Source organism: Acidovorax sp. GW460-11-11-14-LB4 (assembly GCF_059423685.1).
Genome location: NZ_JBWKYJ010000028.1, coordinates 1 through 53,388, shown reverse-complemented (window position 1 = coordinate 53,388; position 53,388 = coordinate 1). Strand labels below are relative to the sequence as shown.

Here is a 53,388-nt window from a genome sequence, read left to right as displayed (position 1 = left end):
GCGTGGGGGCGATGTGCTCGGCGGCCAGCCAGCTCTCCACATCCCAGCCGCGCCGCACGGCGGGGTGGTCCCTGCCGACCAGGCACACCACCTCGTCGCCAAACAGGCGGCCCATGTGCAGGTCGTCCGGGGGCTGGGGCCAGTTGCCGATCACCACATCGACCTCACCCTGCGCCAGGTGTGCGTGGTAGTGCGTGTCGGCCGACAGGGGCAGGATTTCGATCGGGCACAGGGGCGCCTCGACCTTGATCCGGGCCACGAGCTGGGGCAGAAACAGCGGGTCGAGGTAGTCGCTGGCCGCCACGCGGAAGGTGCGGGTGGCCGTGCGCGGATCAAACCCGCGCGCATCCGAAAACAGTGCCTCGGCCGCCCGCAAAATGGCGCCTGCAGGCTCCACCATGCGCAGCGCGGCGTCGGTGGGCATCATGCTGGCGCCGGAGCGCACCAGCAGCGGGTCGCCCGACAGGTCGCGCAGCCTTTTCAACGCAGCCGACACCGCCGGCTGGTGCATGCCCAGGCGGACGGCGGCCCTCGATACGCTGCGTTCTGTGAGCACGGTGTGCAAGACCCTTATGAGATGGAGGTCTATCTTGTCGAAAAGGGCGTGGTCTCTCATAGCGGTGGGGGCATGGGTGCCATAAGCTTGCGCATATGCCGGTAACGGTACTGCGTTCTACCCTCTGCTGAACCTTTCCATCAAAGATCGAAGTGGCGTTTGTCATGACAACAAGACCCTTGCAATTCCTGCGCCGAGGCCAGCCCGTGGCGCTGGGCAATGTACCACCCGACCGCACCCTCCTGGAGGTGCTGCGCGAAGACCTGGGCAACACCGGCACCAAGGAAGGCTGTGGCGAAGGCGACTGCGGCGCCTGCACCGTGGTGCTGGGTGAAGAACGCGACGGCCAGCTGCACTACAGCGCCGTGAACAGCTGCATCCGCCTGGCCCGTTCGGTGGATGGCATGGCGCTGTGGACGGTGGAAGACCTGGCGGAAGATCCGCTGATCCAGCCCGTGGGCGACACAGCACCCGCTGCACAACAAACCATCACGCTCCATCCAGCACAGGAGGCGATGGTCCAGTGCCACGGCTCGCAGTGCGGCTTCTGCACGCCGGGCTTCGTGATGAGCCTCTTCGGCATGTACCAGAACCATGTCTGCCACGGCCAACCCATCACCCGCGAACTGGCCCAGGAAGAACTCTCGGGCAACCTGTGCCGCTGCACCGGCTACCGCCCCATCCTTGATGCCGCCCAGCAGATGGCATCGCTGCCCGGCATGTCGGTCAACGAGGCCGAAGTGCTACAAAAATTGAAGCTACTTCGGCATGATGCACTAGCGCAAGCGGCCGATTCGGCCTATATCGCACCCTCCACGCTCCCGGATCTGCTCGCAGCCCGCGCCGCCCACCCCGGCGCCCAGGTGGTGGCGGGCTGTACCGACGTGGGGCTGTGGGTGACCAAGCAGCACAAGCAGTACACCCAGGTGCTGGACGTGACCCGCGCGGCCGAGTTGCGGCAGGTGGCACAGCACGCCGACGCCATCCACATCGGCGCCGCCGTCACGCTGACCGACGCGTTTGCTGCCCTCACCGCACAGTGGCCGCAGCTGCACCGATTTGCCACGCGGTTTGCGGGGCTGCCCGTGCGCAACTCGGGCACGCTGGGCGGCAACGTGGCCAACGGCTCGCCCATTGGCGACTCCATGCCCCTCTTGATCGCGCTGCGCGCCCAGGTGGTGCTGGCCAGCCAGGCCCGGGGCGAGCGCCAGCTGCCGCTCGAAGACCTGTACACCGGCTACCGGCAAAACGTGATGGCGCCGGATGAGCTGCTGGTGCGCATCGTGGTACCCCGCCCTTCTGCTCAAGAACAGCTGCGGGCGTACAAGATCTCCAAGCGGTTTGACGACGATATCTCAGCCGTCTGCCTGGTGCTCAACCTCGACATCGCGGGCGGCACCGTGCAACGCGCCAGCATTGGCGCGGGCGGCGTGGCTGCCACCCCGGCCCGTGCGCGGCAGACTGAAGCGGCTCTGACCGGCCAGCCCTGGACCGAAGCCACCGCGCAGCGCGCCGCCGCGGTGCTGCAGGCCGAGTTCAGCCCCATCTCCGACATGCGCGCCAGCGGCGCTTATCGCCGCCAGGTGCTGGGCAGTCTGCTGCAGCGCTACTGGCTGGAGAGCCAGGGCCAACCCTCGGTCAGCCTGGACACCTTGACGCTGGAGGCCGCCGTATGAACGCCCCACACACCATCGCAGAGACCGCCCTGCCCGCGCCCACCCGCGCCGCCATGGGCCAGTCGCACATCCACGAAAGCGCCCGCGCTCAGGTGGCGGGCGCCGCGCACTACATCGACGACCTGCCGGAGGTGAAGGGCACGCTGTACGCAGCGCCCATCCTCTCCACCGTGGCCCACGGCACCCTGAACGGGGTGGATGCCACCGCCGCCCTCGCGCTGCCCGGCGTGCGCGGTGTGGTGCTGGCCAGCGACGTGCCCGGCGACAAGATCCTGGCTGCGTTCGGGCACGACGAGCCCGTGTTTGCGCTGGACAGCGTGCAGTTTGTCGGCCAGGTGATCGGCCTGGTGGTGGCCGACTCGGTCATGCAGGCGCGCCGCGCGGTGCGGGCCGTGAAGCTCGACATCTCCCCCCTGCCCGCCGTGCTGACGGTGCAGGACGCGCTGAAGGCGCAAAGCTATGTGCTGCCGCCGGTGTTTGTGCGCCGGGGCGATGTCGCCACGGGCCTCGCGCAATCGGCGCACCGCATGCAGGGAGCGTTTGAAGTCGGCGGCCAGGAGCATTTTTATCTGGAAGGCCAGATCGCCTACGCCATGCCGCTGGAGCAAAAACAGTGGTGGATTTACTCCAGCACGCAGCACCCCGGCGAGGTGCAGCACTGGGTGGCGCACGCGCTGGGCATCGACAACCACGCGGTCAAGGTGGAATGCCGCCGCATGGGCGGTGGCTTTGGCGGCAAGGAGACCCAAGCCGGGCACCTGGCCGTGTGGGCCGCCGTGGCCGCGAACAAGCTGGGCCGCCCCATCAAGCTGCGGCTGGACCGGGACGAGGACTTCATGGTCACCGGCAAGCGCCACCCGTTTGCGTACGAGTACGACGTGGGCTTTGACGACACGGGCCGCATCACGGGCCTCAAGCTCCAGATGGCTGCCAACTGCGGCTTCAGCGCCGACCTGTCGGGCCCCGTGGCCGACCGCGCGGTGTTCCATGCCGACAACGCGTATTACCTGAGCGATGTCGAGATCGCGTCGTACCGCTGCAAGACGAACACGCAAAGCCACACCGCGTTCCGTGGTTTTGGCGGCCCGCAGGGCGTGATCGTGATCGAGGCCATCCTGGGCGACATCGCGCGCGCGCTGGGCCGCGATGCGCAGGACGTGCGCCTGGCCAACCTGTATGGCAAAGATGCGAGCACGGGCCGCCACGTCACCCACTACCAGATGGCGGTGGAAGACAACATCCTGCACGAGCTGCTGCCCACGCTGGAGCAGACCTCGCACTACCGCCAACGCCAGGCCGAGATTGCGGACTGGAACGCGCACAACACCGTCATCAAGCGCGGCCTGGCCATCACGCCCGTCAAGTTCGGCATCAGCTTCACGGCGACGCTGTTCAACCAGGCGGGTGCGCTGGTGCATGTGTACACCGACGGCAGCGTGCAGGTGAACCACGGCGGCACCGAAATGGGCCAGGGCCTGCACACCAAGGTGGCGCAGATCGTGGCCGACGAGCTGGGCGTGCCCCTGCACCGCGTGCTGGTCACGGCCAGCGACACCAGCAAGGTGCCCAACGCCAGCGCCACGGCGGCCAGCAGCGGCACCGACCTGAACGGCCGCGCCGCGCAATACGCCGCGCGCAACGTGCGCGACAACCTGGCCTCGTTCGTGTGCGGGCTGGACGGCTGCGGCGCAGGCGCGATTCGGTTTGCAGGCGGCCAGGTGATCTCGCCCAAGACGGTGCGCAGTTTTGAAGAGGTGGTGCAGGCCGCGTACGCCAACCGCATCCAGCTGTGGAGCGACGGCTTTTACCGCACGCCCAAGATCCACTACGACAAGACCACCCTCACCGGGCGCCCGTTCTACTACTTTGCCTACGGCGCCGCCTGCACCGAGGTGGCCATCGACACCCTGACCGGCGAGAGCCGCGTGCTGAAGGTGGACATCCTGCACGACGTGGGCCACAGCATCAACCCGGCCATCGATGTGGGCCAGATCGAGGGCGGGTTTGTGCAGGGCATGGGCTGGCTGACGACCGAGCAGCTGGTGTGGAACGACAAGGGCACCCTCGCCACCCACGCGCCCAGCACCTACAAGATTCCCGCCACGGGCGACATCCCGGCGCACTTCAACGTCCACCTGTGGCCCGAGGCGAATCGGGAGGACAACGTGGGTGGCAGCAAGGCGGTGGGGGAGCCGCCGTTCATGCTGGCGATCAGTGTGTATGAGGCGCTGCGCAATGCGGTGGCAGCGGGGCGTAGCGGGGTGGATGCGGCGGCGCCGGTGGTGTTGACGGCTCCGGCGACTGCGGAGAATGTGCTCAGGGCATTGGGGCGGTTGGGAGAGTGATGTTTTTGGCTGTTGGCGCCAGTGGGATATGCGCTGGTAGCTATCGTTTTGTATCAACGTCGTTATTCGGAGGTTGGTGTGCCGGTGTGACTGCATGCCTCGGTTGAGGGCGGAGGCCGGGAGTCGCCCGGCATGCGAGTCCCTTTCTTTCGCGTCGCCGAAAGAAAGGAACCAAAGAAAGGGCGACCCCACTGTCTGCGTCCCCGGCCGCTTCGCGCCGGGGCAACCTGCGGTGCTCAGGTTTGGCGGGGTCTCGCTCAACTCGCGCCGCTGCGCGTCGCTCAGACACACGCGAGCCCTGATCCGCCAAACCCTGCGCTCCTCGGCGCATCCACAGGGGCACTGGGGGCAGAACATCAACACGGGCCATCGCTGCGCTCGGCCCCATCTCGCGGGTGCAAGCGCCACGCGCTGCGCAGCCTGGGCCGAGCGCAGCAATGGCCCGTGGGGCCGTTTGGATGTTCGGCTCTCCCACCCCTGCTGGCTGCGCCTGCGGCGGGGCGGTTGTGGGGTGGCACGCGCGTCGGAGCGCGCGTGCTTCGTGCTCTGACTCGCCGTGGATGTCCGAGCGGCGCGCGGCAGCGCAAAGCGAGTTCCACGGCGCACCCCGCAACCGCCCCGCCGCAGGTTTGCCCCTTCGCACAGCGAAGGGGTCGCAGACTGGGGGTCGCCTTTTCTTTGGTGACTTTCTTTTGGCGAAGCAAAAGAAAGTTACTCGCACGCCGGGCGACTCCCGGCCTCCGCTCTCAACAAAGGCACACCACCCAATCAGCGCACAAAAACCAACACTACAAAATCAATATCAATCACCGCATATCCCACTAGCGCATCCAGCCCAAAACCCCTCAAACAGGCCCCAAAGCCATCCGCCCCGAAGAAGTCACCGACGCATCCCTCGCATGCCGCGTCTCCACCCGGTTGCGCCCCGCCCGCTTGGCGTCATAGCAAGCCATGTCCGCCGCATACAACACCGACGGCACATCCTGCAAGCTGGCGTCCAGCACCACCAGCCCAATGCTCACCCCCAGCGTAAAACTGCGCCCCTGGTAAGACGGCTCCCACGCACGCACTGCCGCACGCAACTGCTCGGCCACGGCCTGCCCGCGTGCCAGTGCACAGCCGGGCAACACCACCGCGAACTCATCGCCCCCCAAGCGCGCCGCCCAGCCGATCTGGCGCACATGGGACTCCAGCAGCCGGGCCACATGGCGCAACACATCGTCGCCTGCGTCGTGGCCCGCAATGTCGTTGACCACAGTGAAATGGTCCAGGTCGAGGAACAGCACCACGCCATCGCCCTGGGTCTCACCGCCCTCCTCATCGGCGGCGGGCACCACAGCACGCTGGCGGGCCGACCGCTCGGCCATCAGCTGGCCCAGGCGCTCGTCGAACGCGGCCCGGTTGTACAGCTGCGTCAGCGCATCGTGCGCGCGGCCCCAGGACTGCTGCACCTGGGCCTCGCGCGCGGCGGTGATGTCTTCCAGAATCCACACGGTGCCACCGTGCACCTCCTCGGGGCGCACGCCCCGGCCCTGCACGCGGGCCCACACGGGGCTGCCGTCCTTGCGCATAAAGCAGATGTCGTCATCGAACGCACCATGCGCCGCCACCTCGGCGCGCACGCGGTCGCCGACCTGCGCATAGTCGGCGTCGCTGGCGTACAGGATGCGCGCGGGGCGGCCCTGCAGCTCCTGCGCGGTGTAGCCCAGCATCACGCAGGCCTGGTGGCTCGCCACCTCCAGCATGCCGTGGCGGGTGATGACGATACCCACGGGGGCACTGTCCAGCACGGCCTGGAACTGGCCAACCACCGTGTCCTTGCGCGACTGCTGCAGGCTGCCCTGCTGCACCAGGCCCTGGAACACCCGCACCAGTTCGCCCACCTCGCCGCCTGCGCGGGGCCAATGCACATCTTGCGCAGGCTGCTGGCGCGCGCTGGTCCTGAGCAACTGGCGCGCCTTGAAGGTCAGCTGCGCCAGCGGCTGGGCCATCCAGCCCATCAGCGCCACCGCCAGCAACATGCACAGCACCATGCTGGCCACCGCCAGCCACCAGGCTTCGCGCTGGGCGCCGCGCAGCGGTGCCAGCAGCGCCTGCGACTGGCTCACGCGCGCCACGATCCACTGCGGCAGCGGCATGCCCGCCATGCTCACGATGTGGTCGGACTGCACATGGGTCATGCCCCGCCCCACCACCGGCTGTGCCTGGCTTTGCCAGCGCGTGTACACCGGGGCCAGGCCCACTTCATCACGCACCTGGCCCAGCACGCGGGTGGGGTCGGAGTGCGACAGGATGGTGCCGTCGCGGGTGAAGACGATGAGCTGCGAGTCATCGCGCGCGGGCAGCGTCATCGACGGTGGCAGCAGGCTTTGGGATTGCAGGCGCAACGCCCCTGCCACCACGCCCACCACCGTGCCGTCTTCGCGGTGCAACGGCATGGTGAACATGACCCGCGCCTCGCCCCGGCGGCCGGCGATCAGCTCGGACACCAGGGGCTTGCCATCCACCAGGGTGCGGCGCAGGGCATCGCGTTCGGTGGGGTCCAGGTCAGCAGCCTTTTCGATCTGACCGGCGCGCAAATTCAGGCGCAGTTCGCCGTTGTCGCGGGCGACCTGCATGGTGTCGAAGAACTGCACCGCAGGCAGGCCCTGCTGCAGCAGCCATTCCAGCGACGACGGTGACTCCAGCATCGCCGGTGTGATGCCTGCGGCCACGGTGCGCAGCACCTTCTGGCTTTGTTCGATCTTGCTGGCCAGCAACCGGGCCACCACCTCGACCTCGTCGGTCTGCTGGCTCACCACCCGGCGCATGGCCTCCTGCCCGGAGGCCCGTGTCACCAGCCAGGCGGCCACCGCCCCCGACAGCGCCACCGCCAGCGCCGCCACCAGCATCAGCCGCAGCACCAGGGCGCCGGGCACCAGCCAGCCCAGATCAAGGTCCGGGGCTGCCTTGGGGCCGGGCGGCGGCGTCATGGACGCTTCCCCCTTGCAGGCTGATGGGCACGATCAAAGTTCGGCATGGGGACGGGTCATGGCAGACATGTCCCAACAAATATACGCAGGGCCTGTGCCCGGGGGCTTGGGTGGAACCCTTGGGTAAAGCCAAGGAAAAACCCTGAGCCCGTAGGGGCGCGGGAAGGGTACGGGAAGGGTGTGTGGAGGGATGAAAGCGGACTGCGGCAAGGGCCCTGCAGCGTGGTGCCAGCGCCCACAGCCACGCAGAACGTGCCACCACCCAAGGTGCATCACCCCGGGGTGCGGGGCTTGTCAGCAAATGCAACGCAAGGGCAGTCCGTGGCTGCCGGCAGGCGCAACCCGACAGCCGCCGCGGGGCGTCAAGAGCGCGGTGTCAGCAGCCCGCCATCGACTGCAATGCCCGTGGCTGGGGCAGCGCCAGCACATTGCCAGTGCCGTGGATCAGGCCCAGCTCGCGCAAGTGGCGCAGCACGCGCGAGAAGGTTTCGGGCGCAATGCCCAGCTGCGCCGCAATCAGGCGTTTGCGCTGGTGCAGGGTGACCTGCATGGCACCGCTGTGGTCGGGCTGGGCGTGGTTCAGCAGCCACTGCGCGCAGCGCGATTCGGCGTCCTGCGCCAGGCGGCTCACGGCCAGCTCGGACTGCTGCCGGTAGCCCTGCGCCATGTCCAGCAGCAGCCCCCGCGCGCCCGCAGGCATGGCGGCCAGGCTGCGGCGAAACTCCTCGATGGGAATGCGCCGCACATGCACACGCGTGTCGGCCACCATGTCCACCGGTAGCGGCAGGCCCATCAGGGCCGACGCGGCGTCGAGCCAGAACGGCCCCTCGACGGCACCGAGCTGGTGGCGCAGGAAACCGTCGTCCAGCACACCGCGCAGCACACGGCCGTTTTCGAGGTGCAGCACCGTCGTCAGCACCTCATTGCGCCTGCGCAGCACTTCGCCGGGGGCGATCACCTCGGTGTCAGCGGGCAGAGAAAAAAGGGTAGATGGCAGCATGGAAGCCACTGTGCCGTGCGGCTGCGCCCGTGGCATTGAGCCACATCAAAGCCGCACCATGTCGCCCGCCCGGCACGCCCCAGGTTTGCGCCAAAACACACGAAAACTGCGCCAGCAACGTGCATGGGTGCGCCCTGACCCGACCAAAAAGTATGTAAACAGGTGTTGCACCAGGGCATGGAACTTGCGATGCCCCAACGGCGGGCCCCACCCTGCACCACGGTGCAACAGGGGCCGCGTCTCCCCTTGCACCCGCCGGACCTCCGGCGCTTTCTTCCCCAGGAATCACTCCATGAAAAAAAACCTGATTGCACTGTCTCTATCGCTCGGTGGCGCCCTGCTGTGCTCCACCGGCGCCCAAGCCCAGAGCTCCGTCCAGCTGATGGGCTTGACCGATGTGTTTGTGGGCTCCATGAAAAACGCCGGTGACGCCGGCAGCAGCAAGGTGGTCAACAGCGGTGGCATGACCACATCGTGGTTCGGATTCAAGGGCACCGAAGACCTGGGCGGCGGGCTCAAGGCCAACTTTGCGCTCACTTCGTTCATCAAGGTGGACAGCGGCATCCAGGGCCGATTTGCCAACGACACGTTCTTCTCGCGCGATGCCAACGTGGGACTGAGCGACAGCTGGGGCACCGTGACCGTGGGGCGCGGTCTGGCGCCCAACTTCCTGCCGTCCATCCTGTCGAACCCGCTGGGCGACTCGTTCACCTTTGCACCGCTGATCCTGCACATGAATGTGCCTCTGTTCAACGGCACGGGCTGGGGTTCGACCACACCGTCCGACACCGGCTGGTCCAACGAAATCATCTACAGCACGCCCAACCTGGGCGGGCTGACCGCCAACCTGCACTACCAGTTTGGCGAGGTCGCAGGCGACAGCAGCAAGAAGAACGTAGGCATCAACGCGCTGTACTTCAACGGCCCCGTCACCCTCACCGGCTTTTACGAGCGCGACCAGATGAGCAACCCCGCCGTGCCCAGCACCTACCTGGGCACCACCAAGACCGACTGGATGCTGGGCGGCGCGTATGACTTCGCGATCGTGAAGGCCTTTGCCAGCTACGGCCAGGCCAAGGCCGACAACACCACCAACAAGGCCAAGACGACGCAGCTGGGCGTGTCGGTGCCCGCAGGCGCCACCGGCAAGGTGCTGGCATCGTGGGCGCAGACCAAGATGACGGCCACCGACATCTCGCGCAAGACCTTCACCGTGGGGTATGACTACTTCCTGTCCAAGCGCACCGATGTGTATGTGATGGCCATGAACGACCGCATCACCAACCAGACCAAGGGCAACAGCTTCGGCGTGGGCATCCGCCACCGGTTCTGAGGCCTGCACAGGGCGTCTGGGGCCTTCTTCAAGCCCCAGCAGCCCCAGGCGCTAGTGCAATATGCCTGAGCGGCTACAAAATCAGTAGCACTCGAAAATCGTTCACGTTGGTGTGCGTGGGGCCGGTGACCAGCAGGTCGTCCAGCCCCGCAAAAAATCCCCAGGCGTCGTTGCGCGCCAGGTGGTCGTCGATGCGCAGGCCTGCAGCGCCTGCCCGCGCCAGCGTGTCGGGGCACACAAAGGCCCCCGCGTTGTCTTCGCTGCCGTCGATGCCGTCGGTGTCGGCCGCCAGCGCCCACACGGCGGGCTCGCCCTGAAGCGCCTGCGCCAGGCCCAGACAAAACTCCCCCGCACGCCCGCCCCGCCCCCGGGGCACATCGGGTGCACGCGGACGGACGGTGACGGTGGTCTCGCCCCCCGACAGGATCACACACGGCGCCGCAAACGGCTGGCCACGCCGCGCCACCGCGCGGGCCAGTGCCGCATGCACCTTGCCCACCTCGCGCGACTCTCCCTCCATCTCGTCCGACAGCACATGCGCAGGCAGCCCCGCTGAACGGGCCAGCGCGGCGGCGGCCTCCAGCGCCTGCTGGGGCGTGGCGATCATGTGCACCGCATGGCCGGCAAAACGCGCGTCGCCGGGTTTGGGCGTCTCCAGGCGGCCTGCCTCCAGCGCAGTGCGGATGGCCGGGGGCACATCGATGCCATAGCGCACCAGAATGGCCAGCGCATCGGCGCAGGTGGTCGCGTCCGGCACGGTGGGGCCGCTGGCGATCACCGACGGGTCGTCGCCCGGCACGTCGCTGATCGTGAGCGTGACCACGCGCGCTGGCGCGCAGGCCGCCGCCAGGCGTCCGCCCTTGATGCGCGAGAGGTGCTTGCGCACGCAGTTCATCTCGCCAATGTGCGCACCACTGTCGAGCAGGGCGCGGTTGATGCGCTGCTTGTCTTCCAGCATCACCCCGTCGCAGGGCAAGGTCAGCAGGGACGAGCCCCCGCCCGAGATCAGGCACAGCACCAGGTCGTGCTCCGTCAGCCCCTGGGTCAGATCGAGAATGCGCTGCGCCGCGGCCAGCCCTGCCGCATCGGGCACGGGGTGCGCGGCCTCCACCACCTCGATGCGCTGCGGCACGCCCGCAGGCCGGGGCGGAACATGCCCGTAGCGCGTGACCACCAAGCCAGACATGGGTGCGTCCTGCGGCCACAGGGCCTCCAGCGCCTGCGCCATGGCGCCGCCCGCCTTGCCAGCGCCCAGCACCAGCGTGCGCCCCCCACTCTCGCGGCTGGGCGGCTGGGGCAGCCACTGGCGCATGCCGTGCAGGGGTTGTGCGCTGTGCACGGCGGCGTCAAACAGCGCCTTCAAAAAGGCGCGGGGATGGGTGCAGTAGTCCGGCAGGGAGGGAGTGGCTGGCTGGGTTTCTGGGTGCATGCCGCGCATTGTGCAGCGGCCGTACCAGTCACGTTGCTGTAACCAGCCTGTCACACGCCACCGGTATCGTCGGCACCCTTGCTCAGGGACCCACAACAGCCATGCACAACACCCCATGGAGCCGACTGGAGGCGATGATGGCGCTGCTATCGCCCGCCGCCCGCCAGGGCACCGGCCCCCTGGCACGGCTGATGCGCGATGGCGGGCTGTACTGCGTGTTCCAGCCCCTGGCCGACCTGCGCGAGGGCCAGGTGTACGCACACGAAGCGCTGATCCGGGGGCCGCAGAACACCCCCTTGCACACCCCCGACAAACTGCTGGAGCTGGCCCGGCACGAGGGCATCCTGCAGGACTTTGAGCTGCTGTGTGTCTATACCGCGATGGAGCAATGGGGGCGGCACGACGCCCCGGGCCGGCTGTTTGTGAACATCAGCGCCGACGCGCTGGTGCATGGGGTCCAGCTGATCGGCGCTACCGAGCTGGGCAACACCGTGCGCAGCCTGGGCCTGAGCGCCCGCATGCTGGTGCTGGAAATCACCGAACACGAACGCGTGACCGACATGCCCCAGCTGCGCCAAGCCATCAAGGCCGTGCACGCCTGCGGCGCGCGGCTGGCGCTGGACGACTTTGGCGACGGCCGCTCCAGCCTGCGGCTGTGGTCCGAGGTCAAACCCGACTTCGTGAAGATCGACAAGTACTTCATCCGCGACATCAGCGACCACCCCGAAAACCTGCAGATGCTGCAGGCCATCAAGGGCATTGCCGATGTGTTCGGCACCCAGCTCATCGCAGAGGGCATCGAAACCCGCGACGACCTGCGCGCGCTGCGCGACCTGGACATCCCCCTGGGCCAGGGCTGGCTGCTGGGCCGCCCCGCCATGGCGCCGCGCGAGGCGGTGGACGACGCAGCGCTGGAGGTCATGCACGACCGCCGCGTGGCCGTGCTGCCGCACCTGGGCCAGACTGCGCGCCCGGGCATCCTGCGCAGCCTGCTGGTGGTGCAGGCGCCCACCGCAGCGCCCGCCACCAACAACGACGCCGTGGCCGCCCTGTTCCGCCAGCACACGGACCTGCATGCGCTGGCGGTGGTGGACGGGTCGCGCCCCGTGGCCCTCATCAACCGCCAGCAGTTCATGAACCACTACGCTACGCCGTACTTCCGCGAGGTGCATGGCCGCAAGTCCTGCCTGGCGTTTGCCAACCTGGCACCGCGCGTGGTGGAGCTGGACTGCGATGTGGACCAGCTCGTGGGCATCCTCACCTCGCAGGACCAGCGCTACCTGAGCGACGGCTACATCGTCACCGACAACGGCCGCTACCTGGGCCTGGGCACCGGCGACCAGCTGGTGCGCGCCGTGACCGAGACCCGCATCGAGGCCGCGCGCCACGCCAATCCGCTGACCTTTTTGCCCGGCAACATCCCCATCAGCCTGCACATCCAGCGCTTGCTGGAAAGCGGTACCGAGTTCGTGGCCTGCTATGCGGACCTGAACAACTTCAAGCCCTTCAACGACCACTACGGCTACTGGCGCGGCGACCAGATGATCCGCCTGGTGGCGCGCCTGGCCACGGCCCACTGCGATGCGCGCAGCGACTTTGTGGGCCATGTGGGCGGAGACGACTTCATGCTGATCTTTCAGAGCAGCAACTGGCTGCAGCGCTGCAAGAACATCGTGGATGAGTTCGCACGCGAGGCCATCACGCTGTTTGACGACAGCGCCCGGCTGGCTGGCGGCATCCAGGCCGAAGACCGGCATGGCGTGCAGCGGTTCTTTCCGTGCACCACGCTGGCCATTGGCGCCGTGCGCATCACGCCCGGGCGCTTCCGGCACGCAGAAGAAGTGGCCAACCTGGCTGCCGTCGCCAAACATGAGGCGAAGCAGGCAGCCACGGGGGTGGTGCTGCATGGCGGGTTCACCGAGTCGAGCCTGGGGGCGTTGGCTGCGACGCGGGCGCTGCAGGATGTGTTGGCGGCGTAGGGACTGTTTGGACCGCGTCCCAGGGACTCAACGCCGACGCAGAAAGCGGTGTTCTGGCTCAACGTCAGGCTGTCATTGACACCGCACGGCTTAGGGCAAACAAGTCCGCTTCGGGCCCGAAGCTGCGGTTGACTCGCTACGCGCTGGCTTGCAGTCCAAGCCGCGCAGTGTCCGGAGCCCGACAATGCGCTCCAACCCTCAATCGATAGGACATGCCCCAGCAAGCCGGGTCATGCCTCTCATCTCAAACGGTAGGCCTCATGAATACAGTCTTTGCTCGCGCCGAGTTCTTCGACGCTTCCGCACTGGTTCTACTTTACGTCAACGACCCAGGTGCTTCGGCGGTTCGTGAATACTTCAATCGACGGCCAACCGTTTACACGACGGAGTTTTGCTTCCATGAGGCTCTTAGTGTTCTGAAAACTAAGTGGCGAAGGGTCAAAGTTCTAAGTCGAGATGAGTACTTGGCGGCAGCTCATGAGCTGACTATTTGGTATTCGGGAATGCAACGGACGTTGCCAGAAATCGCACTTCACGATCGTGACTACTATCCGTTGGTTCGCGAGCTAGCGATTCGCACTGGGCTCGATTATTCAGATGCGCTTCAGTTGGCGAGCCTGAAGTATGGGAACTATGCAAGCTTGGCTAGAGAGTCGAAGACGGTCTTGACTACGGCCGATCGAGAATTGGCCAATGCTGCACGTGCCGAGGGGTTGCGCGTTTGGTCGGTGCTTGATGAGACGCCACCGAATGAGGTCTAACCTATTGCTAGTTCCGAGAAGCGTCGGCGAGCTGCCACTCGCGACTCAGTGTCAGCATTGACCGTCCGCTTCTAACTGCCGCAGCACTTGACTCCCTCAAGGCCCCGTAGGCGCCCCCGCCTCAAACCACTTCCCAATCAGCGCACGCTCCGCGTCGGTGATACCCGTCGCGTTATTCATAGGCATGAGCTTTTGCACCACGGCCTGCTGGTAGATGGCCTGGGCGTGTTGCTTCACGCTGTCGGGCGAATCAAGCCGCAGGTTCTTCATCTGCACCTGCTCGCCGTGGCACATGTAGCAGCGCTGTTCCAGCACCGCCTGCACGGCCTTGAAGTCATTTTGGCCGCTAGCGCCGGTTTTATCTGCGCTGGTAGCTCCTGAAACAGGAGCATTCGCCACGGGGGTGGCCACCGGTGCGGGGCGCATCCACACAATGGCGCCCACGATCACGGCCACACCCACCAGCGCATACGGCAGCGGGTTGCCGTTGCGGCCCAGCTTGTAGCCGTGGCGCATCACAAAGAACTGGCGGATGGCCGCGCCCGCGAACATCATCAGGATCAGCACCAGCCAGTTTTGCGGGTGGCTCCAGGTGAAGCTGTAGTGGTTGCTCAGCATCGCAAACAGCACGGGCAGCGTGAAATAGGTGTTGTGCACGCTGCGCTGCTTGCCGCGTTTGCCGTGGATCGGGTCCACGGGCTGGCCGGCCTTGATCTGGCTGATGACCGTGCGCTGGCCAGGGATGATCCAGAAGAACACATTCGCGCTCATGGATGTGGCGATCATCGCCCCCACCAGCAGGAAGGCCGCACGGCCCGCAAACCAGTGGCAGGCCAGCCACGAGGCCACGCACACCAGCACCAGCACCAGCGCACCCACGATGGCGTCGCCGTTCTTGCGCTGGCCGAAGATGCGGCAGATGGCGTCGTACAGCAGCCAGAACACCACAAAGAAGCCCAGCGCCACCACGATGGCGGTGGCGGGCGCCCAGTCCATGCGCGACTTGTCGATGAGGTAGGTGCTGGCGCTGTAGAGGTAGGACACGGTGAACAGCGCAAACCCGCTGATCCAGGTGCTGTAGCTCTCCCAGAAGAACCAGTGCAGGTGTTTGGGTAACTGCGGCGGCGACACCGCGAACTTGACGGGGTGGTAAAACCCGCCGCCGTGCACGGCCCAGAGCTCGCCGCTCACGCCTTGTTTCTTGAGGTCTTCGTCCTCAGGCGGCGTGAGGCTGCTGTCCAGAAAAACGAAATAGAACGACGAGCCGATCCAGGCGATGGCCGTAATGACATGGACCCAGCGCAAAAGCAGGTTGGCCCAGTCGAGAAAGTAGCTTTCCATATCTCAACCTTGGTAGCGCGTGCGCGCCACAACAGCAAACCTGCTCACCACTGCGGGCGCTCTGAGCAGACATTGAGGTCGCGCACCTTGGCCAGTGGGTTGCTGGCCGGGGCACCGCTGCGACCGGTACGTCAAAGTGTATGCAGGAATTGTTCCCGATTCCAGCCCCAAGCTGGGGCATTCGGGGTCGGAGTTACCCTCATTTCCCGGCCTTTGGCATGGGCGGTAGCGTCTGCAGCAACTGCGCTGCCACGGCCACGGCAATCACCTCGGGCTCCTTGCCCCCGATGCCGGGAATGCCGATGGGACAGGTCACCTGCGCCAGCTCCTCGGGTGCGAACCCGCGCCCATGCAGGCGGTTGCTGAAGGTGGCCCATTTGGTTTGGCTGCCAATCAGCCCGATGAACGGCAGGTCGCCCTGCTCGCGCTGGCGGCGCAGGCAGGCGGCCACCACGTCCAGGTCTTCGGCATGGCTGAAGCTCATGATCAGCACGCGGCTGCCGGGTGCCAGGCGGGGCACGGCGAGTTGCACCGGCTCGGAGTGCTCGCAGACCACACCCTCGGGCGGGTCGGACGGGAATATGCCGTCCCGGCTGTCGATCCAGGTCAGCGCAAAGGGCAGTGGCGCCAGCACGCGGGCCAGCGCGTGGCCTACATGCCCGCCGCCAAACAGGGCCACTGGATGCAGGCGGGGCGCCAATCGCTGGGCCAGGTTTGGTACGTCTTGCGCTGTGAGCAACTCAAAACCCAGGTGCACCACCCCGCCGCAGCACTGGCCCAGCGCCGGGCCCAGTGCAAACCGCATCGGCCCCGGCGCAGTGACCGGCCCACCCGCCAAGCGGCGGCGTGCTTCGGCAATCGCCTGCAGCTCCAGATGCCCGCCGCCGATGGTGCCCACCAGCTGGTCGGCAAATACCGCCATCCAGGCGCCGGGCTCCCGGGGCACAGACCCTTGGGTAGACTCCACGGTCACCAGACAGGCTGGCGCGGCCTCCAGGCCGTCCAGCAGCATTTGCAAATTTGTCACCGCGATCCTTTTCGTGACGGACGCAAAACGGGGCCAGGCAAGCGGCTCACCCTCCGGTGAGGCTGCTGTTGCAGCCCCCTTTGCAGCCGTCGTCATTTTGTAACGTACCACTTTCGCCGCTGGGTTATCGTGCCCGCAGCCTCAAGAACCTTTCACACCATGCCCGACACGCCCTCTCCCCGCTCCACCGGAAAGCGCAGCCACTGGTTGCTGGCAGGCATCATGGCCGTGGGTGCGGCGCTGGTCTCGGCCTGCAAGTCCCCGCCAGAGCCCACGCCAGCCCCCGCGCCCGACAGCGTCCCCTCCACCGGCCCCGATGCCAGCGGCGTCAAGGGCCCCGTGCCCGCCACGGCCGGATCTGCGCGACCCTCGGCCGCTGCCACACCGCTGGCCTACCGCCAGGACGCCGCCACGCACCTGTATGGCCTGAACCGCGAACGCATCTTCAAAGGCAAACTGCCGCCGCAGCTGTATGCCATTGGCGTGCTGCAGCTCGACATCGACCGCGCGGGCAAGATCACCCGCCTGCACTGGATGCGCGCCCCGCGCCATGCCCCCGAGGTGGTCACCGAGATCGAGCGCACAGTGCGCGCTGCAGCCCCGTTCCCTGTCCCGGCCCGCATGGGCAAGGTCACCTACACCGAGACCTGGCTGTGGGACAAGAGCGGGCACTTTCAGCTCGATACGCTGACTGAAGGGCAGCTTTAGAAGCTGGCGTTTTACCCGCGCGCTAGTAGTGCGGATACACACCGACCCTGGCAACTGTCGCTGCTTAGGCCAGGGCCGCCGCGCAAGGGCCGCCCCGCCGCGCTGGCGGCGTCCCCTTGAGGGGGAAGGCGCGAAGCGACTCAGGGGGCTTCACACTACGAGCCCCGGTAGGTCGAATAGCTCCAGGGGCTGACCAGCAGCGGCACGTGGTAGTGCTGGTCGGCATGCGCAATGCCGAAGTCCAGGCTCACCTGGTTCAGAAAATTCGGCTCGGGCAGCTGCACGCCCCGGGCCTTGAAGTAACCCGCCACATCAAAGCGCAACCGGTAGGTACCAGTGCGCAGGCTGGCGTTGTCGAACAGCGGCGCATCGGTACGGCCGTCATGGTTCAGCACCAGGCGCTTGATGAGGGTGGCGTTGTCGCCGTCGGTGGAATACAGGGCCACCTCCATGCCGGCCGCAGGGCAGCCGTTCATGGTGTCCAGAACGTGGGTGCTCAATCCCATGGGGGAATCTCCTGAAGTAAGAGTCTGTCCAATCGGCGACGATTGCCAGATCGCAGTGTGTAGACCAAAAGTGTATACACTTTTCACCATCCACCGTATCATGCAGCCATGGAATCTTCCTCCACCAGCGCCATTGTCGAAGCGCTGACCCGCGCCATCGTAGAGCACCGCCTGCAACCCGGCACCAAGCTGGCCGAGCAAAAGCTGGCCGACCACTTTGGCGTGTCGCGCACGCTGGTGCGCCAGGCGCTGTTCCAGCTGGCACAGAACCGGCTGGTCACGCTGGAGCCCGCACGGGGCGCATTTGTGGCCACGCCCTCGGTCGAGGAGGCACGCCAAGTGTTTGCCGTGCGCCGCATGCTGGAAACCGAAATGACCCGCGCCTTTGTGCGCAGCGTGACGCCCGCCAAGCTCAAGGCCCTGCGCGCCCACGTGGCCAGCGAGAAGACCGCCATGGGCACACACGACGCCAGCACCCGCACCGAGTTGCTGGGCGACTTTCATGTGCGCATGGCCGAGCTAATGGGCAACGAGGTGCTGGCGCAGATGCTGGGCGACCTGATCTCGCGCTGTGCCCTCATCACGCTGATGTACCAGTCAGCCAGCGCCGCCGAACACTCGCACGAGGAGCACGCCGACATCGTGGCGGCCCTGGCCGCGCGCGACGAAGAACGTGCCGTCGCCCTGATGCAAAGCCACCTCGAACATGTCGAAGCCAGCCTGACCTTTGACCGCAAGCGCCCTGCCAGCGATCTGGCCGCCGCCCTGGCCCCTTGAAAACCACCCCAACATGATCTACGACACCACCCAGGCCTACCCCCGCGACCTTATTGGCTACGGCAAGACCCCGCCCCATGCGCAGTGGCCCGGTAGCGCGCGCATTGCCGTGCAATTCGTCCTGAACTACGAAGAGGGCGGCGAAAACGCGGTGCTGCATGGCGATGCGGGCAGCGAGCAGTTCCTGTCCGAAATGTTCAACCCGGCCAGCTACCCCGAGCGGCACATGAGCATGGAGGGCATTTATGAATACGGATCGCGCGCTGGCGTGTGGCGCATCCTGCGCGAGTTTGAAAAGCGCCAGCTGCCCCTCACGGTGTTTGGCGTGTCCACGGCCCTGCAACGCCACCCCGACCTCACTGCGGCGTTTGTGGAGCTGGGCCACGAGATTGCCTGCCATGGCCTCAAGTGGATCCACTACCAGCACATCCCAGAAGACGTCGAGCGCGCGCACATGGCCGAGGCCATGGCCATCATCGAGCGCCTGACGGGCCCACGAGGAGGCTCGGAAGGCCAGGTGCACGGCCTGGGCTGGTACACCGGCCGCGACAGCCCCAACACCCACCGACTGGTGGCCGACTACGGCGGCTTTGAATACGACAGCGACTACTACGGGGACGACCTTCCCTTCTGGATGAAGGTGCAAAAGACCGACGGCAGCGTGGTGCCCCAGCTCATCGTGCCCTACACGCTCGATTGCAACGACATGCGCTTTGCGCTGCCCCAGGGCTATTCGCACGCCGACCCGTTCTTCCAGTACATGAAGGACACGTTCGATGCGCTGTATGCCGAGGGCGACCCGGCTGGCGAGAACGCACCCAAGATGATGAGCATTGGCATGCACTGCCGCCTGCTGGGCCGCCCGGGCCGCATCACGGCGCTGCAGCGCTTTCTGGACCACATCGCACAACACGACAAGGTGTGGGTGGCCCGCCGCATCGACATCGCGCGCCACTGGAAGGCCGTGCACCCCTATCCCACCACAAAGGCCTGATGACCATGGCATGGACCCTTGACCAACTGAACGCCGCCACGCCCGCGCAGGCCATGGAGGCGCTGGACGGCGTGTACGAGCATTCCCCCTGGATTGCCGAGCAGGCGCTCACCCAACGGCCGTTCCGCTCGCTGGCACACCTCAAGCACGCCCTGGCCCACGCGGTGCGCACCGCCAGCACCGGGGCGCAGCTGGGCCTGATCCGCGCCCACCCCGAGCTGGCGGGCAAGGCCATGGTGGCGAAAAGCCTTACGGCTGAATCGACCAACGAGCAGTCCAAGGCGGGCCTGACCCAGTGCACGCCCGAAGAATTTGCGCGCATCCAGCAGCTCAATGCGGACTACAACGCACGCTTTGGTTTCCCCTTCATTCTGGCCGTGCGCGGACCGCGTGGCGCGGGGTTGAACAAGCAGCAGATCATCGACACCTTTGCGCGACGGCTCGATAACCACCCTGAATTCGAGGTGGCAGAGGCCTTGCGCAACATCCACCGCATCGCCGAGATCCGCCTGAACGACAAGTTCGCCGCCGAACCCCTGTTGGGCAATGACGTGTGGGACTGGCATGAAAAGCTGGCCGAACACTCCGACCCCGGCTTTGCCGAAAAGGGCCAGCTCACCGTCACCTACCTCACCGACGCCCACCGGGCCTGCGCCCAGCGCATCAGCCACTGGATGCGCGACTGCGGCTTTGATGAGGTCGAGGTGGACGCCGTGGGCAACGTCGTGGGGCGGTATCGCGCCGCAACACCCGGGGCGAAGTACCTCATGACGGGCTCGCACTACGACACCGTGCGCAATGGCGGCAAGTACGACGGGCGCCTGGGCATCTTTGTGCCGATGGCTTGCGTGCGCGAACTGCACCGCGCGGGCCGGCGCCTGCCGTTTGGCATCGAGGTGATTGCCTTTGCCGAAGAGGAAGGCCAGCGCTACAAGGCCACCTTCCTGGGTTCGGGCGCGCTCATCGGTCACTTCAACCCCGCCTGGCTGGACCAGAAGGATGTCGATGGCGTGACCATGCGCGCGGCCATGCAGCACGCTGGGTTGTGCATCGACGACATTGCCAAGCTGCAGCGCGACCCCGCGCAGTACCTGGGCTTCATTGAAGTCCACATCGAACAGGGCCCGGTGCTCAACGAGCTGGATCTGCCGCTGGGCGTGGTCACCTCCATCAATGGGGGTGTGCGGTTTGTGGGCGAGATGATCGGCACCGCGAGCCACGCAGGCACCACCCCCATGGACCGCCGCCGCGATGCGGCCGTGGCTGTGGCAGAGCTGGCGTTGTACATCGAGCAGCGCGCCGCCCAGGACGGTGACTCGGTGGGCACGATCGGCCTGCTCAACGTGCCTGGCGGCTCCATCAATGTGGTGCCGGGCCGCTGCCAGTTCAGCCTGGACCTGCGTGCGCCCACCGATCCGCAACGGGACGCACTGGTGCGCGATGTGCTGGACCAGCTGGGCCGGATCGCTGCCCGGCGCGGCCTGCGCTACACGCTGGAGGAATCCATGCGCGCCGCAGCAGCCCCCAGCGCCCCGGCCCTGCAGCACCAGTGGGAGCGTGCTGTGGACCACGTGGGCGTGCCCGTGTTCCGCATGCCCAGTGGGGCAGGCCACGATGCCATGAAGCTGCACGAAATCATGCCGCAGGCCATGCTGTTTGTGCGCGGGGAAAACTCCGGCATCAGCCACAACCCGCTCGAATCCACCACCAACAACGACATGCAGCTGGCCGTGGACGCCTTCACCCAGGTGCTGCACCAGCTTGCCGAGGAACAACAACCATGACCACCCCGAACCACCACGCCGCGCTGGACGCCTGGATCGACCAGCACTTTGACGAAGAAGTGCGCTTTCTGCAGGCCCTGGTGCGCGTACCCACCGACACGCCCCCCGGCAACAACGCGCCCCATGCGGAGCGCACCGCCGAGCTGCTGAAGGACTTTGGCTACGAGGCCGAAAAGCACGCCGTGCCCGCCGCCGATGTGTTGGCCTACGGCATGGAATCCATCACCAACCTCATCGTGCGCAGACCGTACGGCAGCGGCGGCAAGACCATCGCCCTGAACGCCCACGGTGACGTTGTGCCGCCCGGCGAAGGCTGGACACACGACCCCTATGGCGCCGAGATCGTCGATGGCGCCATGTACGGCCGCGCCACCGCCGTGAGCAAGAGCGACTTTGCAAGCTTCACCTTTGCGGTGCGCGCCCTCGAAGCCGTGGCCAAGCCCGCCCAGGGCGCGGTGGAGCTGCACTTCACCTACGACGAAGAGTTTGGCGGCGAACTCGGCCCCGGCTGGCTGCTGCAAAAGGGGTTGACGAAGCCCGACCTGATGATTGCCGCAGGCTTCAGCTACGAAGTGGTCACCGCACACAACGGCTGCCTGCAGATGGAAGTGACGGTGCACGGCAAGATGGCCCATGCCGCCGTGCCCCACACCGGAGTAGATGCCCTGCAGGGCGCCGTGCACATCCTGAACGCGCTGTACGCACAGAACAACGAGTACAAGAAGGTCACGTCCAAGGTCGAGGGGATCAAACACCCTTACCTGAACGTGGGCCGCATCGAGGGCGGCACCAACACCAACGTCGTACCCGGCAAGGTGATGTTCAAGCTCGACCGCCGCATGATCCCCGAGGAAAACCCGGTGGAGGTGGAAGCCAACATCCGCCGCGTGATCGAACAGGCTGCAGGTGAGAGCGCCGGTATCAGCGTGGAGATCAAGCGCCTGCTGCTGGCCAACGCGATGACGCCGCTGGCGGGCAACAAGCCCCTGGTCGATGCGATCCAGCAACATGCCCAGGCCGTGATCGGTGAACCGGTACCCGCCGTGGGCACGCCGCTGTACACCGATGTGCGCCTGTATGTGGAGCGCGGCATTCCCGGCGTGATTTACGGTGCAGGCCCCCGCACGGTCCTCGAATCGCACGCCAAGCGCGCCGACGAGCGCCTGCAGCTCGAAGACCTGCGCCGCGCCACCAAGGTGATTGCGCGGACATTGAGCGACTTGCTCGCCTGAGGGCCCACAGGGCAATGAGTAATGCACGCAGCACATCAGTGCTGCGCTTCAATGTCATGGCGAGATTGCCTCTGGCAGCCCTTTGACCGACCTACACTGGCGCGGGCGCATCCATCCACTGGGTGCGCCCGTTGTCATTTCCAGATTCCACACACCAGGAGATATCCCATGAACATTCGTCATACGCTGCTGGCTGGCAGCGTTGTGCTGGCCCTGGCCAGCCTCACGGCCTGCGGCAGCACGCCGCCGGTAGCCACGGCTGCACCCGCGTCCGCAGTGCAGCAGACCGCCTCGGCCCAGGCCGCCAGTGCAGCTTACGACTTCGACATGGATGTGTTCCACCCCGTGGTGGCACGCAATGGCATGGTCGCCTCCGAGCAGGAGCTGGCCTCGCAGATTGGCCTGGACATCCTCAAGGCCGGTGGCAACGCTGTGGATGCGGCCGTGGGCATTGGCTTTGCGCTGGCCGTGGCCCTGCCCAATGCGGGCAACCTGGGTGGTGGCGGCTTCATGATGGTGCATGACGCCAAGACCGGCAAGAGCGTGGCCCTCGACTTCCGCGAAGTGGCGCCATCGAAGGCCACGCGCGACATGTACCTGGACGCCAAGGGCAATGTGGTGGACGGCAAGTCGCTGTACACCCACTATGCCGTGGGCGTTCCCGGCACCGTGGCGGGCATGGAACACGCACTCAAGAGCTGGGGCACCCTGCCCCTGTCGCGTGTGATCGCCCCGGCCATCGAACTGGCGGACAAGGGCTTCCCGGTGAGCGAAACGCTCGCCAAGATCCTGCAGCAAGAGAAGAAGAACATGGGCAAGTGGCCTGCCACCCAGGCCATCTTCTGGAAGAACGGCGAACCCCTGAAGGTGGGTGACCCGCTGGTGCAAAAAGACCTGGCGCAATCCATGCGCCTGATTGCCCAGCAGGGCGCCAAGGCGTTCTACGAAGGCGAGATCGCCCAGAAGATCGCCGCCGAAATGGCACCCCACGCAGGCGCCATCACCCTGCAAGACCTGCGCGAATACAAGGTGGCCGAACGCGTCCCCACGCGTGGCACCTACCGTGGCTACGAGATCGTGACCATGCCCCCACCCTCCTCGGGCGGCCCGCACCTGGTGCAGATCCTGAACATGCTGGAGTCCCTGCCCCTGGCCCAGTGGGGCCCCAACAGCGCGCAGACCATCCACTACATGGCCGAGAGCAGCAAGCTGGCATACGCCGACCGCTCCGAATACCTGGGCGACCCAGACTTCGTGAAGATCCCGCTGAAGGGCCTGACCTCCAAGCGCTATGCCGAATCGCTGGCCAAGGGCATCGACCCCAACCGCGCACGCCCGGCCAAGGAGATCAAGCCCGGCCAGCCCCAGCCGTATGAGAGCGACCAGACCACCCACTACAGCGTGGTGGACAAGGCAGGCAACGCCGTGGCCGTGACGTACACGCTGAACACCAACTTCGGCAGCGGCATCGTGGCCAAGGGCACGGGCATCCTGCTCAACAACGAGATGGACGACTTCTCGGCCAAGCCCGGCGTGGCCAATGCCTATGGCCTAGTCGGCGGTGACGCGAACGCAGTGGCCGCCAAGAAGCGCCCCCTGTCGTCGATGGCGCCCACCCTGGTGCTCAAGGACGGCAAGCCCACGCTGGTCACTGGAAGCCCCGGCGGCGCGCGCATCATCACCACGGTGCTGCAGACGGTGGTCAACACCATCGACTTCGGCATGAACCCTGCGGAGGCCGCAGCGGCACCCCGCGTGCACCACCAGTGGACGCCGGACGAGCTGCGCGTGGAAAAGGGCCTCTCGCCCGACACCATTGCCCTGCTCAAGCAACGCGGCCACAACATCGCGGTCAAGCCTTCGATGGGACGCACGCAGACCATCCAGATCCGTGGCGGCGCGCTGTACGGCTACTCGGACCCCCGCAACCCCGACGGCAAGACCCTCGGCTACTGATTGCCAGCGCCCGCTTCATGCGGGCAGTCTGTGCTTGTCAACATTTGCGAGGCCACGCCCCACAAGGGCGTGGCCTTTTTATTGCCGCCTCTGGCAACCCCATGCGGGCATACCCTCATACCGCCACTCTTCAGACTTGCCTACAGTTCTTGTATGCAAGATTTGCGTTCAAAAAGCTACTGAAGGAGTTGGCATGCCCCGGTTTTTCAAATCCCTTTTTGGTCAGGTGGTGCTGGCCTTGATAGCCGGTGTGGTGGTGGGCCTTGTGTGGCCCGACACCGCCATTGCGCTCAAGCCCCTGGGAGATGGCTTCATCAAGCTCATCAAGATGCTCATCCCGCTCATCGTCTTCTGCGTGGTGGTGCATGGCATTGCAGGCACTGGCGACCTGCAGCGGGTAGGCCGGGTGGGCGTCAAATCGCTGATCTACTTCGAGGTGGTCACCTCCATCGCCCTGGTGCTGGGCCTGGCGCTGGCGTTCTGGTTCGAGCCCGGTGTGGGCATGAACGTGGACCCCAAGGCGCTCGACCCCAAAGCCATGGGTGCCTACGCCGAAAACGCCAGCAAGCTCACCGGGGGCGGCTTCACCGATTTCTTGCTCAAGCTCATTCCCACCACCGCCGTGAGCGCGTTTGCCAACGGCGATGTGCTGCAGGTACTGCTGTTCTCCATCGTTTTTGGCTGCGCCCTGGCATTGATCGGTGAGCGCGGGGCGCGGGTCACCGGCCTGATCGATCACCTGTCGCATGTGCTGTTCAAGACCATGGGCCTGATCATCAAGCTCGCACCGTTGGGTGTGCTGGGCGCCATCGCGTTCACCGTGGGCAAATACGGCCTGGGTTCCCTCAAGCAGCTGGGCATGCTGGTGGCGCTGTTCTACGCCGCGGTGGTCATCTTCGTCGTGGTGGTGCTGGGCCTCATCATGCGGGTGTCGGGCTTCAGCCTGTTCAAGCTGCTGCGCTATCTGCGCGAGGAACTGGCCGTGGTGTTTGCCACCACGTCGTCCGACAGCGTGCTGCCCCAGATCATGGCCAAGCTCAAGCACATGGGCATCCGCGATTCGACCGTGGGCCTGGTGATCCCCACGGGCTACTCGTTCAACCTGGACGCGTTCTCGATCTACATCACACTGGCCGCCGTGTTCATCGCCCAGGCCACCAACACGCCGATTTCCATGGCCGACCTGCTGACGATCCTGGCGATCTCCCTGGTCACCTCCAAGGGCGCACATGGCGTGCCCGGCTCGGCCATCGTCGTGCTGGCAGCCACCTTGCAGGCCATCCCTGCCATCCCGGCGATTGGCCTGGTGCTGGTGTTGTCGGTGGACTGGTTCATGGGCATCGCCCGCGCGCTGGGCAACCTCATTGGCAACTGTGTCGCCACCGTGGCCGTGGCAGCCTGGGAAGGCGACATCGACCGCGAACGCGCCCACGCCGTGCTGGATGGCCGCGAGCCACCCTCGCCGCGTGCCTGATCGGGCAGGCCTCCCTGCACAGCACGCGACAATCCCGCCATGAGCATCAACCAGACCCAGATCGCCCAGCAGGTGGTGGAATCCATCCTGGCGCAAAAACTCTCGCCCGGCGAGCGCCTGGGCGAGCAGGAGCTGGCCGATCTGTTCGGCGTGAGCCGCACGCTGGTGCGCGAGGCCCTGATGCAGCTGCAGGCACGGGGCTTTGTGGAAGTGCGCTCGCGCCGGGGCTGGTACGTGGTGGAGCCCTCGGTGGAGGATGCACGCGACGCGTTCTCCGCCCGGCGCATCATCGAGTCGGGCATCCTGGCCGATGCGGGCCGCCCGCTGCAGAGCGTGACCCGCCGCCTGCGTGCGCACATCGCCGACGAACAGCAGGCCATCGAAGGAGCTGACGCTGCCACACGCGCTTTTTTGCTCGCAGACTTCCACGTCTGCCTGGCCGAGGCAATGGGCCACCGCAGCCTGAGCGACATCCTGCGCGACCTCACGGCGCGCACCACCTTGGCCGCGTCGCTGTACCAGTCGCAGCACGCGGCCGGCCAGTCTTGTGCGGAGCATGCCGCCATTGTGGAGGCGCTGGAGGCCGGCAACACCACCCTGGCCCGCGAACGCATGCTCGCCCACATTGGCCATGTGGAAGGCGCCCTCAACCCCGGCCAGCCGCTGGTGCGCGACCGCCTGCGCGAGTCGCTGGCACCGCTGACCAGTCAACGCACCAAGTCTGCATCCACGGACCTGGGCTAGCCCACGCCGGGCACGCCCCGGCCCCCAACCTTCCCATCGCCTGCGTCCACGGCAGGCGGGTACTTTGCTGCGCCCTTCTAAGGGTTAACCGGGATAAGCGCTCTCGGTCATTTTGTATACGATTTTTGTATGGACATCTGTGCACCATTCGGCACAGGTTTCCATTCCGTATTCAAAAACCAACCCCCGAAGGACACCCATGAACCCGCCCGTACACCCCGTGGACGAACACCTGCCCCTGGGGCGACTCACGGCGCTGGGCCTGCAGCATGTGCTGGTGATGTATACGGGTGCCGTGGCGGTGCCGCTCATCGTGGGCCGCGCGCTCAACCTCACGCCCGACCAGGTGGCCAAGCTGATCTCGGCCGACCTGTTTGTGTGCGGGCTGGTCACGCTGATCCAGGCGCTGGGCGCCTCGCGCTGGTTTGGCATTCAGCTGCCGGTGATGATGGGGGTGACCTTTGCCTCTGTGGCGCCCATGATCTCGATGGCGCAGACCACCGGCGGCACCGCCGGGGCCGGGCTGATCTTTGGCTCGGTGATCGGGGCGGGTGTCATCTCCATCCTGATCGCTCCGCTGGTGAGCCGCATGCTCCGTTTCTTCCCGCCGGTGGTCACCGGCACCATCATTGCAGTCATCGGCATCAGCCTGATGCGCGTGGGCATCAACTGGATCTTTGGCAACCCCGTGGGCCCCACGGCGCCCAGCGTGCCCAACCCCGAGCACCTCAAGTGGCTGGCCGATGCGCAGGCTGCTGCCGGAGCCCCCGGCTCGTCACTGCCACCGGTGCCCAAGGGGTTTGCGGTGGTGCCCACGGTGCCCAACCCCAAGTACGCCGACCTGACCGGTGTGGGCATCTCGGGCCTGGTGCTGCTGTCCATCCTGCTGATTGCCAAGTTTGCCAAGGGCTTCGTCGCCAACATCTCGGTGCTGCTGGGCATCGTCATTGGTGCCGTGGTGGCCGTGGCGCTGGGCATGATGAACTTCGACAAGGTGGCCAAGGCGCAGTGGTTTGATCTGGTGCTGCCGTTCGAGATTGCCGGCCCCGTGTTCGACCCCATCCTGATCCTGACCATGACGCTGGTGATGATCGTGGTCATGATCGAATCCACCGGCATGTTCCTGGCCCTGGGCGAGATGACCGACCGCAAGGTGGACCAGGCAGCCCTCACGCGCGGCCTGCGCACCGATGGCCTGGGCACGCTGCTGGGCGGCATCTTCAACACCTTTCCGTACACCAGCTTCTCGCAGAACGTGGGGCTGGTCGCCGTCACCGGCGTCAAGAGCCGCTTTGTGTGCGTGGCGGGTGGTGTGATCCTGATCGTGCTGGGCGTGCTGCCCAAGATGGCCGCACTGGTCGAGTCGCTGCCCACCATGGTGCTGGGCGGCGCGGGGCTGGTGATGTTCGGCATGGTGGCGGCCACGGGCATCCGCATCCTGGGCGGGGTGGACTTCAAGACCAACCGCTTCAACGCCATGATCGTGGCCGTTTCCATCGGCGTGGGCATGGTGCCGCTGATCGCACCCAACTTCCGCCAGTGGATGCCGCACGCCATCCACCCGCTGATCGAATCCGGTATCCTCCTGGCCTCGATCACGGCGGTGGCCCTGAACGTTTTCTTCAATGGCGCCAGCCGCGACACCTCCGCCGCTGTCAACGCCGCACGCCAGGCCGACGCCCACTAGCATCCCGCCTGCCCGCTGCCGAAAACCTGCCACTGCCCGCGTGGCCCCGCCCCCTGTCCGCCACGGCTGCCAGGGGGTTTTGGCTTCATGCTGCATACGCATAAACCTGCATGTCCGCCGCCCACGCCATCGGGTACCCTTGTTTTTGCTTTCCGCCCAGGACTTCCAGGATTTCCGCATGACACAGAACATTTCCGCCGCCGAACAGGCCCTGCGCGACGCTGCGCGCGAATACCACCGCAACCCCACCCGGGGCAAGATTTCGGTCACCCCCACCAAGCCTTTGTCCAACCAGCGCGACCTGTCGCTGGCCTACTCGCCGGGCGTGGCTTACCCGTGCCTTGACATCGCCGCCGACCCTTCCAAGGCGTTTGACTTCACCTCGCGCGGCAACCTGGTCGCGGTGATCACCAACGGCACGGCCGTGCTGGGCCTGGGTGACATCGGCCCGCTGGCCAGCAAGCCGGTGATGGAAGGCAAGGGCTGCCTGTTCAAGAAGTTCGCGGGCGTCGACGTGTTCGACATCGAACTGGCCGAACGCGACCCCGACAAGCTCATCGAAATCATCGCGGCGCTGGAGCCCACGCTGGGCGGCATCAACCTCGAAGACATCAAGGCGCCCGAGTGCTTCTACATCGAGCGCGAACTCAGCAAGCGCATGAACATCCCGGTGTTCCATGACGACCAGCACGGCACGGCCATCATCAGCAGCGCGGCGCTGCTCAATGGACTGGAGCTGGTGGGCAAGCAGATCGACCAGGTCAAGATCGCCGTGTCGGGCGCGGGAGCGGCCGCCATTGCCTGCCTGAACGTGATGGTGGGCCTGGGCGTGAAGATCGAGAACGTCTTCGTGTGCGACTCCAAGGGCGTGATCTACGAAGGCCGCCCCGGTGGCTACGACGAATCCAAGGCGGCCTACGCGCAAAAGACCGACGCCCGCACGCTGGCCGATGCGGTCAACGGCGCCGACGTGTTCCTGGGCTGCTCGGCCCCCGGCGTGCTCACGGCCGAGATGGTCAAGACCATGGGCCCCAAGCCCATCATCCTGGCGCTGGCCAACCCCGAGCCTGAAATCCGCCCCGAACTCGCCAAGGCCATTCGCCCCGACTGCATCATCGCCACGGGCCGCTCGGACTACCCCAACCAGGTCAACAACGTCCTGTGCTTCCCGTACATCTTCCGCGGCGCGCTGGACTGCGGTGCCACCAAGATCACCGAGGCCATGAAGCTGGCCTGCGTGCGCCAGATCGCCGACCTGGCCAAGGCCGACATCAGCGAAGAAGTGGCCAGCGCCTATGCAGGCAAAGAGCTGACCTTTGGCCCTGACTACCTCATCCCCACGCCGTTCGACTCGCGCCTGATCCTCAAGATCGCGCCCGCCGTGGCCAAGGCCGCTGCTGAATCGGGCGTTGCCACGCGCCCCATCGAAGACATGGAGGCCTACAAGGAAACGCTGTCGCGCTTTGTCTACCAGACCGGCATGCTGATGCGCCCCGTGATCAACGCGGCCAAGGCCCTGCCCGATGCACAAAAGCGCGTGGCCTACGCCGACGGTGAAGACGAACGCGCCCTGCGCGCCGCGCAGATGGCCATCGACGACAAGATCGCCACGCCCATCCTCATCGGCCGCCCCGCCGTGATTGCCGCGCGCATCGCCAAGGCCGGCCTGCGCATGCAGCTGGGCAAGGACGTGGAGGTGTGCAACCCCGAGGACGACCCGCGCTTTCGCCAGTACTGGGAGCACTACCACCAGCTCATGAAGCGCAACGGCGCCTCGCCCGAAGTGGCCAAGGCCGCCGTGCGCCGCTCCAACACCATCATCGCCTCGCTGATGGTCAAGCTGGGCGATGCTGACGCCATGATCTGCGGCCTGGTGGGCACGTATGAAACGCACCTGGAGCGCATCCACAGCATCATCGGCCGCCAGGAAGGCGCCAACAACTACGCGGCGCTGAACGCGCTGATGACCAACCGGGGCACGCTGTTCATTGCCGACACCTATGTGAACGAAGACCCCACGGCCCAGCAGCTGGCGGACATCGCCTGGATGTCTGTGCAGGAGGTGCAACGCTTTGGCATCCCACCCAAAGTCGCCTTCCTGTCGCACTCCAGCTATGGCTCGTCCAAGCGCGCATCGGCCCGCAAGATGCGCGAGGCGCGCGACCTGTTCGTGGCCGCCCACCCCGAGATCGAGTGTGATGGCGAGCTGCACGGCGATGCCGCGCTGGAGCCGAACATCCGCAACGCCTACATGGCGGATTCGACCCTGACGGACTCGGCCAACCTGCTGATCTGCCCCAACCTGGATGCTGCCAACATCCTCTACAACGTGCTCAAGACGACCACCAGCGGTGGCGTCACGGTGGGTCCCATCCTGATGGGCGCCGCTGCCACGGCCTACATCCTGACCCCGGCCGCCACCGTACGCCGGGTGCTCAACATGACGGCCCTGGCCGTGGCCAGCGCTGCCGCCCGGCCACGCTGAGCGCGCTGTGCCGTGCTGACCTGAGCGCAGGCCGTGAGCAGGCCTGCCCACACACCGTTGCAACGGGGCCCTCGGGCCCCGTTTTTCATGGGCAAGCCAATCCCTGGCCGTGCGCATGCACCATTTCGGGAAACCCAGCATGCTGACGCGCACCACTTCGGTGAACAATGGGGCGCAGCAAAGCACCCGCGTACACAAACCGGGCATCGTTTTTGCTGACTGCAAGACCATGGCCCATCAAAGGGGCCAGTGCCTTCCCTCACCGAATTTCCCCTCGCCCGACAGGAGCCCCGAATGAAAAAAAGACTGTTCATGCAAACCGCCGCCGCCCTGGCCCTGATCGGCAGCACCTCGCTGGCCCAGGCGCAGGCCCCCACGCCCATCAAGTTCCAGCTCGACTGGCGTTTTGAAGGCCCAGCCGCGCTGTTCCTGCAGCCTGTGGCCAAGGGCTATTTCAAGGCCGCAGGCCTGGATGTGGCCGTGGATGCGGGCAACGGCTCCGGCGGCGCAGTGCAGCGCGTGGCATCGGGCACGTACGACATGGGCTTTGCCGACCTGGCCGCCGTGATGGAGTTCCACGCCAACAACCCCGACGCGCAGAACAAGCCCGTGGCGGTGATGGTGGTCTACAACAACACGCCCGCCTCGGTCATGGCGCTGAAAAAGAGCGGCATCACCAAGCCCGCCGATCTGGCCGGCAAGAAGCTGGGCGCCCCCGTGTTCGACGCAGGCCGCCGCGCGTTTCCCATCTTCCAGAAGGCCAACGGCATCGGCGCCGTGACCTGGACCGCCATGGACCCGCCACTGCGCGAAACCATGCTGGTGCGCGGCGACGTGGACGCCATCACCGGCTTCACCTTCACCTCGCTGCTCAACCTGGAAGCCCGGGGCGCCAAGGCCGCCGATGTGGTGGTGCTGCCTTATGCCGACTTCGGCGTCAAGCTGTACGGCAACGTGATCATCGCCAGCCCCAAGCTCATCAAGGAGAACCCGGCCGCCATCAAGGCGTTCCTGTCGGCCTTCACCAAGGGCGCCAAGGAAGTCATTGCCAACCCCGCAGCCTCCATCGAATACGTCAAGGCACGCGACGGCATCGTGAACGTGCCGCTCGAAACCCGCCGCCTGCAGCTGGCCATCGACACGGTGATCAACAGCCCCGACGCCCGCACCGAAGGCTTTGGCCAGCTCAAGCCCGGACGCCTCTCGCTGATGGCGTCGCAGGTATCGGATGCGTTCAACACCAAGACCCGCGTGAACGCCGACGATGTGTGGAACGCCAGCTTTCTGCCCAGCGCGGCCGAGCTGAACATCCTGCCCAAGAAGTAATTACTATTAATTTGATAGCTGCAAGCGCATGATTCAATAGCGCTTGCGGCCATTCTGAGCATAAAAACTTCCATGCAGGCTGCTGACAACTATTTTGTGGACTTCCGGGACGTCTGGCTCGCCTACAACGACGAGCTGCGCGCCAAGAACCAGTTTGCGGTCGAAGCCATCGACCTGCAGGTACGCCAGGGCGAATTCATCGCCATCGTGGGCCCCTCGGGTTGCGGCAAGTCCACCTTCATGAAGCTGGCCACCGGGTTGAAGATGCCCTCCATGGGCAAGATCCTCATCGACGGGCAGCCGGTGACGGGGCCGCTCAAGGTCTCGGGCATGGCCTTCCAGGCGCCTTCGCTGCTGCCCTGGCGCACCACCGTGGACAACGTGCTGCTGCCGCTCGAAATCGTCGAGCCCTACCGCAGCAACTTCAAGCAAAAACGCAAGGAATACGAAGAACGCGCCCGCAAGCTGCTGCAGAAGGTGGGCCTTGCGGGGTACGAAGACAAGTTCCCCTGGCAGCTGTCGGGCGGCATGCAGCAGCGCGCCAGCATCTGCCGCGCGCTGATCCACGAGCCCAAGATGCTGCTGCTGGACGAACCCTTTGGCGCGCTCGACGCCTTCACCCGCGAGGAGCTGTGGTGCATCCTGCGCGACCTGTGGACCGAGCAGCAGTTCAACGTGATCCTGGTCACGCACGACCTGCGCGAGTCGGTCTTTCTGGCCGATACGGTGTATGTGATGAGCAAGAGCCCCGGCCGGTTTGTGGTGCGCAAGGGGATCGAACTGCCCCGCCCGCGCGACCTGGAGGTGACCTACACCAAGGAGTTCACCGACATCGTCCACGAACTGCGCGGCCACATCGGCGCACTGCGCAAGGCCGGCGCGCCCATCCAGCAATAACAAGAAAGCGCCTCATCCCATGCACAAGAAAACCGTCGAGCGCTGGTCTCCCTGGCTGCTGCTGACCGCCACCATCCTGCTGTGGCAGATCATCTGTTCGGCCTTCAATGTCTCCGAGTTCATCTTCCCCAGCCCCTGGGCAATAGCCACCCAGCTGGTGGAGTTTGGCGGCGTCATCGCAGGCCACGCCTGGCGCACCTTCTGGGTCACCATGGCCGGCTTTGGCATCGCCATCGTCGTGGGGGTGCTGCTGGGCTTTGTGATCGGCTCTTCGCGCCTGGCCTACGCCGCCGTGTACCCGCTGATGACGGCCTTCAACGCACTGCCCAAGGCAGCGTTCGTGCCCATCCTGGTGGTGTGGTTCGGCATTGGCGTGGGCCCGGCCATCCTCACGGCGTTCCTCATCAGCTTCTTCCCCATCATGGTCAACATCGCCACCGGCCTCGCCACGCTGGAGCCCGAGCTGGAAGACGTGCTGCGCGTGCTGGGCGCCAAGCGCTGGGACGTGCTGACCAAGGTGGGCCTGCCGCGCTCCATGCCGTACTTCTACGGCTCGCTCAAGGTCGCCATCACGCTGGCCTTTGTGGGCACCACCGTGTCTGAAATGACCGCTGCGAACGAAGGCATCGGCTACCTGCTCATCAGCGCGGGCTCGTCCATGCAAATGGGCCTGGCCTTTGCGGGCCTGATGGTGGTGGGCGCCATGGCCATGGTGATGTACGAGCTGTTCAGCTGGATCGAAAAACGCACCACGGGTTGGGCGCACCGGGGTTCTCAAGGTGAATAACCCGACGGCGTTGAGCGAAGCCCAGGCAGCCACGCTGCTGCGCCGCGCCAACGCCGTGGCCCAGCGCGCCAAGGACATGGGCCGCCATCCCTTCGGCGCGCTGCTGGTTGCGCCCGATGGCGAGACCGTGCTGGCCGAGCAGGGCAACATCGACACCGTGAACCATGCCGAGAGCACGCTGGCCCGCACGGCGGCGGCCAACTATCCCGGCGCTTATCTCGCCCAGTGCACCCTGGTCACTACCTTCGAGCCCTGCGCTATGTGTGCAGGCACCATCTACTGGGCGGGCATCGGCCGCGTGCTGTATGGCGCCGAAGAAGCCGCCCTGCTCGCCCTGACGGGCGACCACCCCGAGAACCCCACGCTGGCCCTGCCTTGCCGCACGGTGTTTGCGAGCGGCCAGCGCCCCACCGAGGTGCTGGGGCCGGTGCCTGCGCTGCAAGACGAGATCACGGCCCTGCACCGCGATTTCTGGCGGTAGTGGGCTCTGGCGCTTGTATGCCAAGCGCAAGCAGCTCCTCTTTCAGTAGCAAAAGACACCACTAACCGGTGACTCGGCACCCTGCCGCTATACTGCCCGCCCCGTTTGGACGACAGCAGGATCACACCGCATGCGCTTGACCATTCTTTTGCGCCTTCTGGCCCTTGGGGCCGCAGCAGGTCTGGCCGCATGCGGCGGCACGGCCCCGACCCAGCCCGCGGCGGGCGACGCGCCACCTGCCGCTACGACCACATCCACCACTCCACCCATCCGAATCGGCATCGCCCTGGGCGGTGGCGCGGCCAAAGGCTTTGCGCACATCGGCGTGATCAAGATGCTGGAGGCCAATGGCCTGGCGCCCGCCGTGGTCTCGGGCACCAGCGCAGGCAGCGTGGTCGGCGCGCTGTATGCCAGCGGCATGAACGCCTTCGAGATGCAGGAAAAGGCCGTGGCGCTGGACGAGGCCAAGATCCGCGACCTGCAGCTGTCGTCCGGCGGGCTGGTACTGGGACAGAAGCTCGAAGACTATGTGAACGAGCAGGTGCGCCGCAAGCCGCTGGAACAGATGGCAAAGCCCTTCGTCGTGGTGGCCACGCGGCTGGAAGACGGCGAGCGCACGGTGTTTGCACGCGGCAACACCGGCCAGGCCGTGCGCGCATCGAGCAGCGTGCCCGGTGTGTTCCAGCCCGTCACCATCGGCAAATACCATTTTGTGGATGGCGGCATCGTGAGCCCTGTGCCTGTGGATGCCGCACGCCAGCTGGGCGCCGACATCGTGATCGCGGTGGATATCTCCAACAAGGCCCGGGGCCAAACGCCGGGCAACATGCTGGGTGCGCTGAACCAGTCGATTGCCATCATGGGCCAGAAGCTGGGCCAGGCCGAGCTGGCGCGGGCCGACGTGATCATCCGCCCCCAGGTGCTCGACATTGGCTCCGCCGACTTCAGCCAGCGCGCCAATGCCATCGTGGAAGGCGAGAAGGCCGCGCTGGCCGTGATGCCGCAAATCCGCGAGCGTGTGGCCCAGCTCCAGGCCGAGCGCAGCAAGGCGGCGGCGCAGGCCCAGCAGAAGGCGGCCGAGGCGCAGTACCAGGCCTGCCTGGACAACCGCAGCCGGCTGCAGAAGCTGGCGGGCCTCGCCAAACTGGACGACTCCTGCCCGGCGCCCAAGTAGCGCGGCAAACAAACGATTCCGGCGCAGTGCCCTTCGGGTAAAGTCAACTGCGCCCCGGCCTGCCAGCACCACCCGGCACCGACTTCACGCCCCACTTCCCGCCCCACCCATGTCTTCGCCGTTCTCCGCCGTCAAACCCAGCGCCAAGCTCTCCGACCAGGTGGCCAGCGCGCTGGAGGCCGAGATCCGCGCGGGCCGCATCCAGGCGTCCGACAAGCTGCCCACCGAGGCGGTGCTGGCGCAGCAGTTCCAGGTGAGCCGCACAGTGGTGCGCGAGGCCATCTCGCGCCTCAAGTCGCTGGGGCTGGTGGACTCGCGCCAGGGCAGCGGCGTGTATGTGCTGGCTCCGGGCATCGAGCCGCTGCAGTTCGATGTACCCCTGGCCGCATCGCGCGAGGCGGTGATGCAGATCGTGGAGGTAAGGCGTGCGCTGGAGGCCGAGGTGGCCGAGCTGGCGGCCCTGCGGCGCACCGATGCAGACATGGCCGCCATACGCGCCGCCATGCAGCACATCGCCGACGCCGTGCGTGCAGGCCGCGACGGGGTGGAAGAAGATGTGCTGTTCCACCGCGCCATCGCCCGGGCGGCAGGCAACCCGTTCATGATCAGCACGCTGGACTATCTGGCGCAGTTCCTCAAGGGCGCCACCCGCGTGACCCGTGCCAACGAGGCGCGCCGCACCGACTTTGCCGATGCGGTGACCCACGAGCACAGCCACATCGTGCGCGCCATCGAGGCGGGCGACCCGGTGGCCGCGCGGGCGGCTGCCGCGCAGCACATGAAGAACGCACTGGCCCGCATCGAGCAGGCCGACCTCACGTTCTGGGCCCAGGACGGCGCGCGGCTGGCCCAGCCGCTGGTGGCCGCATCCACGCCGCTGGTGTTCTGAGCCACGTCCCAAGCCTGTGCGCCGGGCTTGCGTCTCAACACATCAGTGATCTGCTACATATTTGGTAGCTGCTCAGGCATATTGCACTAGCGCTTGAGCACCAAAACGCCTCAAAACCGCTTCACCGACCATGCCCACGCACTGGCAGCCGCGGGTTAACCCGTAGCAGTGCCGTGCGCGATAATTTGTATGATAACCATATAAACACACCAACCAAGGTGCAGCTGGAACCCCCTGCAGGGCCGCTTTGAGCGGCTCTAGCCTGGGTCAGCCCCTTCCATCCCGGAGATACCCCGTTCATGTCCACCCTCGCACTTCTCGGCATCGGCGCCGGCAGCATTGGCCTGCTCCTGTTGCTCATCATCCGCTGGCAGGTCCACGCCTTCGTGGCGATGATGCTGGTGAGCTTTCTGGTGGCGTTTGCCACCGGCATGCCCATTGGCGACATCATCAGCACGCTGATTGCGGGCATGGGCGGCACGCTGGGTTCGGTCGCCATCCTGGTGGCGCTGGGCTCCATGCTGGGGCGCATGATCGAGGTCTCGGGCGGTGCGGCCAGCCTGGCCAACCGCTTCACGCAGCTGCTGGGCCCCACACGGGTGCCCATGGCCCTCACGGCCGCAGCGCTGGTGCTGGCCATCCCGGTGTTTTTTGACGTGGGCTTCATCATCCTGGTGCCCATCGTCTATGGCTTTTGCAAGGCAGCGGGCGTCAACCCCATCAAGTTCGGCCTGCCCGTGGCGGGCATCATGCTGGCCGCGCACGTGGTGGTGCCGCCGCACCCTGGCATCGTGGGCGGCGCGGCCATCGTCAAGGGCGATATTGGCTGGATCACCATCATTGGCCTGGCCATCTGCATCCCGCTGGCGGCGTTGTCGCAGGTCGTAGCAGGCTGGCTCAACCGCAAGGGCTACCCCATGCTGCCCACCACGGCAGAGCAGTTTGCGGCCTTTGGCAATAGCGAAGAAAGCAAGACCAGCAAGCAGGGCAATGCCCCCGGCGTGGGCACCATCATGGCGCTCATCCTGATCCCGCTGGCCCTCATCATGGCGGGCACCACCGGTGCCACCCTGCTGCCCAAGGGTGACAGCCTGCGTAACGTGCTGGGCTTCATCGGCTCGCCCATCTTTGCGCTGATGGTGGCCGTGGGTCTGGCGATGTTCCTGCTGGGCCGCAACCAGGGCTGGAACCGTGAGCGCACCAACGCCATCATGGAATCTGCCCTGCCCCCTGCCGCCACCGTGATTCTGGTGACTGGCGCAGGTGGCGTGTTTGCCAAGGTGCTCACCGCCAGCGGCATTGGCACGGCGCTGTCGCAAAGCCTCACGGCCACGCACCTGCCGCTGATCTTGCTGGCGTTCATCATTTCTCTGGCGCTGCGTGCCGCACAGGGCTCGGCCACCGTGGCCATCATCACCACTTGCGGCCTGCTGGCCGACGCGATGGCGGGTGGCGGGTATTCCCCCTTGCAAGTGGCGCTGCTCACGGTTGCCATTGGCTTTGGCAGCCTGGGCCTGTCGCACGTCAACGATTCGGGCTTCTGGATCGTGACGCGCTACCTGGGCCTGAGCGTGGGCGATGGCCTGCGCACCTGGACCGTGCTGACCACCGTGCTGGGCCTGGCGGGTTTTGCACTCACGGCTTTGCTTTGGGTGCTGGTGGCCTGAACGCCCCCTTTTTGAATTTCTTTGAAGGACTGACAACATGACAAAACCCACCGTCGGCATCATCGGCCTGGGCGCCATGGGCGCTGGCATTGCCAAGACCCTGCGCAACAACGGTTTCACCATCCACGTGTGTGACGTGCGTCCCGGCGTGGCCGATGCCTTTGTGGCAGACGGTGGCACAGCCCATGCCACCACGGCTGCGCTGGCGGCGGTGAGTGATGTGGTGGTGTCGGTGGTGGTCAACGCCGCGCAGACCGAGAGCGTGCTGTTTGGCGACGACGGCAAGAGCGGTGCAGCCACCACCATGCGCCCCGGCAGCACCTTTGTGATGTGCTCCACCGTGGACCCCAACTGGTCCGTGGCGATGGAAGCCCGCCTGAACGCGCTGGGCCTGCACTATGTGGACGCCCCCATCTCCGGCGGCGCGGCCAAGGCGGCTTCGGGCCAGATGACCATGATGACCTCGGCCAAGCCAGAGGCCTATGCCGCTGCCAACGCGGTGCTCGACGGCATGGCTGGCAAGGTGTACCGCCTGGGTGACAAGGCGGGCGCGGGCAGCAAGGTCAAGATCATCAACCAGTTGCTGGCCGGTGTGCACATTGCCGTAGCCGCCGAAGCCATGGCCCTGGGCCTGCGCGAAGGCGTGGAGGCCAGCGCCTTGTATGAAGTGATCACGAACAGCGCGGGCAACAGCTGGATGTTTGAAAACCGCATGGCACATGTGCTGGCGGGCGACTACACGCCGCTATCGGCCGTCGATATTTTTGTGAAGGACCTGGGCCTGGTGCTGGACACCGCACGCGCCAGCAAATTCCCCCTGCCGCTGGCCGCCACCGCGCACCAGATGTTCATGCAAGCGTCCACCGCTGGCTTTGCCAAGGAAGATGACAGCGCCGTGATCAAGATATTCCCGGGTATCACTCTGCCCGAAGGCAAGGAGAAAAAGGCATGACACGCGCACTGCTGGGCTGCATTGCCGACGACTTCACCGGCGCGACCGACCTGGCCAACAACCTGGTGCGCGCCGGCATGCGCGTGGTGCAGGCCATGGGCGTGCCCACGGCACCGTTGGATACCGAGGCCGATGCCATCGTGGTCGCGCTCAAGTCGCGCACCATTCCCAAAGACGAGGCCATCGCCCAGTCCCTGGCCGCGCTGCAGTGGCTGCAGGCGCAGGGCGCCGAGCAAATCTATTTCAAGTACTGCTCCACGTTCGACAGCACGGCCGAAGGCAACATCGGCCCCGTGACCGATGCGCTGATGCAGGCCCTGGGCACCGACTTCACCATCGCTACGCCCGCCTTCCCCGACAACAAGCGCACCGTGTTCAAGGGCTATCTTTTTGTGGGCGATGTGCTGCTGAACGAGAGCGGCATGCAGAACCACCCGCTCACACCTATGACCGACCCCAACCTGGTCCGCGTGCTGCAGGCGCAAACACCCAGCCGCGTGGGCTTGATCGACCACAGCGTGGTCGCACAGGGCGAGGCCGCCATCCGCGCGCGCATCGATCAACTCAAGGCCGAGGGCGTGCGCATGGCCGTGGTGGATGCGGTGTCGAACGCCGACCTGCTGCGCCTGGGCCCTGCCCTCAAGGGCATGCCGCTGGTCACAGCGGGCTCGGGCGTGGCCATTGGCCTGCCGGGCAACTTTGGCGTGGCCCCCAGCAACGAGGCCGCCCGCCTGCCCGCCGCCCAGGGGCTGCAGGCCATCGTGTCGGGCAGCTGCTCGGTAGCCACCAACCAGCAGGTGATGGATTTCATCAAGGCGGGCAAGCCCGCTCTGGCCATCGACCCGCTGCGCATTGCTGCAGGCGTGGACGTGGCCGCCGAAGCGCTGGCTTGGGCTGAGGGTCACATTGGCCAAGGCCCGGTGCTGGTGTATTCCACCGCCGAGCCCTCGGCCGTGCGCGCCATTCAGGGCAAGCTGGGCACTGAAAAAGCCGGTGCCATGGTGGAAGAGACCATCGCCGCCATTGCACGCGGCCTGGTGCAGCGCGGTGTGCGCCAGCTCATCGTGGCGGGCGGTGAAACATCCGGTGCCTGCGTGCAGGCCCTGGGCATCACGCAAATGCGCATTGGCGCGCAGATCGACCCCGGCGTGCCGTGGTGCCATGCCGTGGCACCCGACGCGAAGGACGGGCTGCACATCACGCTGAAGTCGGGCAACTTTGGCAGCACCGACTTCTTCACCAAGGCTTTTGCACAATTGCAGGCATGACCTCTACCCCCGCCTTCATGGATGAGCGCCAGGCCCGCGACGAGATCTGCCGCGTGGGCCGCAGCCTGTTTGAGCGGGGCTATGTACACGCTACCGCAGGCAACATCAGCGTGCGCCTGGCAGATGGCTACCTCATCACCCCCACCGATGCGTGCCTGGGCACCCTCCAGCCCGAGCGGCTGGCACGCCTGGACGCACAAGGCCAGCAGGTGGCGGGCGACCGGGCCAGCAAGACCATTGCGCTGCACCGGCAGATTTACGAGGCCTCGGCATCGACAGCCGCACCGGCCCGCTGCGTGATCCACACCCACAGCACGCATCTGGTGGCCTGCTCGCTGCAAGCCGACACCGCTGCAGGTGGCCAGCTGGCGTCCGATGCGCAATTGCTGCCCCCCATCACGCCCTACTTCGTCATGAAGGTGGGCCGCGTGCCGCACATCCCTTACCACCGCCCTGGCGACCCGGCTGCAGCCGCGCTGGTGGCGCAGACCATTGGCCGCTATGCCGCAAAGGGCAGCCCTGTGCGCGCTGTGATGCTGGCGCGCCTGGGGCCCAACGTGTGGCACGACACGCCCGCCGCCGCCATGGCCGTGCTGGAAGAGCTGGAAGAAACCGCACGCCTGTGGATGCTGTGCCAGCCTCGCCCCACGTCGCTGACCGAGCCCCAGATCGAAGAGCTGCGCCAGAGCTTTGGTGCCCACTGGTAACGGACGGGCTGTGCCCATGGCGCGGGGATGAAAGAACACACAAGGAGACAAACCATGACCCTTTCTTTCTGGCGCAAAGCCTTTGCTCCCATGCTGCTGGGCGTGCTGGCCACGGGCGGTGCATCGGCTGCGGACTACCCCGCCCCCCAACACGGCGAGTGGGTCGTCAAGGATTTCCGCTTTCACACCGGCCAGACCCTGCCCGAACTCAAGCTGTCCTACTCCACCGTGGGCGATCCCGCAGGTGAGCCGGTGCTGGTGCTGCATGGCACCAATGGCTCGGCAGAGAGCATGCTCACGCCCGGCTTTGCAGGCACGCTGTTTGGCCCCGGCCAACCGCTGGATGCGCGCAAGTACTTCATCATCCTGCCGGACGCCATCGGCACCGGCCGCTCCAGCAAGCCGTCTGACGGCCTGCGCGCCGCCTTTCCGGCCTACAACTATGACGATATGGTGCAGGCCCAGTACCGCCTGCTGACCGAACACCTGGGCGTGCGCCATGTGCGCGCCATCATCGGCAACTCCATGGGCGGCATGCACACCTGGGTGTGGGCCCAGCGCTACCCCGATTTCATGGGCATCGCCGTGCCCATGGCCTCGCTGCCCGCCGCCATGTCGGGCCGCAACTGGATGATGCGCCGCCTGCTGGTCGATGCCATCCGCAACGACCCCGAATGGCAGGGCGGCAACTACACCCGCCAGCCCCGCAGCCTGCAGTTTGCATCGGTGTTCTTTGGCACGGGCACCAACGGCGGCAACCAGGGCCTGCAAAAGCTGGCCCCCAATCGCGCTGCGGCCGATGCGCTGGTGGAGCAACGCCTCAAAGCGCCTTTCCGTGGCGATGCCAACGACCACATCTACCAGTGGGAGGCATCACGCGACTACGACCCCGAGCCCGGGCTGGAACGCATCACCGCGCGCGTGCTGGCTATCAACTCGGCAGACGATGAGCGCAACCCACCCGAGCTGGGTGTGCTGGACAAAGCCATCGCCCGCATCCCGCACGCCCAGGCCTACGTGATCCCTGCCAGCGCCGACACCCTCGGCCACAGCACGGTGGGCCTGGCACGCTTGTACCAAGACCGGCTGGCCCAGGTGCTCACCAACGCACCGCGCCGCTGACCCTCATTTTTCAGGAACCCTCTGTATGCCCCGCTTTGCCGCCAACCTGTCCATGCTCTACAACGACGTGGACTTTCTCGACCGTTTTGCCGCAGCTGCCCGCGATGGCTTCCAGGCGGTGGAGTACCTTTTTCCCTACGCCTACTCTGCGCAAGAACTGTCCGCGCGCCTGCAAGCCAACGGCCTGCAGCAAGTGCTGTTCAACGCCCCGCCCGGCCACTGGGACGCGGGCGAGCGCGGGCTGGCCTGCCTGCCGGGGCGCGAGGCCGAGTTCCGCGAAGGCATTACCAAAGCCATCGACTATGCCAAGGCCCTGCAATGCCCCCGCATCCACGTGATGGCCGGGCTGGTGCCCCAGGGTGCGGACGCGGCCGCCGTGCGCGCCACCTACATCGCCAACGTGCGCTACGCCGCCGAGCAAGCCGCGCCCCATGGCATCCATATCCTGCTGGAGCCCATCAATGGCCGTGACATGCCGGGCTTCTTCCTGAGCCGCCAGGACCAGGCCCACGCACTGATCGCCGAGATCGGTGTCGCCAACGTGAAGGTGCAGATGGACCTGTACCACTGCCAGATCGTGGAAGGCGACCTGGCCATGAAGGTGCGCCAGTACCTGCCCACAGGCAACGTCGGCCACTTCCAGATTGCCGGTGTGCCTGAGCGCCACGAACCCGATGTGGGCGAGATCAACTACACCTATCTGTTCAAGCTGTTGGACAGCCTGGGCTACGACGGCTGGATTGGCTGCGAATACCGCCCCGCGCGCGGGGTCGCCGCCCACGCCACCAGCGACGGGCTGGGCTGGCTCAAGCCCTGGCTGTAAAGACCTACCTCGCACCACAGTTGCCGTTGCACGCCAGACACTGGTGCAGCGCGCACCATGGTGTGGCGCGCGGGGGTGTTAGGGCATGGCCCGCACGATGGGATCGCATGGCACAGATCCTGCAAATACGCAGACGCCAAGAGTAGAAGCGTTCAGCGGCCACCGCCCGGAAATTGCTCTTGAAGCATGCAATGGACTGACGCCACCACGGGCGCGCAGGACTGTGCGTCTTCAGGAGGCCGGTGCCCCCACCTCGCAGCCCCAGCGCCCTGTCGGTTGATTGCATGCACCCCGTTCGGAGGGGTGTGAAGCCTGGCTTTTCACTCCCCCGTGGTTACCCGCCAACGACCAGGAGTGCTCCACCATGCAACGCCGTTCCCTCATCCGCGCCACCGGCGCCGCCGCCCTTCTGTCTGCCACACCGTTTGTGCGCGCCCAGGGCACTCTGCAAAAGTTCAAGTTCAACCTGGGCTGGAAGATCGAGGCCTCGGGCGCAGGCTTTTTGCTGGCGCAGCAGCGCGGCTACTACAAGGATGCAGGCCTCGATGTCACCATCGACACCGGCAACGGGTCTGCCTCGGCCATCAGCCTGGTGGCGGGTGGTGCCTATGACGTGGCATCGGCCGACCTATCGACCATGATTGAGTTCAACACCGCCAACCCGCAGTCCAGGCTGGCAGCGGTCGCCATCCAGTACGACCTGAACCCCAACTCGGTCATGGTGCGCAAGGACGGCGCTATCAAGAAGCCCGCTGACCTGGCGGGCAAGACCATCCTGGGTCAGCCCTTCAACGCTTCGCGCAAGCTCTTTCCCGCCTTTGCCAAGGCACAGGGCTTTGATGGCAGCGGCGTGAAATGGGAGAACGTCGCACCCGACATCGGCGACACACGCTTCGTCAAAGGCGATTTCGACGCAGCGGCGTACTTCTTCTTCACCGGTCTGCTCAACCTGAAGGCGCGAGGCCTGACACCTGATCAGATCACGGTGTTCCGCTTTTCGGACTATGGCCTCAAGTCGTATGGCAACGGGCTCATTGCCAACGCCAAGAGCATGCAGGACAACCCGGATGCCATGAAGGCCTTCGTCAAAGCCACCACACGCGGCTGGGTCGACGCGATTGCCGACCCGCGCGCCGGCGCTGCCGCCATCAAGGCCCGAGAGCCACTGGCCCATGAAGAGATCGAGTTCGAGCGCCTGCAGCTCATCGTGGACGGCACCATGAAGACCGCCGAGACACGCGCCAACGGCTGGGGCGCTGCCACGCCTGCGCGCCTGCAGGCCACCATCGATGAGACCGTGGCAGCCTTTGGCCTCAAGAGCAGCCTGGCGGTGGCCGACATCTGGACCGACCGCTTTCTGCCCCCGGCCGTAGACCGCAAGCTCAAGGCCTGACCAGGGGAAAGCCATGGGCATCCCCCTCCTCGACCTCAGTGGCGCCCTGCAGCCGGGCGCGCCGCGCAGCCCCGCCGTGATGGCCGTGGCCGCCCAACTGCGCCAGGCCTGCACGGGCCCGGGGTTCTTCTACGTGCGCCACCACGGTGTGCCGCAGGACATCATTGCGCGCCAGTTTGCCTTGGCGCAGCAGTTCTTCGACCTGCCGCTGGCCTCCAAGGAAGCGATTTCGCTGCACCACTCACCCGCGATGCGGGGCTACGAAAGCCTGGGCGGGCAGACCCTGGACGCGAATGCGCGCCCGGACCTCAAGGAGAGCTTCTACTGCGGGCTGGACTACGCGGCAGACCATCCGTATGTGCAGCGCGGCTACCACTCCTACGGCAGCAACCAGTGGCCGGAGGCGTTGCCCGAGCTGGCCACCCAGAGCCGCACCTACATCGCCGCCATGCGGCAACTGGCCCTGCGGCTGATGCAGCTGCTGGCGCTTTCGCTCGACCTGCCCGAGGATTACTTCGACCACACACACCAGAGCCCCATGCTCACGCTGCGGCTGCTGCGCTACCCACCCCATCCTGAGAGCGCCGATGCGCTCACCTTTGGCGCGGGCGAGCACACCGACTGGGGTGCCATCACCCTGCTGGCCCAGGACCACCATGGCGGGCTGGAGGTGAAACTGCCCACCGGCGAATGGGTGGCTGCCACACCCATCGAGGGAGCGCTGGTGGTGAACCTGGGCGACATGATTCCGCGCTGGACGAATGGGCTGTACCGATCCAACCCCCACCGCGTGCGCAATGTGCACAGCGGGGGCGCACCGCGCCACTCCATTCCGTTTTTCTACACGCCCGACTACGAGGCCCAGGTGGTCCCCGTCCCCACCTGTGTGCCTGCCGGTGAGTCGCCGCGCTTTGAGCCCTGCACCGTGGGCGAGCACTTGCAGGCCATGTACCGCAAGACCTATGGCCTGGGTCAGACCGCTACATCCACCACCAAAGCCAGCGCGGCGGTGATGGCATGAGGCTCTGGTTCAACCTGCTGTGCCAGGACATCGAGGCACAACTGCAGTTCTATCAAGCCCTGCTGCAGTTGCCCGAGGCGCCGGGGACGCGCTCGGCCATCTACCGGGCGGTGGAGACCGAGCACTTCCAGCTCGGCTTCAACGCCCCCGAGGCCTATGCCCTGCTGGGCCTGGCTGACCGGCAGCCCAGCGCAGCCTTGCCGTCACCGCGCAGCGTGACAGGCTACGCCACCTTCATGCTCGACAGGCCCGATGCTGTGGACGCTGCCAGCGAGAAGGCAGAAGCTCTGGGCGGGCAGATCATCAAGCCACCCTACGCCACCTATTACGGCCAATGGCAGGCGGTGCTGGCGGACCCGGAGGACAACGTGTTCCGGGTGAGCGCTGTGGGCGTGCCCCGCGACGTTGTTTGAGCCGCCCCTACCAGGCCAGGCCATCGATGGCGGTGCCCGTCGAGGCATCAGCGGGGTGAACCAACGCCCACCCCTGTGCCATCCATCGCGCCTCAATAGGCCTTGAAGTTGGCCGCCACCCGCTGGTTCAGGTAGTCGCCGGCAGCAATCGCGGGGTACTTCTTGCCCGGCCCTTCGATGATGGCGTCGCGGTTGGCCTGGGCAAAGAAAGCGATGCTGTAGCGCGGCCCCATGTACTCGCCGGGCAGCGGGTTCTTCACGCGGTGGAAGTTGCTGGGCAACTGGTCGTCGCTCCAGCGCATCAGCATGTCACCGATGTTGCAGGTGATGGCCTGCTCGTCGGGCTCCACCGAGGTCCAGGCCTGGGTGTCCATCTCCTTGCCCGGGCACACCTGCAGGCCGCCCTGGCCCTGGCGCTGGAAGAGCAGGGTCAGGCAATCAAAGTCGGTATGCGCCCCGGCGCGCCACAGGCCCAGGTGGGCTTGTTGCTCGGGCGGGGTCGCAAAGTAGTGCAGCAGGCGCAAGGTGCTTTGGTAACTGGCCTGCGCAGGGTCGTGCGCGCGGGCAAAGAAGGCCTCGTCAAACCCCAGCTTCCATGCAAAACACGACAGCACCTGCATGGCCACCTGCCAGCACTGGCCCTCAAACGCAAGCATGGTGGCCTGAAAGCCCGCCAGCTCCTCGTCGGTGGGCCACAGGCCCGCCATGTGCGGACGGGTGATCTGGTACGACTCCTTCTGATCCGGCGTGCCGGTGGAGGGCCGCACCTGAGCGCGGCTTTCCCAGCCCACATTCAGCGCTTTCTTGAGCGGGTACTGCGCCTTCACAGCGTCGGGCAGCGCAAAGAAGCGCTCGGTCATCGCAAAGGCGTTGTGCACTTCGGCCAGGTCAATGCCGTGGTTCACGATCTGGAAAAATCCGACATCGACAGCGGCGTCCCACAGCTGTTCGGCAATCTCGGTCTTGCGCTGCGCAAAGTGGCTGAGGTCGATGCGGCGGATCTCGCGGCTCGCGGTTTCCGAGCCCATTGCGCCCATGCGCGTTTCTTTTTGCAGCTCGGCGAGGTCGTAGGTGGCGGTCATGCAGTTCTCCTGAAGACAAGTGGAAGGAAGAAAGGCCCTCCCGCTGGGTGCTTCAAGAGTGGGTGACACCGCCTGCGGCGGCCATCCTTTCAACCCTTGAAGCCACGGTGTACCAACGCACACCGCTGTGCGCACAGCGGGCTTCAAGAGCAATTTCCGACTGGCATCGCCCCGTGCAGGATGGCACAGGGGGGCAACGCAGTGAACGCTTCTACTCTTGCCAAAAGCGATGCAAGAAGAATGCCCACGGCGCCTTGCTTGTGTGTCCACGCAGGGTGAGAGCGCTTGGGCACGGCGCATCAAAAGCCATGCATACATGTCACTGATTGTGATTGGCATGCCAAATGCATAGCGCCCTGCACCACAACGGCGGGCGTGCAGACAGTCCGGCGTTGCACAACGATAGCAACCCACCCACCATCGACGGAGACACCTACACCATGCACGCGCTCATGTCTGCACCCCCGGCCAGCTTTGACGACCCCACCCCCATCAACGACACCGACGGCACCTACCTGCGCCAGGCCATCGCGTGGTCGTGCACGGCCCGCGCGCGCGGCAACCGCCCGTTTGGTGCGGTGGTCATCAGTGCCGAAGGGCGCCTGCTGGCCGAGGCCTACTGCAACACCACCGAGACAGGCGACTGCACCGGCCACGCCGAGACCAATGCCGTGCGCCAGCTCAGCCCCCGCGTGGGCCGCGATGCCCTGGCCAAGGCCACGCTGTATTCGTCGGCCGAGCCCTGCGTGATGTGTGCGGGCGCCATCTTCTGGTCGGGCATTGGGCGCGTGGTGTTTGGCATCGATGCGGAACGCCTGCGCGTGTTCCGGGGCGAACGTGCCGAACAGCGCGACGCCGAGCTGTCGTGCCGCGACGTGTTTGCCGCCTCGCCCCACGCCATCGAATGCATCGGCCCGGCGCTGGTCGAAGAAGCCAGCGCACCGCATATCGGGTTCTGGAAAGTCTGACCCACTCCTGCGCGGGCAGAATCTGCGGCGCACACTCTGCAATCCCCCCATGCCTCGCACCAAAGCCATGACCGAATCCGAAGCCGAAGCCGCCTCCGGCGCGCTGCTCAGCCGCGCCAAACAGGGGCGCGAACGCATCCTGGGCGCCATCCGCGAGGCGGCCATTGCCGAGTTCAGTCGCCATGGTTTCAAGGGGGCATCCACCAAAGCCATTGCCGAGCGCGCCGGCCTGACCAAGCCCCAGCTGCACTACTACATCAGCAGCAAGGAAGAGCTGTATGAAGAGTTGCTGTACTCGGTGCTCAACGGCTGGTCGGGCGCCTTCATTTTTGACAGCAACAGCGACGATCCCAAGAAGGTGTTGAGCAGCTATGTGCGCAAGAAGCTCGACTACGCACTGGACAACCCGGGCCTGTCGCGCATCTTCACCACAGAGGTGCTGGGCGGTGGGCGCAACCTGGGCAAGTACTGGCCGGTGGCCGTCAAGTCCACCCAGCAGAAGGTGGACCTCATCAACCGCTGGATTGCCGAAGGCCGCATGCGCAAGGTGGACGCCAAGGTTTTGCTGATGCAGATCTGGGGCATGACGCAGCACTACGCCGACTACGGCGTGCAGGTGCACATCATGCTGGGCCTGGCGCCCGACGAGCCCATCGACCGCGAGCCCATCGTGCGCGAACTCACCAGCTTTGTGCTGCTGGGCTGCGGCCTCGCACCAGACTAAGGCCCCCGCCCCATTCTGGGCATGCCTCGGGTGCCCGAGGGGCGAATCCCGGGCAATTTGCACCAGCACGCGGCGTCAAAAGCCCCTTTCAGGCCGCGTTGATCCACCACAAAGACGTTTGACCGCTTTTTGTGGCTGGCACATCCTTTGCAATAGTTTGACCAATCGATCAAATCACATGGTCAAACAATGCAGACAGCTCCTGACACCGCCGACGCCGCCCGCACAGAACACACGTTCGAGCTGATCCTGCAGCGCAGCCAGATGCGCTTGCCCGTCGCCCCCGGCGAGAGCATGGCCGATGTGCTGCAGCTCGCTGGCGTGCCGCTGGAAACCCTGTGCGAGCAGGGCGTGTGCGGCACCTGCGTGACCCGCTGGCTGGACGGCGAGCCCGACCACCGCGACAGCTGCCTGAGCGCTGCAGAGCAAGCCACCCACGTCGCCGTGTGCTGCGCGCGCAGCCACAGCGCCACGCTCACGCTGGACCTGTAGGCCCATCCCCCACAACCCGAAGGACCCCCGCTATGCGCATCCTCGTGATCTATTGCCACCCGGTAGAGACCAGCTACAACGCCGCACTGCACACCGAGGTGGTGCAGCAGCTGCGCGGCGCGGGCCATGAGGTGGACGACTGCGACCTGTACGCCGAGGGCTTCAACCCCGTGATGACCCGCGAGGAGCGCCTGGGCTACCACGAGGTGCCCAGCAACCAGTTGCCCGTGCAGGGCTATGTGGACCGCCTGCTCTGGGCCGAAGCCGTGGTGTTCTGCTTTCCCACCTGGTGCTTTGGCATGCCGGCGATGCTCAAGGGGTTTTTCGACCGCGTGCTCATGCCCGGCGTGGCCTTTGACATCAGCGATCCGCACAACGTCAAGCCCTCGCTCACGCACATCAAGCGCATCTCGGCCGTGGTCACCTACGGCCGCCCGCGCTGGACGGCCCTGTTCATGGGCGACCCGCCGCGCAAGTCCATCACCCGCTACATGCGCCTGCTCACGGGCGGCAAGGCGCGGGTGGACTACCACGCCTACTACCACATGAACGTGGCCACACCGCCCCGGCTGGCGGCCTTCAAGGCCCGTGTGGGCCAGGCGATGGCGCGCTTTGCATAAGAACACGTTCTAAGGGCCACGGCATGCACGCATCCAACACCCCCGACCACATCCTGCGCGCCCGGCTGCCGCGCTGGCTGCTGCCCTCCGCGTGGCCGCAGCAGGGCCACCAGCCCGCACTGGCCGATCTACGCCTGGCCCAGGGCCGCATCGTGCAAGTGCTGCCCCACGGCACCCAGCCTGCGCTACACGGCGCTGTGTGGGACGTGGCAGGCGGGCTGGTGCTGCCCGGCCTGGTCGATGCGCACACCCACCTGGACAAGGCCTTCACCCTGCCGCGCATGGGAGAAGTCAAACCCGGCCTGCTGGGCGCCATCGAGGCCATGATGGTGGATCGCCAAAGCTGGACCGAAGCAGACACCCACGCCCGCGCCAGCCGCGCGCTGCAATGGGCCTACGACGCAGGCACCGTGCACCTGCGCACCCACTGCGACTGGTGGGAGCCCGACGCGCAGCCACTGGCCTGGAACGTGTTGCGCGCACTGGCCCACGACTGGGCCGACCGCATCACGCTGGAGCGCGTAAGCCTGATCCCCCTGCACCTGTACGCAGACCGCAGCGCCGCCCTGCGGCTGGCGGCCACCGTGGCTGCGAGCGGCCCTGGCGCCTTGCTGGGCGGCTTTGTGCACTCTACCAACTGGGACCCGCAGGCGCTGCGCCACCTGTTGGAAGCCGCACAACACCATGGCCTGAACGTGGACCTGCATGTGGACGAAGAACTGCACCCCGGCGCCCAGGGCTTGGCGACCACCGCCGCACTGCTCAAAGAACTGCGCTTTGAAGGCCATGTGGTCTGCGGCCACACCTGCGCGCTGGCCGCACAGGACGAGGCCACGGCCCTCGCCACGCTCGATGCCGTGGCACAAAGCCCCATCACCCTGGTCACGCTGCCCATCACCAACCTGCTGCTGCAGGACGCCACCACCGGCCGCACGCCGCGCCAGCGTGGTCTGACGCTGGTGAAGGAGGCCCGTGCACGCGGCATCCCGGTGCTGGTCGCCAGCGACAACGTGCAAGACCCGTTCTGCCCCGTGGGCAGCTTCGACCCGCTGGAAGCCCTGGCCACGGGTGTGCTGGCTGCGCAGCTGGATGCACCTTTCGACCAATGGAGCGAATCGCTGTGCCGCGCCGACTGGCTGTGCACCGGCCGCACTGGCACCACGGCGCTGCCGCTGCAGCCTGGCACGGTGGCTGACCTGCTGGTCTTCACGCAGGCTGACCACTGGGGCTTTCCATCGCGCGCACAAAGCCGTGTGGTGCTGCGCCAGGGCCGCGTCGCCAGCGGCTATGCACCGGCTGCCTGGCATGTGCCAACCACCCAATCCGCAAGGAGCCTCGCATGAGCCCCACATCTGCGCCAGGTATCGCCCAGCCCCTGGCCCGCTACGCCGCATGGCGCCGCGCAGGCGACTTCATCTACCTGAGCGGGATCATTGCCGTGGACCCTGCCGCCAGCCGCATCGTGCGTGGCTATGACGACATCCCGCATGAGGCCGCCACGCTGATTGGCCGAACGGGCGAGTTCAGCAGCGACATCAAGGAGGGCCCCATCCTCGCGCAGAGCTGGTATGTGCTGGACCGCATTCGCCAGACCATTGAAGCGGCGGGCGGCCAGATGTCCGACGTGTTCAAGCTGGTGCAGTACTTCAAGAACCTGGACCACTTCCCGCAGTACAGCCGCGTGCGCAAGCTGTTCTTCCCCGGCGAGCCCCCCGCATCCACCGTAGTGGAAGTGAGCGGCATGTTGCCCACGCCCGACATCCTCATCGAGGTGGAGGCCACGGCCTACCTCCCTTTGCGCTGACAACGCCTTCCTTCACGAAAGAACCACCCATGCTGCACGGCTACAACCCGCCCCACCGCTACCTGCCCTACCTGAGCTGGACCGAGATCGCCGACCTGCCGGACAAGGAGAACACCGTCATCGTGCTGCCCACGGGCGCCACCGAGCAGCATGGCCCGCACCTGCCCTGTGCGGTGGACACGGTGATCAGCGCGGGTGTGGTGGGCCATGCGCTGGCGCGCCTGCCGGCCGATGTGCCTGCGTTCGCGATGGCGCCCATCACCTACGGCAAGTCCGAAGAGCACCTGCACTTTCCCGGCACCGTCACGCTCAGCGGCGAGACCCTGCTGGCCACCATGAACGAGGTGGGCGAGTCGGTGTACCGCGCGGGCTTTCGCAAGCTGCTGTTTGTCAACGGCCACGGCGGCCAGCCGCAGGTGATGGAGATGTGCGCACGCGAGTTGCGCCTGCGCCATGGCGACTTCATTGTGGTGCCCAGCTTCACCTGGCGGGTACCACATGTGGCGGGCAAGTACCTGTCCGACACCGAAAAGAAACTGGCGATGCACGCAGGCCACGCCGAGACGGCGTTGATGCTGGCGTTGGCTCCCGACACCGTGCACATGGAGCGTGCGGTAGTCAACTATCCGCCCGTTTTTGACTCGCCCCTGCTCTCACCCGACGGCCGCCCGGCCTGCGCCTGGAGTGCGCGCGACTTCGGCCCCAGCGGAATCATTGGCGACCCGCTGCCCGCCACGGCCGAACAGGGCCACGCCATCCTCGACTCGCTGGCCGTGAGCTGGGCCGCCGCCATTACCGAGCTGCATCGGCTGCAGTGGGCACCGCGCACTGAGCCCACCTGGGGCCGCGCCAATCACACCGGCCACGTGGAGCACTCCAGCGCACTGGCCTGAAACCTGCGAACGCTATCGCAAAACCTTTTCGCCTTTCCCTTCGTTGTCCCTTCGTTCCACCTCCACCACCCTACCGGAGTACCAACATGATGAAGACCGCCTCCCGCCTTTCCAAACTTGGTGCAGCCGCGCTGCTCGCTGTTGGTGCCGTCGGCACCATGCAAGCCCACGCGCAGGAAAAGTTCACCTACATGACCAACTGGTATGCGCAGGCCGAGCATGGCGGCTTCTACCAGGCGGTGGCTACGGGCCTGTACAAAAAGTACGGGCTGGATGTGACCATCAAGATGGGCGGCCCGCAGGTCAACATCGTGCAGATGATGGCCGCCGGCCAGGCCGAATGCGTGATGGGATCGAGCGACCTGCAAATGATCCAGATGCGTGAGGGCGGCGTGCCCGTGGTCAATGTGGCGGCCGTGTTCCAGAAGGACCCGCAGGTGCTCATCGCGCACGAGGACGTGAAGAAATTCGAAGACCTCAAGGGCAAGACCATCCTGATCGCCTCGTCGGCCCAGCGCGGCTACTGGCCCTGGCTCAAGGCCAAGTACGGCTTCACCGACTCACAGACGCGCCCCTACACCTTCAACATCCAGCCCTTCGTGGCCGACAAGAACGCCGCCCAGCAGGGCTACCTGACGTCCGAGCCGTTTGCGATTGCCAAGGCGGGCGTTAAGGCAAACACGCTGATGTTCAGCGACCAAGGCTACCCAGCCTACGCCACCACCATCTCGTGCATGGAAAAGACGGTGAAGGACCGCAGCGCCGCCGTGGCCTCGTTCGTGAAGGCATCGATGGAAGGCTGGAAGAGCTACCTGGCCGACCCCGCCCCGGCCAACGCGCTCATCAAGAAGGACAACCCCAACATGACCGACGAACAGCTCGCCTACAGCGTGGCCAAGCTCAAGGAAATGGGCATGGCCACGGGCGGCGATGCCACCACCATGGGCATCGGCATCATGACCGACGCACGCGCCAAGGCCAGCTACGACTTCTTGGTGGACGCCAAGCTCATCGACCCTGCCAAGGTGAAGCTGACCGAGACCTACACCACGTCGTTCGTCAAAGACCTCAAGGTTCTGCCCTGAGCTTGACAGCCCTGAAACAGCGGCCGGTGCGCCC

General features: G+C 66.0%; 46 protein-coding genes. 38 read left to right on the top strand and 8 right to left on the bottom strand.

Annotated features, from left to right (window positions below):
- Positions 1 to 616 (bottom strand): LysR family transcriptional regulator (locus tag AC07X4_RS12340; RefSeq protein WP_494740213.1); only part of this gene is annotated, 616 nt, incomplete at its 3' end.
- Between the two features lie 104 nt (positions 617 to 720).
- On the opposite strand from AC07X4_RS12340, the gene xdhA reads away from it, so the two are divergent.
- Both xdhA and xdhB read left to right on the top strand, forming a co-directional pair.
- On the top strand, positions 721 to 2,232 hold the full coding sequence (gene xdhA / locus AC07X4_RS12335; protein ID WP_108499032.1) for a xanthine dehydrogenase small subunit: 1,512 nt from the start codon (positions 721 to 723) through the stop codon (positions 2,230 to 2,232).
- A complete protein-coding gene (xdhB, locus tag AC07X4_RS12330) occupies positions 2,229 to 4,577 on the top strand; it encodes a xanthine dehydrogenase molybdopterin binding subunit (RefSeq protein ID WP_494740212.1) in 2,349 nt (782 codons plus the stop codon). The genes xdhA and xdhB overlap by 4 nt, the downstream gene beginning before the upstream one ends.
- Before the next feature lie 845 nt (positions 4,578 to 5,422).
- On the opposite strand, the gene AC07X4_RS12325 is transcribed toward xdhB, so the two are convergent.
- Positions 5,423 to 7,549 (bottom strand): sensor domain-containing diguanylate cyclase, encoded by a 2,127-nt coding sequence (locus AC07X4_RS12325; protein ID WP_494740211.1) that lies wholly within the window; start codon positions 7,547 to 7,549, stop codon positions 5,423 to 5,425.
- Between the two features lie 376 nt (positions 7,550 to 7,925).
- On the bottom strand, positions 7,926 to 8,549 hold the full coding sequence (locus tag AC07X4_RS12320; RefSeq protein WP_056060781.1) for a Crp/Fnr family transcriptional regulator: 624 nt from the start codon (positions 8,547 to 8,549) through the stop codon (positions 7,926 to 7,928).
- A gap of 292 nt (positions 8,550 to 8,841) precedes the next feature.
- On the opposite strand from AC07X4_RS12320, the gene AC07X4_RS12315 reads away from it, so the two are divergent.
- The gene (locus AC07X4_RS12315) at positions 8,842 to 9,882 is read left to right on the top strand and encodes a porin (protein WP_116749150.1); all 1,041 of its coding nucleotides are present in this window, start codon (positions 8,842 to 8,844) and stop codon (positions 9,880 to 9,882) included.
- 73 nt (positions 9,883 to 9,955) lie between these two features.
- On the opposite strand, the gene AC07X4_RS12310 is transcribed toward AC07X4_RS12315, so the two are convergent.
- The gene (locus AC07X4_RS12310; RefSeq protein ID WP_494740210.1) at positions 9,956 to 11,311 is read right to left on the bottom strand and encodes a glycerate kinase type-2 family protein; all 1,356 of its coding nucleotides are present in this window, start codon (positions 11,309 to 11,311) and stop codon (positions 9,956 to 9,958) included.
- Between the two features lie 101 nt (positions 11,312 to 11,412).
- Between AC07X4_RS12310 and AC07X4_RS12305 the strand changes: the two genes are divergently transcribed.
- A complete protein-coding gene (locus tag AC07X4_RS12305; RefSeq protein ID WP_494740209.1) occupies positions 11,413 to 13,290 on the top strand; it encodes an EAL domain-containing protein in 1,878 nt (625 codons plus the stop codon).
- 260 nt (positions 13,291 to 13,550) lie between these two features.
- Complete coding sequence (locus AC07X4_RS12300) at positions 13,551 to 14,051, top strand: type II toxin-antitoxin system VapC family toxin (RefSeq protein ID WP_422848931.1); 501 nt, start codon at positions 13,551 to 13,553, stop codon at positions 14,049 to 14,051.
- Between the two features lie 96 nt (positions 14,052 to 14,147).
- Here AC07X4_RS12300 and AC07X4_RS12295 read toward each other — a convergent pair whose 3' ends face one another.
- Positions 14,148 to 15,392: a urate hydroxylase PuuD gene (locus AC07X4_RS12295; protein WP_494740208.1), complete on the bottom strand. Its 1,245-nt coding sequence runs from the start codon at positions 15,390 to 15,392 to the stop codon at positions 14,148 to 14,150.
- A 199-nt stretch (positions 15,393 to 15,591) separates the two neighbouring features.
- A complete protein-coding gene (gene xdhC / locus AC07X4_RS12290) occupies positions 15,592 to 16,419 on the bottom strand; it encodes a xanthine dehydrogenase accessory protein XdhC (protein ID WP_494740207.1) in 828 nt (275 codons plus the stop codon).
- 159 nt (positions 16,420 to 16,578) lie between these two features.
- Here xdhC and AC07X4_RS12285 point away from each other — a divergent pair, with 159 nt between their 5' ends.
- Entirely contained in the window at positions 16,579 to 17,127 is a 549-nt protein-coding gene (locus tag AC07X4_RS12285) for a hypothetical protein (RefSeq protein WP_082522390.1), read from the top strand.
- Positions 17,128 to 17,282: 155 nt separating this feature from the next.
- Here AC07X4_RS12285 and uraH read toward each other — a convergent pair whose 3' ends face one another.
- Positions 17,283 to 17,633, bottom strand: coding sequence for a hydroxyisourate hydrolase (gene uraH / locus AC07X4_RS12280; protein ID WP_015012870.1), 351 nt, complete (start codon positions 17,631 to 17,633; stop codon positions 17,283 to 17,285).
- Positions 17,634 to 17,741: 108 nt separating this feature from the next.
- Here uraH and AC07X4_RS12275 point away from each other — a divergent pair, with 108 nt between their 5' ends.
- The 24 genes from AC07X4_RS12275 (at position 17,742) to AC07X4_RS12160 (ending at position 45,686) form a co-directional block, all read left to right on the top strand.
- Positions 17,742 to 18,410: a GntR family transcriptional regulator gene (locus AC07X4_RS12275; RefSeq protein ID WP_494740206.1), complete on the top strand. Its 669-nt coding sequence runs from the start codon at positions 17,742 to 17,744 to the stop codon at positions 18,408 to 18,410.
- A 13-nt stretch (positions 18,411 to 18,423) separates the two neighbouring features.
- Positions 18,424 to 19,404, top strand: coding sequence for an allantoinase PuuE (puuE, locus tag AC07X4_RS12270; RefSeq protein WP_494740205.1), 981 nt, complete (start codon positions 18,424 to 18,426; stop codon positions 19,402 to 19,404).
- Between the two features lie 5 nt (positions 19,405 to 19,409).
- Entirely contained in the window at positions 19,410 to 21,188 is a 1,779-nt protein-coding gene (gene uraD / locus AC07X4_RS12265) for a 2-oxo-4-hydroxy-4-carboxy-5-ureidoimidazoline decarboxylase (protein WP_494740204.1), read from the top strand.
- On the top strand, positions 21,185 to 22,420 hold the full coding sequence (locus AC07X4_RS12260) for a M20 family metallopeptidase (RefSeq protein ID WP_494740203.1): 1,236 nt from the start codon (positions 21,185 to 21,187) through the stop codon (positions 22,418 to 22,420). Before uraD ends, AC07X4_RS12260 begins: the two co-directional genes overlap by 4 nt.
- Positions 22,421 to 22,588: 168 nt before the next feature.
- Positions 22,589 to 24,376 (top strand): gamma-glutamyltransferase, encoded by a 1,788-nt coding sequence (gene ggt / locus AC07X4_RS12255; protein WP_494740202.1) that lies wholly within the window; start codon positions 22,589 to 22,591, stop codon positions 24,374 to 24,376.
- 193 nt (positions 24,377 to 24,569) lie between these two features.
- Positions 24,570 to 25,850: a C4-dicarboxylate transporter DctA gene (locus AC07X4_RS12250; protein WP_494740201.1), complete on the top strand. Its 1,281-nt coding sequence runs from the start codon at positions 24,570 to 24,572 to the stop codon at positions 25,848 to 25,850.
- 39 nt (positions 25,851 to 25,889) lie between these two features.
- Positions 25,890 to 26,594: a GntR family transcriptional regulator gene (locus AC07X4_RS12245; protein WP_494740200.1), complete on the top strand. Its 705-nt coding sequence runs from the start codon at positions 25,890 to 25,892 to the stop codon at positions 26,592 to 26,594.
- A gap of 199 nt (positions 26,595 to 26,793) precedes the next feature.
- A complete protein-coding gene (locus tag AC07X4_RS12240; RefSeq protein WP_494740199.1) occupies positions 26,794 to 28,281 on the top strand; it encodes a nucleobase:cation symporter-2 family protein in 1,488 nt (495 codons plus the stop codon).
- A gap of 178 nt (positions 28,282 to 28,459) precedes the next feature.
- Complete coding sequence (locus AC07X4_RS12235) at positions 28,460 to 30,766, top strand: NADP-dependent malic enzyme (RefSeq protein WP_056747727.1); 2,307 nt, start codon at positions 28,460 to 28,462, stop codon at positions 30,764 to 30,766.
- Positions 30,767 to 31,060: 294 nt separating this feature from the next.
- On the top strand, positions 31,061 to 32,092 hold the full coding sequence (locus tag AC07X4_RS12230) for an ABC transporter substrate-binding protein (protein WP_494740198.1): 1,032 nt from the start codon (positions 31,061 to 31,063) through the stop codon (positions 32,090 to 32,092).
- Positions 32,093 to 32,164: 72 nt separating this feature from the next.
- Positions 32,165 to 32,989, top strand: a complete 825-nt coding sequence (locus tag AC07X4_RS12225; protein WP_494740197.1) for an ABC transporter ATP-binding protein — start codon at positions 32,165 to 32,167, stop codon at positions 32,987 to 32,989.
- A gap of 19 nt (positions 32,990 to 33,008) precedes the next feature.
- Entirely contained in the window at positions 33,009 to 33,776 is a 768-nt protein-coding gene (locus AC07X4_RS12220; RefSeq protein WP_056060732.1) for an ABC transporter permease, read from the top strand.
- Positions 33,769 to 34,257, top strand: a complete 489-nt coding sequence (locus AC07X4_RS12215) for a nucleoside deaminase (protein WP_255409855.1) — start codon at positions 33,769 to 33,771, stop codon at positions 34,255 to 34,257. Before AC07X4_RS12220 ends, AC07X4_RS12215 begins: the two co-directional genes overlap by 8 nt.
- Positions 34,258 to 34,387: 130 nt before the next feature.
- On the top strand, positions 34,388 to 35,431 hold the full coding sequence (locus AC07X4_RS12210) for a patatin-like phospholipase family protein (RefSeq protein WP_494740196.1): 1,044 nt from the start codon (positions 34,388 to 34,390) through the stop codon (positions 35,429 to 35,431).
- A 109-nt stretch (positions 35,432 to 35,540) separates the two neighbouring features.
- On the top strand, positions 35,541 to 36,320 hold the full coding sequence (locus AC07X4_RS12205; RefSeq protein WP_099729435.1) for a FadR/GntR family transcriptional regulator: 780 nt from the start codon (positions 35,541 to 35,543) through the stop codon (positions 36,318 to 36,320).
- Positions 36,321 to 36,619: 299 nt separating this feature from the next.
- Positions 36,620 to 37,987, top strand: a complete 1,368-nt coding sequence (locus AC07X4_RS12200; protein WP_494740195.1) for a GntP family transporter — start codon at positions 36,620 to 36,622, stop codon at positions 37,985 to 37,987.
- A gap of 37 nt (positions 37,988 to 38,024) precedes the next feature.
- Positions 38,025 to 38,939 (top strand): L-threonate dehydrogenase, encoded by a 915-nt coding sequence (gene ltnD / locus AC07X4_RS12195; RefSeq protein ID WP_494740194.1) that lies wholly within the window; start codon positions 38,025 to 38,027, stop codon positions 38,937 to 38,939.
- Positions 38,936 to 40,207: a 3-oxo-tetronate kinase gene (gene otnK / locus AC07X4_RS12190; protein WP_494740193.1), complete on the top strand. Its 1,272-nt coding sequence runs from the start codon at positions 38,936 to 38,938 to the stop codon at positions 40,205 to 40,207. The genes ltnD and otnK overlap by 4 nt, the downstream gene beginning before the upstream one ends.
- 17 nt (positions 40,208 to 40,224) lie before the next feature.
- A complete protein-coding gene (locus tag AC07X4_RS12185) occupies positions 40,225 to 40,914 on the top strand; it encodes a class II aldolase/adducin family protein (protein ID WP_494740214.1) in 690 nt (229 codons plus the stop codon).
- 54 nt (positions 40,915 to 40,968) lie between these two features.
- Complete coding sequence (locus tag AC07X4_RS12180; protein WP_494740192.1) at positions 40,969 to 42,036, top strand: alpha/beta fold hydrolase; 1,068 nt, start codon at positions 40,969 to 40,971, stop codon at positions 42,034 to 42,036.
- Positions 42,037 to 42,061: 25 nt separating this feature from the next.
- Positions 42,062 to 42,859 (top strand): 2-oxo-tetronate isomerase, encoded by a 798-nt coding sequence (otnI, locus tag AC07X4_RS12175; RefSeq protein ID WP_494740191.1) that lies wholly within the window; start codon positions 42,062 to 42,064, stop codon positions 42,857 to 42,859.
- A 364-nt stretch (positions 42,860 to 43,223) separates the two neighbouring features.
- Entirely contained in the window at positions 43,224 to 44,252 is a 1,029-nt protein-coding gene (locus AC07X4_RS12170; protein ID WP_494740190.1) for an ABC transporter substrate-binding protein, read from the top strand.
- A 13-nt stretch (positions 44,253 to 44,265) separates the two neighbouring features.
- Positions 44,266 to 45,273 (top strand): isopenicillin N synthase family dioxygenase, encoded by a 1,008-nt coding sequence (locus tag AC07X4_RS12165; protein ID WP_494740189.1) that lies wholly within the window; start codon positions 44,266 to 44,268, stop codon positions 45,271 to 45,273.
- Complete coding sequence (locus tag AC07X4_RS12160; RefSeq protein ID WP_494740188.1) at positions 45,270 to 45,686, top strand: VOC family protein; 417 nt, start codon at positions 45,270 to 45,272, stop codon at positions 45,684 to 45,686. Before AC07X4_RS12165 ends, AC07X4_RS12160 begins: the two co-directional genes overlap by 4 nt.
- Before the next feature lie 92 nt (positions 45,687 to 45,778).
- Here the strand turns inward: AC07X4_RS12160 and AC07X4_RS12155 are convergent, their stop codons facing one another.
- Positions 45,779 to 46,768 (bottom strand): isopenicillin N synthase family dioxygenase, encoded by a 990-nt coding sequence (locus AC07X4_RS12155; RefSeq protein ID WP_494740187.1) that lies wholly within the window; start codon positions 46,766 to 46,768, stop codon positions 45,779 to 45,781.
- A 452-nt stretch (positions 46,769 to 47,220) separates the two neighbouring features.
- Between AC07X4_RS12155 and AC07X4_RS12150 the strand changes: the two genes are divergently transcribed.
- The 8 genes from AC07X4_RS12150 (at position 47,221) to AC07X4_RS12115 (ending at position 53,354) form a co-directional block, all read left to right on the top strand.
- On the top strand, positions 47,221 to 47,736 hold the full coding sequence (locus AC07X4_RS12150; protein ID WP_369750496.1) for a nucleoside deaminase: 516 nt from the start codon (positions 47,221 to 47,223) through the stop codon (positions 47,734 to 47,736).
- 67 nt (positions 47,737 to 47,803) lie between these two features.
- The gene (locus AC07X4_RS12145; protein ID WP_056747723.1) at positions 47,804 to 48,460 is read left to right on the top strand and encodes a TetR/AcrR family transcriptional regulator; all 657 of its coding nucleotides are present in this window, start codon (positions 47,804 to 47,806) and stop codon (positions 48,458 to 48,460) included.
- Between the two features lie 189 nt (positions 48,461 to 48,649).
- The gene (locus tag AC07X4_RS12140; RefSeq protein WP_476017034.1) at positions 48,650 to 48,952 is read left to right on the top strand and encodes a 2Fe-2S iron-sulfur cluster-binding protein; all 303 of its coding nucleotides are present in this window, start codon (positions 48,650 to 48,652) and stop codon (positions 48,950 to 48,952) included.
- A gap of 32 nt (positions 48,953 to 48,984) precedes the next feature.
- Positions 48,985 to 49,572, top strand: coding sequence for an NAD(P)H-dependent oxidoreductase (locus AC07X4_RS12135; RefSeq protein WP_044398955.1), 588 nt, complete (start codon positions 48,985 to 48,987; stop codon positions 49,570 to 49,572).
- Between the two features lie 23 nt (positions 49,573 to 49,595).
- On the top strand, positions 49,596 to 50,915 hold the full coding sequence (locus AC07X4_RS12130; RefSeq protein WP_436078152.1) for an amidohydrolase family protein: 1,320 nt from the start codon (positions 49,596 to 49,598) through the stop codon (positions 50,913 to 50,915).
- A complete protein-coding gene (locus AC07X4_RS12125) occupies positions 50,912 to 51,376 on the top strand; it encodes a RidA family protein (RefSeq protein ID WP_121943611.1) in 465 nt (154 codons plus the stop codon). The genes AC07X4_RS12130 and AC07X4_RS12125 overlap by 4 nt, the downstream gene beginning before the upstream one ends.
- A gap of 29 nt (positions 51,377 to 51,405) precedes the next feature.
- A complete protein-coding gene (locus AC07X4_RS12120; protein WP_436131714.1) occupies positions 51,406 to 52,269 on the top strand; it encodes a creatininase family protein in 864 nt (287 codons plus the stop codon).
- Positions 52,270 to 52,355: 86 nt separating this feature from the next.
- Positions 52,356 to 53,354: an ABC transporter substrate-binding protein gene (locus AC07X4_RS12115; protein ID WP_494740186.1), complete on the top strand. Its 999-nt coding sequence runs from the start codon at positions 52,356 to 52,358 to the stop codon at positions 53,352 to 53,354.
- The last annotated feature ends 34 nt before the right edge of the window (positions 53,355 to 53,388 follow it).

Coding starts and splice junctions, on each gene's coding strand:
- xdhA (WP_108499032.1), top strand. CDS start 721: ATGACAACAAGACCCTTGCAATTCCTGCGCCGAGGCCAGCCCGTGGCG.
- xdhB (WP_494740212.1), top strand. CDS start 2,229: ATGAACGCCCCACACACCATCGCAGAGACCGCCCTGCCCGCGCCCACC.
- AC07X4_RS12325 (WP_494740211.1), bottom strand. CDS start 7,549: ATGACGCCGCCGCCCGGCCCCAAGGCAGCCCCGGACCTTGATCTGGGC.
- AC07X4_RS12320 (WP_056060781.1), bottom strand. CDS start 8,549: ATGCTGCCATCTACCCTTTTTTCTCTGCCCGCTGACACCGAGGTGATC.
- AC07X4_RS12315 (WP_116749150.1), top strand. CDS start 8,842: ATGAAAAAAAACCTGATTGCACTGTCTCTATCGCTCGGTGGCGCCCTG.
- AC07X4_RS12310 (WP_494740210.1), bottom strand. CDS start 11,311: ATGCACCCAGAAACCCAGCCAGCCACTCCCTCCCTGCCGGACTACTGC.
- AC07X4_RS12305 (WP_494740209.1), top strand. CDS start 11,413: ATGCACAACACCCCATGGAGCCGACTGGAGGCGATGATGGCGCTGCTA.
- AC07X4_RS12300 (WP_422848931.1), top strand. CDS start 13,551: ATGAATACAGTCTTTGCTCGCGCCGAGTTCTTCGACGCTTCCGCACTG.
- AC07X4_RS12295 (WP_494740208.1), bottom strand. CDS start 15,392: ATGGAAAGCTACTTTCTCGACTGGGCCAACCTGCTTTTGCGCTGGGTC.
- AC07X4_RS12285 (WP_082522390.1), top strand. CDS start 16,579: ATGCCCGACACGCCCTCTCCCCGCTCCACCGGAAAGCGCAGCCACTGG.
- uraH (WP_015012870.1), bottom strand. CDS start 17,633: ATGGGATTGAGCACCCACGTTCTGGACACCATGAACGGCTGCCCTGCG.
- AC07X4_RS12275 (WP_494740206.1), top strand. CDS start 17,742: ATGGAATCTTCCTCCACCAGCGCCATTGTCGAAGCGCTGACCCGCGCC.
- puuE (WP_494740205.1), top strand. CDS start 18,424: ATGATCTACGACACCACCCAGGCCTACCCCCGCGACCTTATTGGCTAC.
- uraD (WP_494740204.1), top strand. CDS start 19,410: ATGGCATGGACCCTTGACCAACTGAACGCCGCCACGCCCGCGCAGGCC.
- AC07X4_RS12260 (WP_494740203.1), top strand. CDS start 21,185: ATGACCACCCCGAACCACCACGCCGCGCTGGACGCCTGGATCGACCAG.
- ggt (WP_494740202.1), top strand. CDS start 22,589: ATGAACATTCGTCATACGCTGCTGGCTGGCAGCGTTGTGCTGGCCCTG.
- AC07X4_RS12250 (WP_494740201.1), top strand. CDS start 24,570: ATGCCCCGGTTTTTCAAATCCCTTTTTGGTCAGGTGGTGCTGGCCTTG.
- AC07X4_RS12245 (WP_494740200.1), top strand. CDS start 25,890: ATGAGCATCAACCAGACCCAGATCGCCCAGCAGGTGGTGGAATCCATC.
- AC07X4_RS12240 (WP_494740199.1), top strand. CDS start 26,794: ATGAACCCGCCCGTACACCCCGTGGACGAACACCTGCCCCTGGGGCGA.
- AC07X4_RS12235 (WP_056747727.1), top strand. CDS start 28,460: ATGACACAGAACATTTCCGCCGCCGAACAGGCCCTGCGCGACGCTGCG.
- AC07X4_RS12230 (WP_494740198.1), top strand. CDS start 31,061: ATGAAAAAAAGACTGTTCATGCAAACCGCCGCCGCCCTGGCCCTGATC.
- AC07X4_RS12225 (WP_494740197.1), top strand. CDS start 32,165: ATGCAGGCTGCTGACAACTATTTTGTGGACTTCCGGGACGTCTGGCTC.
- AC07X4_RS12220 (WP_056060732.1), top strand. CDS start 33,009: ATGCACAAGAAAACCGTCGAGCGCTGGTCTCCCTGGCTGCTGCTGACC.
- AC07X4_RS12210 (WP_494740196.1), top strand. CDS start 34,388: ATGCGCTTGACCATTCTTTTGCGCCTTCTGGCCCTTGGGGCCGCAGCA.
- AC07X4_RS12205 (WP_099729435.1), top strand. CDS start 35,541: ATGTCTTCGCCGTTCTCCGCCGTCAAACCCAGCGCCAAGCTCTCCGAC.
- AC07X4_RS12200 (WP_494740195.1), top strand. CDS start 36,620: ATGTCCACCCTCGCACTTCTCGGCATCGGCGCCGGCAGCATTGGCCTG.
- ltnD (WP_494740194.1), top strand. CDS start 38,025: ATGACAAAACCCACCGTCGGCATCATCGGCCTGGGCGCCATGGGCGCT.
- otnK (WP_494740193.1), top strand. CDS start 38,936: ATGACACGCGCACTGCTGGGCTGCATTGCCGACGACTTCACCGGCGCG.
- AC07X4_RS12185 (WP_494740214.1), top strand. CDS start 40,225: ATGGATGAGCGCCAGGCCCGCGACGAGATCTGCCGCGTGGGCCGCAGC.
- AC07X4_RS12180 (WP_494740192.1), top strand. CDS start 40,969: ATGACCCTTTCTTTCTGGCGCAAAGCCTTTGCTCCCATGCTGCTGGGC.
- otnI (WP_494740191.1), top strand. CDS start 42,062: ATGCCCCGCTTTGCCGCCAACCTGTCCATGCTCTACAACGACGTGGAC.
- AC07X4_RS12170 (WP_494740190.1), top strand. CDS start 43,224: ATGCAACGCCGTTCCCTCATCCGCGCCACCGGCGCCGCCGCCCTTCTG.
- AC07X4_RS12165 (WP_494740189.1), top strand. CDS start 44,266: ATGGGCATCCCCCTCCTCGACCTCAGTGGCGCCCTGCAGCCGGGCGCG.
- AC07X4_RS12160 (WP_494740188.1), top strand. CDS start 45,270: ATGAGGCTCTGGTTCAACCTGCTGTGCCAGGACATCGAGGCACAACTG.
- AC07X4_RS12155 (WP_494740187.1), bottom strand. CDS start 46,768: ATGACCGCCACCTACGACCTCGCCGAGCTGCAAAAAGAAACGCGCATG.
- AC07X4_RS12150 (WP_369750496.1), top strand. CDS start 47,221: ATGTCTGCACCCCCGGCCAGCTTTGACGACCCCACCCCCATCAACGAC.
- AC07X4_RS12145 (WP_056747723.1), top strand. CDS start 47,804: ATGACCGAATCCGAAGCCGAAGCCGCCTCCGGCGCGCTGCTCAGCCGC.
- AC07X4_RS12140 (WP_476017034.1), top strand. CDS start 48,650: ATGCAGACAGCTCCTGACACCGCCGACGCCGCCCGCACAGAACACACG.
- AC07X4_RS12135 (WP_044398955.1), top strand. CDS start 48,985: ATGCGCATCCTCGTGATCTATTGCCACCCGGTAGAGACCAGCTACAAC.
- AC07X4_RS12130 (WP_436078152.1), top strand. CDS start 49,596: ATGCACGCATCCAACACCCCCGACCACATCCTGCGCGCCCGGCTGCCG.
- AC07X4_RS12125 (WP_121943611.1), top strand. CDS start 50,912: ATGAGCCCCACATCTGCGCCAGGTATCGCCCAGCCCCTGGCCCGCTAC.
- AC07X4_RS12120 (WP_436131714.1), top strand. CDS start 51,406: ATGCTGCACGGCTACAACCCGCCCCACCGCTACCTGCCCTACCTGAGC.
- AC07X4_RS12115 (WP_494740186.1), top strand. CDS start 52,356: ATGATGAAGACCGCCTCCCGCCTTTCCAAACTTGGTGCAGCCGCGCTG.